This window comes from Rossellomorea vietnamensis (assembly GCF_008180615.1).
Classification (GTDB): Bacteria; Bacillota; Bacilli; order Bacillales; family Bacillaceae_B; genus Rossellomorea; species Rossellomorea vietnamensis_D.
The window spans coordinates 1-56,805 of sequence record NZ_VTEH01000022.1; the positions used below are offsets into that span (position 1 = coordinate 1).

Annotated in this window: 69 protein-coding genes, 1 rRNA gene and 2 other annotated features; all 70 genes read left to right on the forward strand. The window is 43.5% G+C overall.

The window, feature by feature from the left end; all coding sequences use genetic code 11:
* Positions 1–162: 162 nt before the first annotated feature.
* The 70 genes from rrf to rpsI all read left to right on the forward strand — a co-directional run bounded on the left by rrf (position 163) and on the right by rpsI (position 56,727).
* Positions 163–279, forward strand: a 5S ribosomal RNA gene (gene rrf, locus FZC79_RS20210).
* Positions 280–1,500: 1,221 nt separating this feature from the next.
* Positions 1,501–1,599: a CPBP family glutamic-type intramembrane protease gene (locus FZC79_RS24050; protein ID WP_148948515.1), complete on the forward strand. Its 99-nt coding sequence runs from the start codon at positions 1,501–1,503 to the stop codon at positions 1,597–1,599.
* A 381-nt stretch (positions 1,600–1,980) separates the two neighbouring features.
* A complete protein-coding gene (locus FZC79_RS20220) occupies positions 1,981–2,442 on the forward strand; it encodes a CtsR family transcriptional regulator (protein WP_148941907.1) in 462 nt (153 codons plus the stop codon).
* 15 nt (positions 2,443–2,457) lie between these two features.
* Positions 2,458–3,000: a UvrB/UvrC motif-containing protein gene (locus FZC79_RS20225; protein WP_148948516.1), complete on the forward strand. Its 543-nt coding sequence runs from the start codon at positions 2,458–2,460 to the stop codon at positions 2,998–3,000.
* Positions 3,000–4,070 carry a protein arginine kinase gene (locus FZC79_RS20230; RefSeq protein WP_148948517.1) on the forward strand — a complete coding sequence of 357 codons (1,071 nt, stop codon included), beginning with the start codon at positions 3,000–3,002 and terminating at the stop codon, positions 4,068–4,070. Before FZC79_RS20225 ends, FZC79_RS20230 begins: the two co-directional genes overlap by 1 nt.
* A 12-nt stretch (positions 4,071–4,082) precedes the next feature.
* Complete coding sequence (clpC, locus tag FZC79_RS20235; RefSeq protein WP_148948518.1) at positions 4,083–6,524, forward strand: ATP-dependent protease ATP-binding subunit ClpC; 2,442 nt, start codon at positions 4,083–4,085, stop codon at positions 6,522–6,524.
* A gap of 385 nt (positions 6,525–6,909) precedes the next feature.
* The gene (radA, locus tag FZC79_RS20240; RefSeq protein ID WP_148948519.1) at positions 6,910–8,286 is read left to right on the forward strand and encodes a DNA repair protein RadA; all 1,377 of its coding nucleotides are present in this window, start codon (positions 6,910–6,912) and stop codon (positions 8,284–8,286) included.
* Positions 8,287–8,290: 4 nt separating this feature from the next.
* Positions 8,291–9,364 (forward strand): DNA integrity scanning diadenylate cyclase DisA, encoded by a 1,074-nt coding sequence (gene disA / locus FZC79_RS20245; protein WP_148948520.1) that lies wholly within the window; start codon positions 8,291–8,293, stop codon positions 9,362–9,364.
* Positions 9,365–9,581: 217 nt separating this feature from the next.
* Entirely contained in the window at positions 9,582–10,670 is a 1,089-nt protein-coding gene (locus tag FZC79_RS20250) for a PIN/TRAM domain-containing protein (RefSeq protein WP_148948521.1), read from the forward strand.
* 106 nt (positions 10,671–10,776) lie between these two features.
* The gene (gene ispD / locus FZC79_RS20255; RefSeq protein WP_148948522.1) at positions 10,777–11,463 is read left to right on the forward strand and encodes a 2-C-methyl-D-erythritol 4-phosphate cytidylyltransferase; all 687 of its coding nucleotides are present in this window, start codon (positions 10,777–10,779) and stop codon (positions 11,461–11,463) included.
* 19 nt (positions 11,464–11,482) lie between these two features.
* Positions 11,483–11,965 carry a 2-C-methyl-D-erythritol 2,4-cyclodiphosphate synthase gene (ispF, locus tag FZC79_RS20260; RefSeq protein ID WP_148948523.1) on the forward strand — a complete coding sequence of 161 codons (483 nt, stop codon included), beginning with the start codon at positions 11,483–11,485 and terminating at the stop codon, positions 11,963–11,965.
* Between the two features lie 220 nt (positions 11,966–12,185).
* Positions 12,186–13,643, forward strand: coding sequence for a glutamate--tRNA ligase (gene gltX, locus FZC79_RS20265; protein WP_148948524.1), 1,458 nt, complete (start codon positions 12,186–12,188; stop codon positions 13,641–13,643).
* Positions 13,644–13,690: 47 nt separating this feature from the next.
* Positions 13,691–13,912: a binding site (T-box leader), on the forward strand.
* Positions 13,913–14,241: 329 nt separating this feature from the next.
* A complete protein-coding gene (gene cysE / locus FZC79_RS20270) occupies positions 14,242–14,901 on the forward strand; it encodes a serine O-acetyltransferase (protein WP_252183416.1) in 660 nt (219 codons plus the stop codon).
* Positions 14,891–16,288, forward strand: a complete 1,398-nt coding sequence (gene cysS, locus FZC79_RS20275) for a cysteine--tRNA ligase (protein ID WP_148948526.1) — start codon at positions 14,891–14,893, stop codon at positions 16,286–16,288. Before cysE ends, cysS begins: the two co-directional genes overlap by 11 nt.
* 2 nt (positions 16,289–16,290) lie before the next feature.
* The gene (locus FZC79_RS20280; protein ID WP_148948527.1) at positions 16,291–16,722 is read left to right on the forward strand and encodes a Mini-ribonuclease 3; all 432 of its coding nucleotides are present in this window, start codon (positions 16,291–16,293) and stop codon (positions 16,720–16,722) included.
* Complete coding sequence (rlmB, locus tag FZC79_RS20285) at positions 16,719–17,462, forward strand: 23S rRNA (guanosine(2251)-2'-O)-methyltransferase RlmB (protein WP_148948528.1); 744 nt, start codon at positions 16,719–16,721, stop codon at positions 17,460–17,462. Before FZC79_RS20280 ends, rlmB begins: the two co-directional genes overlap by 4 nt.
* A 6-nt stretch (positions 17,463–17,468) precedes the next feature.
* Positions 17,469–17,978: an NYN domain-containing protein gene (locus FZC79_RS20290; protein WP_148948529.1), complete on the forward strand. Its 510-nt coding sequence runs from the start codon at positions 17,469–17,471 to the stop codon at positions 17,976–17,978.
* A gap of 74 nt (positions 17,979–18,052) precedes the next feature.
* A complete protein-coding gene (gene sigH, locus FZC79_RS20295) occupies positions 18,053–18,700 on the forward strand; it encodes an RNA polymerase sporulation sigma factor SigH (RefSeq protein ID WP_262372294.1) in 648 nt (215 codons plus the stop codon).
* An 85-nt stretch (positions 18,701–18,785) separates the two neighbouring features.
* Positions 18,786–18,935 carry a 50S ribosomal protein L33 gene (rpmG, locus tag FZC79_RS20300; RefSeq protein WP_148941922.1) on the forward strand — a complete coding sequence of 50 codons (150 nt, stop codon included), beginning with the start codon at positions 18,786–18,788 and terminating at the stop codon, positions 18,933–18,935.
* A gap of 50 nt (positions 18,936–18,985) precedes the next feature.
* Entirely contained in the window at positions 18,986–19,162 is a 177-nt protein-coding gene (gene secE, locus FZC79_RS20305) for a preprotein translocase subunit SecE (protein ID WP_113929740.1), read from the forward strand.
* A gap of 195 nt (positions 19,163–19,357) precedes the next feature.
* Entirely contained in the window at positions 19,358–19,891 is a 534-nt protein-coding gene (nusG, locus tag FZC79_RS20310; protein WP_148941923.1) for a transcription termination/antitermination protein NusG, read from the forward strand.
* Positions 19,892–20,070: 179 nt separating this feature from the next.
* Complete coding sequence (gene rplK / locus FZC79_RS20315) at positions 20,071–20,496, forward strand: 50S ribosomal protein L11 (RefSeq protein WP_148941924.1); 426 nt, start codon at positions 20,071–20,073, stop codon at positions 20,494–20,496.
* A 121-nt stretch (positions 20,497–20,617) separates the two neighbouring features.
* Positions 20,618–21,316 carry a 50S ribosomal protein L1 gene (rplA, locus tag FZC79_RS20320; protein WP_148948530.1) on the forward strand — a complete coding sequence of 233 codons (699 nt, stop codon included), beginning with the start codon at positions 20,618–20,620 and terminating at the stop codon, positions 21,314–21,316.
* A gap of 58 nt (positions 21,317–21,374) precedes the next feature.
* Positions 21,375–21,515, forward strand: a sequence feature (ribosomal protein L10 leader region).
* 43 nt (positions 21,516–21,558) lie between these two features.
* Positions 21,559–22,059: a 50S ribosomal protein L10 gene (gene rplJ / locus FZC79_RS20325; protein ID WP_148941964.1), complete on the forward strand. Its 501-nt coding sequence runs from the start codon at positions 21,559–21,561 to the stop codon at positions 22,057–22,059.
* A gap of 63 nt (positions 22,060–22,122) precedes the next feature.
* The gene (gene rplL, locus FZC79_RS20330) at positions 22,123–22,485 is read left to right on the forward strand and encodes a 50S ribosomal protein L7/L12 (RefSeq protein WP_148941926.1); all 363 of its coding nucleotides are present in this window, start codon (positions 22,123–22,125) and stop codon (positions 22,483–22,485) included.
* 122 nt (positions 22,486–22,607) lie between these two features.
* On the forward strand, positions 22,608–23,213 hold the full coding sequence (locus FZC79_RS20335) for a class I SAM-dependent methyltransferase (RefSeq protein WP_148948531.1): 606 nt from the start codon (positions 22,608–22,610) through the stop codon (positions 23,211–23,213).
* 239 nt (positions 23,214–23,452) lie between these two features.
* Positions 23,453–27,010 carry a DNA-directed RNA polymerase subunit beta gene (gene rpoB, locus FZC79_RS20340; RefSeq protein WP_148948532.1) on the forward strand — a complete coding sequence of 1,186 codons (3,558 nt, stop codon included), beginning with the start codon at positions 23,453–23,455 and terminating at the stop codon, positions 27,008–27,010.
* 55 nt (positions 27,011–27,065) lie between these two features.
* Entirely contained in the window at positions 27,066–30,659 is a 3,594-nt protein-coding gene (gene rpoC, locus FZC79_RS20345; RefSeq protein ID WP_148948533.1) for a DNA-directed RNA polymerase subunit beta', read from the forward strand.
* A 333-nt stretch (positions 30,660–30,992) separates the two neighbouring features.
* Positions 30,993–31,241 (forward strand): 50S ribosomal protein L7ae-like protein, encoded by a 249-nt coding sequence (locus FZC79_RS20350; protein WP_148948534.1) that lies wholly within the window; start codon positions 30,993–30,995, stop codon positions 31,239–31,241.
* 102 nt (positions 31,242–31,343) lie between these two features.
* Positions 31,344–31,766, forward strand: coding sequence for a 30S ribosomal protein S12 (gene rpsL, locus FZC79_RS20355; protein WP_113929750.1), 423 nt, complete (start codon positions 31,344–31,346; stop codon positions 31,764–31,766).
* A 51-nt stretch (positions 31,767–31,817) separates the two neighbouring features.
* Positions 31,818–32,288 (forward strand): 30S ribosomal protein S7, encoded by a 471-nt coding sequence (rpsG, locus tag FZC79_RS20360; RefSeq protein ID WP_113929751.1) that lies wholly within the window; start codon positions 31,818–31,820, stop codon positions 32,286–32,288.
* A gap of 48 nt (positions 32,289–32,336) precedes the next feature.
* The gene (gene fusA / locus FZC79_RS20365; RefSeq protein ID WP_148941931.1) at positions 32,337–34,415 is read left to right on the forward strand and encodes an elongation factor G; all 2,079 of its coding nucleotides are present in this window, start codon (positions 32,337–32,339) and stop codon (positions 34,413–34,415) included.
* Between the two features lie 129 nt (positions 34,416–34,544).
* On the forward strand, positions 34,545–35,735 hold the full coding sequence (gene tuf, locus FZC79_RS20370) for an elongation factor Tu (protein WP_113929753.1): 1,191 nt from the start codon (positions 34,545–34,547) through the stop codon (positions 35,733–35,735).
* Between the two features lie 1,345 nt (positions 35,736–37,080).
* Complete coding sequence (gene rpsJ, locus FZC79_RS20380) at positions 37,081–37,389, forward strand: 30S ribosomal protein S10 (RefSeq protein WP_034676072.1); 309 nt, start codon at positions 37,081–37,083, stop codon at positions 37,387–37,389.
* Positions 37,390–37,423: 34 nt separating this feature from the next.
* Positions 37,424–38,053: a 50S ribosomal protein L3 gene (gene rplC / locus FZC79_RS20385; protein ID WP_148948536.1), complete on the forward strand. Its 630-nt coding sequence runs from the start codon at positions 37,424–37,426 to the stop codon at positions 38,051–38,053.
* Positions 38,054–38,083: 30 nt separating this feature from the next.
* Positions 38,084–38,707, forward strand: a complete 624-nt coding sequence (gene rplD / locus FZC79_RS20390; RefSeq protein ID WP_148948537.1) for a 50S ribosomal protein L4 — start codon at positions 38,084–38,086, stop codon at positions 38,705–38,707.
* Positions 38,707–38,991 (forward strand): 50S ribosomal protein L23, encoded by a 285-nt coding sequence (gene rplW, locus FZC79_RS20395; protein ID WP_148948538.1) that lies wholly within the window; start codon positions 38,707–38,709, stop codon positions 38,989–38,991. Before rplD ends, rplW begins: the two co-directional genes overlap by 1 nt.
* A 29-nt stretch (positions 38,992–39,020) precedes the next feature.
* Complete coding sequence (rplB, locus tag FZC79_RS20400) at positions 39,021–39,851, forward strand: 50S ribosomal protein L2 (protein WP_148941937.1); 831 nt, start codon at positions 39,021–39,023, stop codon at positions 39,849–39,851.
* A 60-nt stretch (positions 39,852–39,911) separates the two neighbouring features.
* A complete protein-coding gene (gene rpsS, locus FZC79_RS20405) occupies positions 39,912–40,190 on the forward strand; it encodes a 30S ribosomal protein S19 (protein WP_113929759.1) in 279 nt (92 codons plus the stop codon).
* A 19-nt stretch (positions 40,191–40,209) separates the two neighbouring features.
* On the forward strand, positions 40,210–40,551 hold the full coding sequence (gene rplV, locus FZC79_RS20410; protein ID WP_006838981.1) for a 50S ribosomal protein L22: 342 nt from the start codon (positions 40,210–40,212) through the stop codon (positions 40,549–40,551).
* Between the two features lie 3 nt (positions 40,552–40,554).
* On the forward strand, positions 40,555–41,211 hold the full coding sequence (rpsC, locus tag FZC79_RS20415; RefSeq protein WP_119548617.1) for a 30S ribosomal protein S3: 657 nt from the start codon (positions 40,555–40,557) through the stop codon (positions 41,209–41,211).
* A 2-nt stretch (positions 41,212–41,213) separates the two neighbouring features.
* Positions 41,214–41,648, forward strand: coding sequence for a 50S ribosomal protein L16 (rplP, locus tag FZC79_RS20420; protein ID WP_148941938.1), 435 nt, complete (start codon positions 41,214–41,216; stop codon positions 41,646–41,648).
* Positions 41,638–41,841 carry a 50S ribosomal protein L29 gene (rpmC, locus tag FZC79_RS20425; protein ID WP_148941939.1) on the forward strand — a complete coding sequence of 68 codons (204 nt, stop codon included), beginning with the start codon at positions 41,638–41,640 and terminating at the stop codon, positions 41,839–41,841. Before rplP ends, rpmC begins: the two co-directional genes overlap by 11 nt.
* Positions 41,842–41,861: 20 nt before the next feature.
* Positions 41,862–42,125 (forward strand): 30S ribosomal protein S17, encoded by a 264-nt coding sequence (gene rpsQ, locus FZC79_RS20430; RefSeq protein ID WP_148941940.1) that lies wholly within the window; start codon positions 41,862–41,864, stop codon positions 42,123–42,125.
* Between the two features lie 41 nt (positions 42,126–42,166).
* Complete coding sequence (gene rplN, locus FZC79_RS20435; RefSeq protein ID WP_148948539.1) at positions 42,167–42,535, forward strand: 50S ribosomal protein L14; 369 nt, start codon at positions 42,167–42,169, stop codon at positions 42,533–42,535.
* A 35-nt stretch (positions 42,536–42,570) separates the two neighbouring features.
* Entirely contained in the window at positions 42,571–42,882 is a 312-nt protein-coding gene (gene rplX / locus FZC79_RS20440) for a 50S ribosomal protein L24 (protein ID WP_148948540.1), read from the forward strand.
* Positions 42,883–42,907: 25 nt separating this feature from the next.
* Positions 42,908–43,447: a 50S ribosomal protein L5 gene (gene rplE / locus FZC79_RS20445; RefSeq protein WP_148948541.1), complete on the forward strand. Its 540-nt coding sequence runs from the start codon at positions 42,908–42,910 to the stop codon at positions 43,445–43,447.
* 24 nt (positions 43,448–43,471) lie between these two features.
* Positions 43,472–43,657: a type Z 30S ribosomal protein S14 gene (locus FZC79_RS20450; RefSeq protein WP_113929767.1), complete on the forward strand. Its 186-nt coding sequence runs from the start codon at positions 43,472–43,474 to the stop codon at positions 43,655–43,657.
* Positions 43,658–43,687: 30 nt separating this feature from the next.
* Complete coding sequence (rpsH, locus tag FZC79_RS20455) at positions 43,688–44,086, forward strand: 30S ribosomal protein S8 (protein WP_148948542.1); 399 nt, start codon at positions 43,688–43,690, stop codon at positions 44,084–44,086.
* A gap of 30 nt (positions 44,087–44,116) precedes the next feature.
* Positions 44,117–44,653, forward strand: coding sequence for a 50S ribosomal protein L6 (gene rplF, locus FZC79_RS20460; protein WP_148941943.1), 537 nt, complete (start codon positions 44,117–44,119; stop codon positions 44,651–44,653).
* A 32-nt stretch (positions 44,654–44,685) separates the two neighbouring features.
* The gene (gene rplR, locus FZC79_RS20465) at positions 44,686–45,048 is read left to right on the forward strand and encodes a 50S ribosomal protein L18 (protein ID WP_006838996.1); all 363 of its coding nucleotides are present in this window, start codon (positions 44,686–44,688) and stop codon (positions 45,046–45,048) included.
* Positions 45,049–45,069: 21 nt separating this feature from the next.
* Positions 45,070–45,570, forward strand: a complete 501-nt coding sequence (gene rpsE, locus FZC79_RS20470) for a 30S ribosomal protein S5 (RefSeq protein WP_148941945.1) — start codon at positions 45,070–45,072, stop codon at positions 45,568–45,570.
* A 12-nt stretch (positions 45,571–45,582) separates the two neighbouring features.
* Positions 45,583–45,765, forward strand: coding sequence for a 50S ribosomal protein L30 (rpmD, locus tag FZC79_RS20475; protein ID WP_113929772.1), 183 nt, complete (start codon positions 45,583–45,585; stop codon positions 45,763–45,765).
* 31 nt (positions 45,766–45,796) lie between these two features.
* Positions 45,797–46,237 (forward strand): 50S ribosomal protein L15, encoded by a 441-nt coding sequence (gene rplO, locus FZC79_RS20480; RefSeq protein WP_113929773.1) that lies wholly within the window; start codon positions 45,797–45,799, stop codon positions 46,235–46,237.
* Positions 46,237–47,529: a preprotein translocase subunit SecY gene (secY, locus tag FZC79_RS20485; RefSeq protein WP_148948543.1), complete on the forward strand. Its 1,293-nt coding sequence runs from the start codon at positions 46,237–46,239 to the stop codon at positions 47,527–47,529. Before rplO ends, secY begins: the two co-directional genes overlap by 1 nt.
* Positions 47,530–47,589: 60 nt before the next feature.
* Positions 47,590–48,240, forward strand: coding sequence for an adenylate kinase (locus FZC79_RS20490; RefSeq protein WP_148948544.1), 651 nt, complete (start codon positions 47,590–47,592; stop codon positions 48,238–48,240).
* Entirely contained in the window at positions 48,240–48,986 is a 747-nt protein-coding gene (map, locus tag FZC79_RS20495) for a type I methionyl aminopeptidase (RefSeq protein ID WP_148948545.1), read from the forward strand. The genes FZC79_RS20490 and map overlap by 1 nt, the downstream gene beginning before the upstream one ends.
* Positions 48,987–49,001: 15 nt before the next feature.
* Positions 49,002–49,328, forward strand: a complete 327-nt coding sequence (locus FZC79_RS20500) for a KOW domain-containing RNA-binding protein (protein ID WP_148948546.1) — start codon at positions 49,002–49,004, stop codon at positions 49,326–49,328.
* The gene (infA, locus tag FZC79_RS20505; protein ID WP_113929778.1) at positions 49,315–49,533 is read left to right on the forward strand and encodes a translation initiation factor IF-1; all 219 of its coding nucleotides are present in this window, start codon (positions 49,315–49,317) and stop codon (positions 49,531–49,533) included. The genes FZC79_RS20500 and infA overlap by 14 nt, the downstream gene beginning before the upstream one ends.
* A 38-nt stretch (positions 49,534–49,571) precedes the next feature.
* Positions 49,572–49,685 (forward strand): 50S ribosomal protein L36, encoded by a 114-nt coding sequence (gene rpmJ / locus FZC79_RS20510; protein WP_000868344.1) that lies wholly within the window; start codon positions 49,572–49,574, stop codon positions 49,683–49,685.
* A 24-nt stretch (positions 49,686–49,709) separates the two neighbouring features.
* Positions 49,710–50,075 carry a 30S ribosomal protein S13 gene (rpsM, locus tag FZC79_RS20515; protein ID WP_148948547.1) on the forward strand — a complete coding sequence of 122 codons (366 nt, stop codon included), beginning with the start codon at positions 49,710–49,712 and terminating at the stop codon, positions 50,073–50,075.
* A gap of 24 nt (positions 50,076–50,099) precedes the next feature.
* Positions 50,100–50,489: a 30S ribosomal protein S11 gene (rpsK, locus tag FZC79_RS20520; protein ID WP_113929780.1), complete on the forward strand. Its 390-nt coding sequence runs from the start codon at positions 50,100–50,102 to the stop codon at positions 50,487–50,489.
* Positions 50,490–50,660: 171 nt separating this feature from the next.
* Positions 50,661–51,605 (forward strand): DNA-directed RNA polymerase subunit alpha, encoded by a 945-nt coding sequence (locus FZC79_RS20525; protein ID WP_113929781.1) that lies wholly within the window; start codon positions 50,661–50,663, stop codon positions 51,603–51,605.
* 47 nt (positions 51,606–51,652) lie between these two features.
* A complete protein-coding gene (rplQ, locus tag FZC79_RS20530; RefSeq protein ID WP_148941952.1) occupies positions 51,653–52,015 on the forward strand; it encodes a 50S ribosomal protein L17 in 363 nt (120 codons plus the stop codon).
* Between the two features lie 345 nt (positions 52,016–52,360).
* Positions 52,361–53,197 carry an energy-coupling factor ABC transporter ATP-binding protein gene (locus FZC79_RS20535; RefSeq protein ID WP_148948548.1) on the forward strand — a complete coding sequence of 279 codons (837 nt, stop codon included), beginning with the start codon at positions 52,361–52,363 and terminating at the stop codon, positions 53,195–53,197.
* Positions 53,173–54,042 (forward strand): energy-coupling factor ABC transporter ATP-binding protein, encoded by an 870-nt coding sequence (locus FZC79_RS20540; protein ID WP_148948549.1) that lies wholly within the window; start codon positions 53,173–53,175, stop codon positions 54,040–54,042. Before FZC79_RS20535 ends, FZC79_RS20540 begins: the two co-directional genes overlap by 25 nt.
* Positions 54,039–54,836: an energy-coupling factor transporter transmembrane component T family protein gene (locus tag FZC79_RS20545; RefSeq protein ID WP_148948550.1), complete on the forward strand. Its 798-nt coding sequence runs from the start codon at positions 54,039–54,041 to the stop codon at positions 54,834–54,836. The genes FZC79_RS20540 and FZC79_RS20545 overlap by 4 nt, the downstream gene beginning before the upstream one ends.
* Positions 54,837–54,849: 13 nt before the next feature.
* Positions 54,850–55,587, forward strand: a complete 738-nt coding sequence (gene truA, locus FZC79_RS20550) for a tRNA pseudouridine(38-40) synthase TruA (RefSeq protein WP_148948551.1) — start codon at positions 54,850–54,852, stop codon at positions 55,585–55,587.
* 287 nt (positions 55,588–55,874) lie between these two features.
* Positions 55,875–56,312: a 50S ribosomal protein L13 gene (gene rplM / locus FZC79_RS20555; protein WP_113929787.1), complete on the forward strand. Its 438-nt coding sequence runs from the start codon at positions 55,875–55,877 to the stop codon at positions 56,310–56,312.
* A gap of 22 nt (positions 56,313–56,334) precedes the next feature.
* Positions 56,335–56,727 carry a 30S ribosomal protein S9 gene (rpsI, locus tag FZC79_RS20560; RefSeq protein ID WP_006838393.1) on the forward strand — a complete coding sequence of 131 codons (393 nt, stop codon included), beginning with the start codon at positions 56,335–56,337 and terminating at the stop codon, positions 56,725–56,727.
* Positions 56,728–56,805: the final 78 nt, after the last annotated feature.

Consider the following 56,805-nt stretch of genomic DNA (forward strand, 5'->3'; position numbering starts at 1 on the left):
AGGTAGATAGGTCTGAGGTGGAAGCGTGGCGACACGTGCAGCTGACAGATACTAATCGATCGAGGACTTAACCACGAATAACAGCGAAACTCGGAATGCTTTCTTCTTTCTTCTAATACTTTATCTAGTTTTGAGAGAACGATGTTCTTTCAATTGAATATGTCTGGTGACTAAGGCGAAGAGGTCACACCCGTTCCCATGCCGAACACGGAAGTTAAGCTCTTCAGCGCCGATGGTAGTTGGGGGATCTCCCCCTGTGAGAGTAGGACGTCGCCAGGCAACCTAAAAGAGTACCCAAGGGGTGCTCTTTTTTTGTATTCCAAAAAAAAAGGGGAGATCCCCTTTTCTCCGCAAATCCATAAGACGCAGGAGCAAGGATGGGGAGGAGCAAGAAGGTCGAGGACGAGAGGGAGAGAGCACCGCAGTGGGCAACCGCCCATGAGGATGCGAACGAGCGAAGCGGACGAAGAGATTCGCCGCTCATCGCCGTCCGAGCCTTCAGCGCCGATGGTAGTTGGGGCTCCCCCTGTGAGAGTAGGACGTCGCCAGGCATGACAAAGAGTACCCGAAGTGGTGCTCTTTTTTTGTGTTCAAATAATAGGGGGAGATCCCCAAAAATAGACTCTCTTATAACGCAGGAGCGAGGATGGGGAGGAGCAAGAAGGTCGAGGACGCGAGGGAGTGAACATCGCAGTGGGCAACCGCCCATGAGGATGTGAACGAGCGAAACGGACAAAGAGATTCGCCGCTCATCGCCGTCCGAGCCTTCAGCGCCGATGGCAGTTGGGGCTTCCCCTGTGAGAGTAGGGCGTCGCCAGGCGACCAAAAGAGTACCCGAAGAGGTGCTCTTTTTTGTGTTTAAAAAGGGGGAGATCCCCAAATAGATTCTCTCTGGGTACATGAGTGACTTGCTTTCGGAGTAGATATGTCCTCATGTCGAGGCTCTGGGTACATGAGTGACTCGTTTTTTGAGTAGATATGTCTTCGCATCGCCGTTCTGGATACATGAGTGACTTGTTATCGGCATAGATATGTCCTCACGTAGCGTCTCTGGGTACATGAGTGGCTTGCTTTAGGAGAGGATATGTCCTCACGCTGCGCCTCTGGGTACATGAGTGATCCCTTTTCTGCTTAGATGTGTCTTCACATTGTGGAATCTAATGCAGGAGCGAGGATGGGGAGGAGCAAGAAGGTCAAGGAGGTGAGAGAAAAAGAACCTGAGTGGACTCTGCCTAGTAATATTCTTAATTGAAAACAGGATTATGACTATGTAACCCTAATAGCCTCCAGTATATTATGCTGTTCGGTTATATTTTTGTATCTAGTAACCGGTGTGCTGCCTGCAGAGAGCTTCTTTAATTTTCAAGATTCGTCAGAGATGTTAATCTTTACAGGCGTATCTTCCATGGCACTTATATTGTACGGACTGCTCATGGCTTATTTACTGCCTGCACATTAATGGATGAAAGGAATCTATCCTTTGCTGATCATTGAAATGGATTGATTTTTTTCTTTATGTTGACGGTTGGCATATTCGAAGAACTACTTTTTAGAGGAATCATTCAGAATGCATTTTTTCTGATATTCAAGAACGAATAGGCTGCCGTTATCCTTGCGACTGGGGTATTTGTTATCATGCATACCCGTTATTTTAAATAACCGATGATGTTCCTTACTATCCTGCTGCCAGTTATTTTGCTTGGGTAGGTGTATTTTTCTGCCGATAACATATTGGTCCCAATCGCTGTTCCCGTTATTTTGAATGTGTCAATGACCCTGCTTTTTAAATATAATTTAATACGGCTCCTGATATGATGGTCTTCTTATAGAGTCCATTTTTGCATATTCGTCAATTCACAGGTTTAAGAAACCCCTAGACCTGGGAAAACTTTTAAGGCAGATTAATCGATTGCAATCATAAGTTGTTCTGTTGTATAATCTTAGTCAAATATAGTCAAAGTCAAAAGAGGAGGAGGCCTGATGAGGAATATTTCCGATATCATCGAAAACTACCTTAAGAAGGTTTTTGAATCAAGCGGCAATGAGATTGTCGAGATAAAGCGCAGCGAAATTGCTGACAAGTTTCAGTGTGTCCCCTCCCAAATCAATTATGTTATCAATACCAGGTTCACGATTGAACGAGGATACATGGTAGAGAGCAAGAGGGGCGGCGGGGGATATATCCGCATAATGAAGGTTCATTCCCATGATCATGCCCATCTGGTCGACCAGTTGATTTCCCTGGTTGACTCCAGGGTCGCCCAAAGTTCAGCGGAAGATCTGGTGTATCGTTTAGTGGAAGAAGAGGTTATTACATTAAGAGAAGCGAAAATAATGTTAAGTGTGATGGATCGCTCGGTAATTTATATAGAGTTGCCTGAGAGAGATGAGTTAAGGGCAAGAATGCTGAAGGCGATGCTGATTACATTGAAATATAAATAGGAGAGGTGAGTTGAATTGATTTGCCAGGAGTGTAATGAAAGACCTGCCACTCTCCATTTTACAAAGATAGTGAACGGGGAAAAGACAGAAGTCCATTTATGTGAGAGATGTGCCCAGGAAAAAGGGGAAATGTTCATGTTCGACGGCTCTCCTTCTTTTTCCGTAAACAGCCTTCTTTCCGGACTTTTAAACTTAAGTCCCGCTATGAAACAGCAGGAGAAGCAGATTTCTTCCGAGGAAGTGCTTCAATGTGAGAAGTGTAAACTGACTTTTCAACAGTTCATCCAGGTAGGGCGGTTTGGCTGTGCAAGCTGCTTTGAAACATTTAAAGATGAATTGACGCCGATTTTGAAGAGGGTACACAGCGGAAATGTGGAGCATCATGGCAAGGTGCCTTCACGAATGGGCGGTACGATTCATCTAAAGAAAAAGATTACTGGTTTAAAAGCCGAGCTTCAGCAGCTCATTCACGATGAAGAGTTTGAACAGGCAGCTGGAGTGAGGGATGAAATTCGTTCCCTTGAGAAGGAAATTCGCCAAGAGGGAGGCGGGAAGTAATGTCGTTAGAGAAGTTTTTGAGCCAAGCTTCAAGTTCATGGATGAGTGAAGAGGGGCCGAACTCGGATGTCGTATTGAGCACCCGAATCCGCCTTGCCCGTAATTTAAGCGATTACCTTTTTCCGACTCTTTTTTCTTCAGAGGAAGCAAACAGGATTCTTGGGAAAGTTCAGGAGAGTATCAGCGGTGAGTCAGGTGAACATGGAAACCTTGAATTATTGAAGATGTCTGAGATGCAGCCGCTCCAAAAGCGTGTATTGATGGAGAAGCATCTCGTCAGTCCTAATCTGGCCGATGATTCCAGCTATGGCGGGGTTGTTCTCTCTGAAAAGGAAGATATCAGCATCATGGTCAACGAAGAAGACCATATCCGTATACAGTGTTTGTATCCCGGCCTTCAATTGAAGGAAGCCCTGAAGAAGGCAGATGAGATAGATGACTGGCTGGAGAGCAAGCTGGACTTCGCTTTTCATGAAAAAAGCGGTTATCTGACTTCCTGTCCAACCAATGTGGGAACAGGTTTGAGAGCATCGGTGATGATGCATCTTCCGGCTTTGATCATCACTCAGCAAATGAACCGTATCATTCCAGCTATCAACCAGCTTGGATTAGTTGTTAGAGGAATTTACGGTGAAGGCAGCGAAGCTTTAGGTAATATATTTCAAATCTCCAATCAAATCACACTCGGAAAATCCGAGGAGGACATCGTGGATGATTTAACGGGTGTCGTCAAGCAGATTATCGCGCAAGAACAATCAGCGCGGGAAGCATTAGTGAAAACTTCAAACATACAATTAGAAGACAGAGTGTACCGCTCTCTGGGTGTATTGGAGAATTGCAGGATCATCGAATCAAAAGAAGCTGCTAAATGTTTGTCTGATGTGAGATTGGGGATTGATTTAGGGTATATACAAAATATATCCCGCAATATATTAAATGAATTAATGATACTGACCCAGCCAGGGTTTTTACAGCAATATTCAGGCGGACCGCTCCGCCCTGACGAGAGGGACATAAGAAGAGCGGCCTTTATTCGGGAACGAATTAAACTTGAGAATAGAAGCAGTTAGGAGGAGACGATTATGATGTTTGGCAGATTTACTGAAAGAGCCCAAAAGGTTTTGGCTTTAGCACAGGAAGAGGCTATCCGTTTGTCTCATAGCAACATCGGAACAGAACATATTCTTTTAGGATTAGTACGCGAGGGTGAAGGAATCGCAGCGAAAGGATTGACTGCCCTTGGGTTGAGCCCTGAAAAAATTCAGAAAGAAGTCGAGGGGCTGATCGGGAAAGGCAAGGAGAATTCCCAGACCATCCATTACACTCCGAGAGCGAAAAAAGTCATCGAACTGTCAATGGATGAAGCAAGAAAGCTTGGCCATTCTTATGTAGGTACTGAGCATATCCTCCTGGGATTGATCAGGGAAGGAGAAGGAGTGGCGGCACGTGTGCTGAACAATCTTGGTGTCAGCCTTAATAAAGCAAGGCAGCAGGTACTGCAGCTGCTTGGCAGCAACGAATCCAACGGCCATCAAAGCGGTACCAGCACTAATGCAAATACGCCTACTCTGGACAGTCTGGCAAGGGATCTTACCGTTATCGCAAGGGAAGACAGCCTTGATCCGGTCATCGGTAGGAGCAAAGAAATCCAGCGTGTAATTGAGGTGCTCAGCCGCAGAACGAAGAATAACCCGGTCTTGATCGGTGAACCCGGCGTTGGTAAAACAGCAATCGCTGAAGGACTTGCGCAGCAGATCGTCAATAACGAAGTACCAGAAATCCTTCGTGACAAACGGGTCATGACACTGGATATGGGTACAGTGGTTGCCGGGACTAAATACCGCGGTGAATTTGAAGACCGTCTTAAAAAGGTTATGGATGAAATCCGCCAGGCGGGGAACATCATCCTCTTTATTGATGAACTTCATACATTAATCGGAGCAGGCGGTGCGGAAGGTGCAATCGACGCTTCCAATATCCTTAAGCCGTCACTCGCCCGCGGTGAGCTGCAGTGTATTGGTGCGACGACGCTTGATGAGTACCGAAAGTACATTGAGAAGGATGCAGCGTTGGAAAGAAGATTCCAGCCGATCCAGGTTGATGAGCCGACACCGGATGAGTCCATTCAAATTTTAAAAGGCCTTCGTGACCGTTATGAGGCCCATCACCGTGTATCCATCACGGATGAAGCGATCGAAGCGGCTGTTAAACTCTCAGACCGTTACATTTCAGACCGATTCCTTCCGGATAAGGCAATCGACTTGATTGATGAATCCGGTTCTAAGGTAAGATTGCGCTCTTATACTACCCCTCCTAATCTTAAAGAACTTGAAGTGAAGCTTGAAGAGATTAGAAAGGAGAAAGATGCGGCAGTCCAAAGCCAGGAATTCGAAAAAGCTGCTTCCCTTAGAGACACAGAGCAGCGTTTAAGGGAAGAGCTTGAAGAAACGAAAAAAACCTGGAAAGAAAAGCAGGGGCAGGAGAATACCGAAGTCACAGTCGAAGATATCGCTAAAGTGGTATCAAGCTGGACCGGGATTCCAGTTTCAAAACTGGCTCAGACTGAAACGGATAAGCTCCTGAAACTTGAAGAAATTCTTCATTCTCGGGTAATCGGACAAGATGAAGCAGTTAAAGCCGTTTCCAAAGCTGTAAGAAGAGCAAGAGCCGGCTTGAAGGACCCTAAGAGACCAATTGGTTCATTTGTATTCCTTGGGCCGACGGGTGTCGGAAAGACAGAATTGGCCAGGGCGCTGGCAGAATCTATGTTCGGTGATGAGGAATCCATGATCCGGATCGATATGTCCGAGTATATGGAAAAACACTCGACATCCCGACTTGTGGGGTCCCCTCCAGGTTATGTTGGATATGAGGAAGGCGGGCAGCTGACTGAAAAGGTGCGCCGTAAACCATATTCTGTTGTCCTGCTGGATGAAATCGAGAAGGCACATCCGGATGTGTTCAATATCCTGCTTCAAGTGCTGGAAGATGGGCGTCTGACTGATAGTAAAGGCCGCACCGTCGATTTCAGGAACACGGTTCTGATTATGACTTCTAATGTTGGGGCAGAATCCCTGAAAAAGAATAAATACGTTGGTTTCAACATCCAGGATGGTGAGCAGGATTACAAAGATATGAAAGGAAAAGTGATGGAAGAGCTGAAAAGAGCCTTCCGCCCAGAATTCCTGAATCGTATCGATGAAATCATCGTCTTCCATTCGCTGGAAAAAGAACATTTAAAAGAAATTGTGACATTGATGTCCGATCAATTGACGAATCGATTGAAAGAGCAGGATATCAGCCTCGAGCTAACGGATGCTGCTAAAGAGAAAATCGCAGACGAAGGTTTCGATCCTGAATACGGAGCACGTCCATTGCGCCGTGCCATCCAGAAGCATATTGAGGACCGCCTTTCTGAAGAGCTTCTGAAAGGAACTGTGCTGACAGGGCAAAGTGTACTCATTGATGTGGAAGATAAAGAATTCACAGTCAAAATGAGGGAAACGACCAAGACGTCTTCATAAGAGATAGAGTAAGGCAAAGCAAAGCAAGAGCAGTCGAATGGTCTTCCAGGTGAGAGGGTCACTGTACAAGTGAATTCTCCCCGGGAAGAAGGCTGCTCTTGGCTTGCCTTTTCTTGTTTTTAGACAAGTAGAGATTGATTTCTGGATTATAGCCGATCCATCTACTGGCCCGTCTGCAAAGCTTACTGATAAAAAACGTAAAAAAGCGGCAGCGGCAGTTTGCCACATTCCCCAGTGAAAACAGAAAAAATACGGATGCTCTGAACTTTATCTTTTTGAGAGACCCCTCATATTTGTAACCTTCCCGTAAAAAAGCTACAATCATTCCCAATAGAAGTATTTCAATAAAATAATTCACATAGATATGAAGAGAGAGGTTATAGAGTTGGCTAAGAAAAAAACCAAATTCATGTGTCAGTCTTGCGGATACGAATCAGCGAAATGGATGGGACGATGTCCAGGATGTTCAGAATGGAATAAGATGGTCGAAGAAGTGGAGATCACCGGAAAACAGCCTCGAGGTGCTTTTAAGCATTCTGTTGACCAAGGCCCGTCAAAGGCTGAAAAACTGGTATCCATCCAATCAAAGCAGGAACCCAGGGTGGAAACGGACTCCAAGGAGTTAAACAGAGTGCTTGGAGGGGGCGTTGTTCCAGGCTCGCTGATCCTGATTGGCGGTGATCCTGGAATTGGGAAATCCACTTTGCTTTTACAGGTTTCATCTCAGCTGGCTGAGGGTAAACACAAAGTTCTATATATATCCGGCGAGGAATCAATCAAACAGACTAAGCTTAGAGCAGACCGCCTTGAAATAAAAGCGGATGACTTATATATTTATGCTGAAACAAATTTGGAAGCCATCCATGGCACCATCGAAGAGCTTTCTCCTGAGTTTGTGATTGTCGACTCTATTCAAACGATTTTCCATCCCGAGGTCACTTCGGCTCCCGGCAGTGTTTCGCAGGTCAGGGAGTGTACTGCAGAATTAATGAGAATTGCGAAAACAAAAGGAATCGCAATATTTATTGTCGGGCATGTTACAAAAGAGGGCTCTATAGCAGGTCCGAGACTGTTGGAACATATGGTGGATACTGTACTCTATTTTGAAGGCGAAAGGCATCATGCTTACCGGATTTTAAGAGCGGTCAAAAACCGGTTTGGTTCCACTAATGAAATGGGCATATTTGAAATGAAAGAACTCGGGCTGGAAGAAGTGGATAATCCGTCTGAAATCTTCCTTGAGGAGAGGTCGCAGGGCGCTGCCGGGTCGACAGTGGTTGCCTCCATGGAAGGAACCAGACCTGTCCTGGTTGAAATCCAGGCGCTTGTCACTCCAACAAGCTTTAACAATCCAAGAAGGATGGCGACAGGGATTGACCACAGCAGGGTTTCTTTGATTATGGCTGTCCTTGAGAAAAGAGCGGGTTTCTTGCTGCAGCATCAGGATGCTTACTTGAAGGTAGCTGGCGGAGTGAAGCTGGATGAGCCTGCAATTGACCTGGCTGTGGCTGCCTCCATCGCCTCAAGCTTCAGGGACCAGTCCTCGGATGCTTTTGACTGCATTATAGGCGAGGTGGGGCTGACAGGAGAGATCAGAAGGGTGTCCAGAATCGAACAGCGTGTTCAGGAAGCGGCAAAACTCGGTTTTAAGAGAGTGATCATCCCTGCTAATAATATCGGAGGATGGAAGGTTCCTTCAGGAATCGAAATCGTCGGTGTGAAAAATATCAATGAAGCATTGAAGCAAATTTTAGGAGGATAAATACATGAATGATAAGAAGGTACAGGATAAGTCCATGTCCGATATCCTGCAGTTTGTCGCTCCTGGGTCTCCCCTCCGTGAAGGAATCGACAACGTCCTTAGGGCGAATACCGGAGGACTTATCGTGATTGGTTTCAATGACAAAGTGAAATCATTGGTGGATGGGGGCTTCCATATAAACAGTGTGTTTTCGCCAAGCTATCTTTATGAACTGGCGAAGATGGATGGAGCCATCATCTTAAATGATTCAGGCACCAAAATCATCCTGGCCAATGCACAGCTCGCTCCGGATGCGACTGTACCTTCTTCCGAAACGGGTATGAGGCACAGGACTGCTGAACGTGTAGCCAAGCAGACCAAGTCCCTGGTGGTCGCTATTTCCCAAAGAAGAAATGTCATTACCCTGTATCAGGGAAATTTCAGATATGCGCTGAAAGATATTTCAAATATCCTGACGAAAGCAAACCAGGCCATTCAGACACTTGAGAAGTATAAGGTTGTGCTGGACCAGAGCATTTCAAACCTATCTGTCCTAGAATTTGAAGAGCTTGTCACATACAGCGATCTTCTGCAGGTCCTCCACCGCTTTGAAATGGTGCTTCGCATCAAGAATGAGCTTTTGACCTATTTGAGTGAGCTTGGAACGGAAGGCAGATTGATAAGGCTGCAGATGAATGAACTTCTTTCAGATATCGAAGAGGAAGCGATGCTGATCATAAGGGATTATTCCCACGTGCGTGATATCAAACCGTTTGATCTCCTTCATAAGTTTCAAGAACTGGTCCATTCCGAAGTGCTGGATGATACAGTACTCCTTAAACTGCTGGGCTATAACGGATATATTCACCTGGATGACGGTGTCTGCCCGAGAGGCTACAGAGTCTTGAACAAAATCCCGAGACTGCCGATTGTTATTATAGAGAATCTGGTGACGAGTTTTGAGATTCTGCCGAATATCCTGAAAGCGGATGTAGACGCACTGGATGAAGTGGAAGGCATTGGTGAGGTGAGGGCCCGGAAGATCAAGCAGGGATTAAAATTGATCAGGGAACAGACTTTCGCAGACAGGCAGCTGTAGGCTGTTGGTCCCGCTCGTTCTATTTGTGTTAAAATATTCCTTTTTTAAAATTGACACCCATCAGATTAAGTGTTAGCCTTTTTTCAAAGGAAGAGCGATAGGGGAATTATACTATAATAACAAACGTGTTTCATTTTAATGACATTCAAAAAATATTCCGTTTTTATACGTTTCAAAAAAAGGAAATTGTTTATAATGAGTAGGAGGAGGTGAGGGGATGTTAAAGAGAATCGTTCAAGCATGTTTCCTTATACTAGGAGGGACATTGGGGATTTTTCTTCTTCCCGATTTACTTAAATTAGTTAATTTGTCAGATGAACCTTTATTAAACAACCCTTATATAACTGCCATCTTAGGAGCTATTATTTTTTATATATTAACTTTCTGGGCAGTTAAGTACGTGGAGAATCTAGTGAAGTGGTTTGAAGATACACTCGTGAAAGCACCGGTTACGGATATCCTCTTTGGAAGCCTGGGATTAATTCTCGGATTGTTCGTTGCTTATCTCTTCGGTATTCCTTTTAACTCAATGGAGATCCCGATCGTCAACACCGTAGTGCCGATCCTGTTGACCCTTTTGCTTGGATATATCGGTTTCCAGGTAGGCTTTAAGAAAAGGGATGAATTGATCAATCTTTTTTCTATGGGCAACAAAACGAAGAAGAAAGGATCTGATGACGACATCGAGGTCCCTGAGAAGACACTGAAAATCCTTGATACTAGTGTGATCATTGATGGGCGTATCGCGGATATATGCCAAACCGGCTTCTTGGAAGGAATCGTTGTGATCCCTCAGTTCGTCCTGGAGGAGCTGCAGCATATTGCGGACTCTTCGGATGCCTTGAAGAGAAACCGCGGAAGGCGCGGCCTTGATATTTTGAACCGCATTCAAAAAGAACTGCCGATTGAAGTCCAGATCTATGAAGGTGACTTTGAAGAAATTCAGGAAGTGGACAGCAAGCTGGTGAAGCTTGCCAAAATCACGAACGGTATTGTTGTGACGAATGACTTCAACTTAAACAAGGTATGTGATCTGCAAAGCGTTCAGGTCTTGAATATCAACGATTTAGCCAATGCTGTAAAACCTGTCGTCCTGCCTGGGGAAGAACTGCGCGTCCAGGTCATCAAGGATGGAAAAGAACAGAAGCAGGGTATTGCCTACCTCGATGATGGAACCATGATAGTGGTTGAAGAAGGCCGGAATTATATCGGCAAGAGCATTGAAGTCCTGGTGACAAGTGTGCTCCAGACTTCTGCAGGAAGAATGATATTTGCCAAGCCGAAACAATTGGAAAAAGCATTATAAAGTAAAAAGATAATAACAGCATGATAAAAACCGGCGGTGGCAAATGTTCTCTGAAAAGAGTTCTGTCACCGCCTTTTTATCGGTTGATAGAGATAGGAGTTTACATATGAATTACCAAGTGATTATGCCGGCAGCAGGCCAGGGGAAGCGGATGAAAGCGGGCAGGAATAAATTGCTGCTGGAGCTGGAGGGGCGCCCCATCCTAATCCATACCTTGGAAGTGTTTGAAAGGCATGCAGATTGTGAAGAAATCATTTTGGCTGTCCATCCTGATGATAAGATCATCTTTGAAGAATTGACTGTGAATTATGGCATTACCAAGGCCCGAAAGATGGTTCTGGGCGGAAAGGAACGTCAGCATAGTGTCTACAATGCAATAAAGTCCGCAGAGAACAGTCATATGGTTCTCGTCCATGATGGAGCCCGACCATTCGTGACAGGTGAAGTCATAGAGGAGCTGGTGAAGAAGGCCGATAAAATGGGCGCTGCCATAGCGGCTGCACCTGTAAAAGATACAATCAAGAAGGCAGCGGATGGCATCGTCCAGGAAACCATTGAACGTTCGAGTTTGTGGCAAGTCCAGACACCCCAGGCTTTTAGCCATACTCTCTTAATGGAGGCCCATCAACGAGCTGAGGAAGAGGCGTTTACAGGAACAGATGATGCTTCGCTTGTAGAGAGGCTGGGCAGAAAAGTCGGAATTGTGGAAAGTGACTATGATAATATAAAGATAACAACGCCGGAAGATTTATATTTTGCAGAGGCGATCCTCGCAAAGAGAAGGCAAATATAGAACCGAAAGGAAGTTTCGTATGTTCAGAATCGGACAAGGATTCGATGTTCACCAACTGACAGAAGGGAGGCCGCTGATCATCGGAGGAATAACCATTCCCTATGAGAAAGGGCTCCTGGGCCACTCAGACGCGGACGTTCTCCTGCATACTGTAGCGGATGCATGCCTTGGAACCATAGCTGCGGGAGACATCGGGAAGCATTTCCCGGATACAGACCCAGATTTCAAAGATGCTGACTCAGGAAAATTGTTAAGCCATGTTTGGAACCTGGTAAAAGAGGAAGGCTATGAATTAGCGAATATCGATTGTACGATCATTGCCCAAATGCCAAAAATGGCTCCTTACATTGCCCAAATGCGAGAAAGAATTGCTGAGCTCCTGGAAGCAGATATTTCACAGGTGAATGTGAAAGCAACCACTTCTGAAAAGCTTGGGTTTACCGGCCGGGGAGAAGGAATTGCCTCGCAGGCAACAGTATTGGTTGTTAAATCAGCTGAATAATACCGCGAATGCGGTCCTGATTTGTAAGAATTAATAGCCTGCCCCGCGAAGTCGGGCACCTGCAGCAGAAATCACCGGAATCTAATAAGTTTAAAAACGATGCCTTTGGAAAAAAAGTTCATGGTCACTATTTTTATCAGCAATCACAATAAAGCTTTATTCATCTACCCAACGGTGATAAAATATTGCAGAGATACTGAGAATCGAGGAGGAAATACTCATGACAAACGAAATCAGAGTGCGTTATGCTCCGAGTCCAACCGGACATTTACATATCGGTAATGCCAGAACAGCTCTTTTTAACTATCTTTTTGCCCGCAATACTGGTGGAAAGTTCATTATCAGGGTTGAAGACACAGATGAAAAACGTAACATAGAAGGCGGCGAAGAAAGCCAGCTTAAATATTTAGAATGGCTTGGGATTGACTGGGATGAGAGTGTGGATAAAGGCGGAGAGTATGGTCCATACCGCCAGTCTGAAAGAAATCACATCTACAGCAAGTATTATCAAGAGCTTTTAGATAAAGGCCTTGCTTATAAATGTTATTGTACGGAAGAGGAATTGGAAGCAGAACGTGAAGCACAGCAGGCTAAAGGCGAAATGCCGAGATATTCAGGCAAGTGTGCCAACCTGTCTAAAGAGGAACAGGATAAGCTTGCTGCTGAAGGCCGCAAGCCGAGCATCCGCTTTAAAGTTCCAGCAGGAAAAGTATATAAATTTGATGATATCGTCAAAGATGATGTGTCGTTTGAATCAGATGGCATCGGCGATTTTGTCATTGTGAAAAAGAATGGCATTCCAACATACAACTTTGCGGTTGCCGTAGATGACTATCTAATGAAGATCAGTCATGTTCTTCGCGGTGATGACCATATCTCCAACACACCAAAGCAGCTGATGATTTTTGAAGCGTTAGGCTGGGAAGCGCCTGTATACGGCCATATGACTTTAATTGTGAATGAAAGCCGTAAAAAGCTGAGCAAGCGTGACGAAACCATCATCCAGTTTATCGAGCAGTACGAAGAACTAGGATATCTTCCGGAAGCGTTGTTCAACTTCATCGCCTTATTGGGATGGTCTCCAAAAGGAGAAGAAGAGCTGTTTAGCAAAGAGCAGTTCATCGAGATCTTTGACCCAGAGCGTTTATCAAAATCACCGGCTGTATTTGATAAACAGAAACTTCTCTGGGTGAATAACCAGTATATGAAGAATCTTAACCTTGATCAGGTATCTGCATTAGCAATGCCTCATTTAGTTAAGGCGGGAAGAGTAGGCGAAAATCCTGCTGAAGAAGAACGGGATTGGGCGCGCAAAGTAATTGCATTGTACCAGGAACAAATGAGTTATGGTGCTGAAATTGTCGAGCTCTCAGGCATGTTCTTCAAGAAGGATATCGATTATGATCAAGAGGCAAAAGCCGTCCTGGAAGAAGAGCAGGTGCCGGAAGTGCTAAAAGCGTTTGTTGAAGAAATTGATCAGCTGGAGAATTATGAAGCGGCTGAAATCAAGAAATCCATCAAAGCAGTCCAGAAGTCAACGGGACATAAAGGAAAAAAATTGTTCATGCCGATCCGTGTAGCAGTAACCGGCCAAACACACGGCCCTGAGCTTCCGAATGCAATTGAACTTTTAGGAAAAGATAAAGTAAAGCACCGAATTCAAAGTCTTTTGGGTTAACATTTCCGATCGTTTGTAATATATTAAGAGTATCACTAAGCGAATAAACCAAAGTGTTGATGAGGAGAAGTAAAAAAACGAAGCTTTTCAGAGAGAACCACCACCGGCTGAAAGTGGTTTAAGCCTCTCGTTTTTTGAAATGCACCTCTGAGTCCTTTATTGAAAATAGTATGTAAAGGCGGTTTCCTTCCGTTACAAGGGACTAAAGTTGGGGAGAAACAATTCGTTTTACCCAAACAGAGTGGAACCGCGCCGAAAGCGTCTCTGTCTATGGACAGAGGCGCTTTTTTTGTTTTTCTAAGGCTCTTTTCGTAAACTTTGCTGTTATTTGATACTGATTCCGATAAAGATCAATCTCAAGAAGGAAAAAATACGGTAATCTCGAAAAGAAAAGAGCTGCTTTTTCCCCATAAAAGATAAAACTCGTAGTACCCGGGGTTATCAGAAAATAACAATATATGCGAAAACAGCCTTTTTAAAAAACTAATTATGCCATTAATGCAGGTGTTCAGGTAAACAGCCGCAAGCAGCATTAAAGAAACTGCTTGAGTATATAAAGTCATTTCTGCAGAAAGGTTCACGAAAGGAGGGAGTTCAGTTGTTCAAACATCTTAGAGAAGATATTCAGACCGTCTTTGACCAGGACCCGGCAGCAAGAAATTCACTTGAGGTCATCTTAACGTATTCGGGACTGCACGCGATTTGGGCACACAGGCTTGCTCACGCTTTTTATAAACGCAAATTTTACTTCCTGGCAAGGGTGATATCTCAATTGAGCCGCTTTTTTACAGGGGTCGAAATCCATCCGGGAGCGGTGATCGGCAGACGTTTTTTCATTGACCATGGCATGGGGGTCGTCATAGGGGAAACGTGTGAAATCGGTGACAATGTGACGATCTTTCAGGGAGTGACCTTGGGTGGAACGGGAAAAGAGAAAGGGAAGCGACACCCGACAATCAGGGACAATGCATTAGTCGCAACAGGCGCAAAAGTATTAGGTTCCATCATTGTTGGGGAGAATTCTAAAATAGGAGCAGGCTCGGTTGTCCTGAAAGATGTGCCGGCTAATTCGACTGTGGTGGGCATCCCCGGCAAGGTCGTCATTAAAGATGGTGTGAAGGTGAAAGATTTTAACCATACTGATCTGCCGGACCCGGTGGCAGATCGATGTACCGATTTGGAAAATCAGATACTGGCACTGAAACAAAAGCTTGAAGAAGCAGAAAAGAAAGGGGAAATCCGGCAAGATGACCATTAAACTATTCAATACCCTCACAAGGCAGAAAGAAGAATTTAAACCGCTCGAAGAAGGCAAAGTAAAGATGTATGTCTGCGGACCGACTGTTTACAATTATATCCATATCGGGAATGCGCGCCCTGCTATAGTATTTGATACCGTACGCCGTTACTTTGAATATAGAGGGTACGATGTTAATTTCGTTTCAAATTTCACGGATGTCGATGATAAATTAATCAAGGCAGCGAATGAACTGGGAGAAGATGTCCCGGCCGTCGCAGAGCGCTTTATCGCAGCTTATCATGAAGACACGGAAGCCCTTGGCTGCAAAAGAGCGGATGTCCATCCGCGTGTGACAGAAAGTATGGATATCATCATTGAATTTATCCAGGCTTTGATTGAGAAAGGGTATGCCTATGAATCACAAGGAGATGTCTATTATCGAACAAGGAAGTTTGATGGCTATGGAAAGCTTTCTCATCAATCGATTGATGACTTGAAAGTGGGAGCCCGCATTGAAGCGGGAGACAAGAAGGAAGATCCCCTCGACTTTGTTCTATGGAAAGCTGCCAAAGAAGGGGAAATCTTCTGGGAAAGCCCTTGGGGACAAGGAAGGCCGGGCTGGCATATTGAATGCTCTGCAATGGCAAAGAAGTACTTGGGTGAAACCATCGATATCCATGCCGGCGGGCAGGATTTGGCATTCCCTCATCATGAAAATGAAATTGCCCAATCCGAGGCATTGAATAACCAGACTTTTGCACGTTATTGGATGCACAACGGATATATCAACATCGATAATGAAAAAATGTCCAAATCTCTTGGGAACTTTGTCCTTGTTCACGATATTATTAAAGAACAGGATCCTCAGGTGTTACGATTTTTCATGTTGTCTGTTCACTACCGCCACCCTATCAATTACAACTTGGAACTTTTGGAAAATGCAAAATCAGGTTTGGACCGTTTGAAGACATCCTATGAGAACCTGAAGCACCGGAAAGAGGTTTCTGCAGAGCTGACAGACAATAATGAAGAATGGCTGGAAAAACTCGTTTCACTCAAAAACCAGTTCATAGAAGAGATGGATGATGATTTTAATACAGCAAACGGCATTTCTGTCTTGTTCGAGCTTTCAAGGCAGGCAAATTATTACTTGATGGAAAAGAACACATCGACTACTGTCATTGATGCTTTCTCAAAGCACTTCCAGGAATTTTTCGAGGTTCTGGGACTGAAGCTTGAAGAAGCGGAACTGCTGGATGAAGAAATCGAAGAAATGATCAACCAGCGGATCCAGGCGCGTAAAGACCGTGACTTCCAGCTTGCCGACCAGCTGCGCGACAAGCTGAAAGCAATGAATATCATTCTGGAAGATACTGCCCAGGGCACACGCTGGAAAAGAGGGTAAACATGTTATATCAGCAAAATGAAAACATAGATGCCAAACAAATGAATGCCTTGGCACTGGCATATATGGGGGATGCCGTATATGAAACATATGTACGGCAGCACCTTCTTCAGTCGGGAAGGCTGAAGCCGAACCATCTACATCGTGCAGCGACAGGCTATGTATCAGCCAAAGCGCAGGCGGCAGCCCTTAAGAGGCTGTCTGATGAAGAGGTGCTTTCCGAAGAAGAGATGGCAATTGTCCGCAGGGGCCGAAATGCAAAGTCCGGGACGATACCCAAGAATACAGACGTGCAGACGTACCGTTACAGCACCGCTTTTGAAGCCTTGATCGGCTATTTATTTCTTCAAAACCGTAAAGACAGGCTGGAAGAACTAATTCGCACTGTTTTAATAGAAAATTCGACCGAAATTAAGAAAGGAGGATCAGCATGAGCAGTGAATTTATTGGAGGGAGAAATCCCGTTTTAGAAGCACTAAAGTCAGGCAGGGATATCAATAAGATCTGGGTTGCAGAAGGCTCTCAAAAAGGATCGATGGGACAGATTACTTCGCTTGCTAAGGAAAAGAAGGTTCTAGTCCAATTTGTACCAAAGCAAAAGATCGAGGGAATGGTCCGGGATAACCATCAGGGTGTGGTGGCACAGGTGGCAGCTTACCAGTACGCCGAAATGGACGAGCTGTATGCCAGGGCAGAACAAAAGGGGGAAATTCCTTTCTTCCTGATGCTGGATGAACTGGAGGATCCGCACAATCTGGGATCCATCATGAGAACGGCCGATGCTTCAGGTGTGCATGGAATCATCATTCCGAAGAGAAGGGCCGTTGGGCTTACAGCTACAGTGGCGAAGGCGTCGACAGGGGCGATTGAACATATTCCGGTAGCGCGGGTTACCAATCTTGCGCAGACCATTGACGAATTGAAGGAAAGAGGAGTCTGGGTAGCGGGAACGGATGCCAAGGGTGCGGACGATTACCGCAGGCTAGATGGAACTTTGCCGATATGCTTAGTCATCGGCAGTGAAGGGAAAGGAATCGGCCGTTTAATAAGAGAGAAATGCGATTTTCTTATTAAGATGCCTATGGTTGGACATGTGACATCGTTGAACGCTTCTGTCGCAGCCAGCATTTTGATGTATGAGGTCTACCGTAAACGCCATCCTTTAGGAGAGTAGGGGATCATGAACATCCTCCTTGTTGATGGCTACAACATTATCGGGGCCTGGCCGGAGCTCAGGGAACTTAAGAATAAGGACCTTGCTGCGGCCAGAGACCGCTTGGTGGAAAGCATGGCGGAATATCAAGGGTATACAGGTTACAGAGTAATCGTTGTATTTGATGCCCACTACGTTACTGGGATTGAAAGAAAATACAAGAATTATAAAGTTGATGTATTTTTTACCAGGGAAAATGAGACGGCTGATGAAAGAATTGAGAAGCTGGCGATCGAACTCAATAATATTAAAACACAGATCTACGTTGCTACCTCTGATTTCACTGAACAATGGGCCATATTCGGGCAGGGGGCATTGAGGAAATCCGCCCGTGAACTTTTTAATGAGATGCAGACCATCCAGAAAAAGATTGAAAGAAATGTAAGGAAATCCTCGGAGAAAAGGCCTTCCTCCAAGATCGCATTAACAGAAGAAGTGGCAGAAATTTTTGAAAAATGGCGCAGAGGGCAGCAATGACCTGTTGACGCTTTCAAAAAAAGTACTGTATAATATTTCTATCTATTGTTTCCGCGAGGGGGATATGTGTGGACATTCACAGCAGCACAGGAGAACTGAAAGCTCTACTAGAGACGATGGACGACGAAGCCGTGATTGAGATGGTTCACCAAGGGGAAAGTGAAGCGCTGGATTTTCTTATTAAAAAATATCGGAATTTTGTGAGAGCGAAAGCAAGGTCTTACTTTTTGATAGGCGCCGATAAAGAGGATATCATCCAGGAAGGCATGATAGGGTTATATAAAGCGATCCGCGATTACAAAGAGGACAAGCTGACTTCCTTTAAAGCATTTGCCGAGCTTTGCATTACACGGCAGATTATCACTGCCATCAAAACAGCGACACGCCAAAAGCATATTCCGTTAAATTCCTATGTGTCATTGGACAAGCCTATTTATGATGAAGAATCAGACAGGACCCTTCTGGATGTCATAACAGGCGCCAAAATTACTAATCCGGAAGAGTTGATTATCAACCGGGAAGAGTTTGACAGTATGGAAGACAAGATGGCTGAACTTTTAAGTGATCTGGAAAGAAAAGTACTGTCACTTTACCTTGACGGCCAATCCTATCAGGAAATCTCTGAGGAATTAAACCGTCATGTTAAATCGATAGATAATGCTTTGCAGAGGGTTAAACGGAAGCTTGAAAGATATTTGGAAGTAAGGGAAATCACACTGTAGTGTACGGAGGCCTTGTTGACACATTGTCACCTCCGTGTTATTTTTGATAAGATTAAATCAGTATAAAGCACAGCAGGTGAGATATATGAGCAACAAGCTTATTTTAGCTTGCAATGAATGTGGTTCCCGGAACTATACCGCTCCGAATAATAGAAGCGGCAAGCAGGATAGACTGGAATTAAAGAAGTTTTGCAGCACATGCAATGCACACACTGTCCATAGAGAAACAAAGTAAGATTTTACTATAAATGCCCGGTGATATATACAAGTTGGAGGTAACAACAGATGTTTAAATTCTTTAGCAATGTTTCATCAGAGATGAAAAAGGTAAGCTGGCCTAAACGCAAAGAACTTACCCGCTACACAATCACAGTCATTTCCACTGTTATTTTTGTTGCACTATTCTTCACAGTGATAGATTTAGGGATTTCTGAACTCATCCGTCTTATTCCCGGCAGATAAATCTTTAAGGCTTCAGACTGCCTGGAGCCGATGATGGAGAAATACAGAATGCATTGTATATAGATGCAGTATTCATGGTATAATGACATTTAATAGCGCAAAACTTCTAGGAACCCGTTAAAACCGGGTTTTTTCATTTGGGCGAAAATAATGATTATGTAATTTAGAGGAGGGACGGACTTTAAGTCCTAACAAATGGAGAAAAACTGGTATGTGGTCCATACTTACTCAGGATATGAAAACAAAGTAAAAGCTAATCTGGAAAAACGTGTTGAATCGATGGGGATGCAAGATAAAATCTTCCGCGTGGTTGTTCCGGAAGAAGAAGAAACAGAAATTAAGAACGGCAAGAAAAAAGTAGTTAAGAAGAAAGTGTTCCCGGGTTACGTCATCGTGGAAATCGTCATGACAGACGATTCTTGGTATGTAGTGCGGAATACGCCTGGTGTGACAGGATTCGTCGGATCGACCGGTTCAGGGTCAAAACCAACACCGCTTCTTCCTGAAGAAGTAAATTCACTCCTGAAACAGATGGGTATGGTAGAGAAAAGGATGGAAGTGAACTTCGAATTAGGAGAAACAGTAACTGTGACAGAGGGTCCTTTTGCCAACTTCACAGGTTCAATCGAAGAGATCGATGCTGCAAAAGGAAAAGTGAAAGTGCTCGTGAATATGTTCGGCCGTGAAACTCCGGTGGAGCTCGAATTTACACAAATTGATAAATTATAATTTAAAAGAACTTGAAATTAATTTGGATAAGTGATAATATTTCATAAGTCAGTCTGTCTCTGCGAGAGACTGCTGTACTACAAATCAAGTTCTTTATGTTGATAAAGACATTTATTAAATGAGTGGGAGGGCAATACTGGCCCTATTACCACATCACGGACTTTAAGGAGGTGTGTCTCGTGGCTAAAAAAGTAGTTAAAGTTGTAAAGTTGCAAATCCCTGCTGGTAAAGCAAATCCAGCGCCGCCGGTTGGTCCAGCACTTGGTCAAGCTGGTGTTAATATCATGGGATTCTGTAAGGAATTTAATGCTCGCACAGCTGATCAAGCTGGCTTGATTATCCCTGTTGAAATTTCGGTATTTGAAGACCGTTCATTTACATTCATCACTAAAACTCCGCCTGCTGCAGTTTTACTTAAGAAAGCAGCTGGCATCGAGTCTGGTTCTGGTGAACCAAACCGTAACAAAGTTGCAACGGTTAAGCGTGACAAAGTACGTGAAATCGCTGAAACAAAAATGCCTGACTTAAACGCAGCTAGTGTTGAAGCGGCTATGTTAATGGTTGAAGGTACTGCGCGCAGCATGGGTATTGTCATCGAAGACTAATACTCAAATTAGTTGAATGTGCATGTTGGACGAGGTTGCGATGATGAAATGGTTGTTTCACTCGCAACCTTTATTCGTGGGAGGTTATTCCGCTAAAACCACAATCTAGGAGGAAATTATAATGGCTAAAAAAGGTAAAAAATATCTTGAAGCTCAAAAGCTGGTTGACCGTTCTGTGAACTACGCTGCATCAGAAGCGGTTGAATTAGTGAAAAAGACAAACTTTGCTAAGTTTGACGCATCAGTAGAAGTGGCTTTCCGTCTTGGAGTAGACACTCGTAAAAACGACCAGCAAATCCGTGGAGCGGTTGTTCTTCCGCACGGAACTGGTAAAACTCAAAAAGTTCTTGTATTCGCTAAAGGCGAAAAAGCGAAAGAAGCAGAAGCTGCTGGCGCTGACTTCGTAGGCGATGCAGACCTTATCGCGAAAATCAACCAAGGCTGGTTCGATTTCGATGTAATCGTTGCGACACCTGACATGATGGGTGAAGTTGGTAAACTTGGCCGTGTGCTTGGACCAAAAGGTTTAATGCCAAACCCTAAAACAGGAACAGTAACTTTCGATGTTGAGAAAGCAGTTAACGAAATCAAAGCAGGTAAAGTAGAATACCGTGCTGATAAAGCTGGAAATGTACATGTGCCAATCGGCAAAGTATCATTTGACACTGACAAGCTTGTTGAAAACTTAACTACGATGTACGATACAATGCTTAAAGCTAAACCAGCTGCTGCTAAAGGAACTTACATGAAAAATGTAGCTGTCACTTCAACAATGGGTCCTGGAGTGAAAGTAGATCCTTCAACATTCGCAGTAAAATAATTTTAATTTGATATTGACTTAACGGATTGAGTGATATATAATTCATTCTGTTGTTAAAAAATAAATAACATTTGTACCGTAGACAGCAGGTGCTGCAAAGCTTAAATTCCTGCCGAGGTAATTGCGATATAACGATTCGGAAGATTCGTCTGCAATGCCTTCATGTCTATCTTGATATGAAGGCATTTTTATTGTGATAGGCCGGTATAAATGTTCATCAGAAATCTACAGGAGGTGTAATGATGAGCAGCATTCTTGATCAAAAGAAACAAATCGTTGATGAGATCTCGGATAAGATGAAAAACAGTGTATCTACTATCATTGTAGATTACCGTGGACTGAATGTATCTGAGGTTACTGAACTTCGTAAACAACTTCGTGAAGCTGGCATCGACTTCAAAGTATACAAAAATACAATGACGCGTCGTGCCGCTGAAGCAGCTGGTTTCGAAGGTTTGAATGAAGTATTGACTGGACCGAGCGCGATTGCGTTCAGTACAGAAGAGGTTGTGGCTCCAGCTAAGATAATCAACAACTTTGCTAAAGACCACGAAGCTCTTGAAATCAAAGCGGGTATTATCGAAGGCACGGTCACTTCTGTAGAAGAAGTTAAAGCGATCGCTGAACTTCCATCTCGCGAAGGTCTTCTTTCTATGCTTCTCAGCGTGCTTCAAGCTCCAATGCGCAACTTCGCGTTGGCTGCAAAAGCAGTTGCGGATCAAAAAGAAGAGCAAGGCGCTTAATCCTGCAAGTTAGCTTGCAAACCAAATTAAAAACAATCCATACAATATAGGAGGAAATATAAAATGAGTAAAGAGCAAATTATCGATGCGATTAAAGAAATGTCTGTTCTTGATTTAAACGATCTTGTAAAAGCTATTGAAGAAGAATTTGGTGTAACTGCTGCTGCTCCTGTAGCTGCTGCTGGTGGAGCTGGCGGAGACGCTGCTGCAGAGCAAACTGAATTCGACGTTGTTCTTGAGAGCGCTGGTTCTCAAAAAATTAAAGTTATCAAAGTTGTTCGCGAAATCACAGGCCTTGGTCTTAAAGAAGCGAAAGAACTTGTTGACAACACACCAAAAGCTCTTAAAGAAGGCATTTCTAAAGAGGAAGCTGAAGAACTTAAAGCTAAACTTGAAGAAGTTGGAGCTGGCGTAGAAGTTAAGTAATTCACGACAGATTTAAAAGCTCGCTTATATAGCGGGCTTTTTTGTTCTGTTAGTTGATAGAACCAGGCGGGTACATCCTTTGTGCAGATAATCGGGTGATCACCCCGGATGGGAGGCTTGTAATGACGAATCATTATTATTCCCGCACACCTGAGGTGAAAAGCGATCCTCAAATGATAGAGATAGTGTTGAGAGATTTTAAATTCCGCTTGAAAACGGATCAAGGTGTTTTTTCAAAGAAAGAAATCGATTTTGGTTCCCGTCTTCTAATTGACTCATTTGCCGAAAATGGACAGGACGGCCCCCTGCTGGATGTAGGGTGCGGATACGGACCAATCGGTCTTTCGATGGCGAAAAGTTTTCCCGGCCGCACGGTGCATATGGTTGATGTCAATGAACGCGCACTGGGACTTGCAAAAGAAAATGCTGAAAAAAACGGGATACACAATGTGTCTATTTATGAGAGCAGCTGCTTCGAGAAGGTTAACGAGAAGGAATTCTCAGCGATTCTTACCAATCCGCCAATCCGCGCGGGCAAATCAGTTGTTCACGAAATACTTGAAGACAGTTATAACCATTTGATTGAAGGCGGAGAGTTGTGGGTTGTTATACAAAAGAAACAAGGTGCAGCCTCAGCCGAAAAAAAGATGGAAGATATCTATGGAAATGTTGAAATAGCAGCCAAGAAAAAAGGCTATCAGATTTTAAAATCCGTAAAAGAAAATTAATTGACGTAACATAGGGGCTATGTTAGTATTATAAAATGCAAAAATATTATTTTCCGGTATTATGTCCATATGTATAAAGTTTGGATTATATGGAAAAGATTATAAAATAATAGCTCGTTATGTGGAAAATGAGGTTTTATGGAGTAAAACCCTTTTTCTTTTTGTCTTATAGTAGAGTGGTTGTACTACTTTAAGACATATAGAGGCAACCAAAACGTTTGATTTGAGGGGTGAATCAGTTGACAGGTCAACTAGTTCAGTATGGACGACACCGCCAACGCAGAAGTTTTGCGCGTATCAGTGAAGTATTAGATTTACCAAATTTAATCGAAATTCAAACATCCTCCTATCAATGGTTTCTTGATGAGGGATTAAGAGAGATGTTTCGCGACATTTCTCCGATTGAGGACTTCACTGGTAATCTTTCCTTGGAATTTATTGATTATAGCCTTGGGGAGCCAAAGTACTCGGTGGAAGAATCAAAAGAGCGAGATGTAACATATTCAGCGCCGTTAAGAGTCAAAGTCCGTTTGTTGAACAAGGAAACCGGCGAAGTTAAAGACCAGGATGTATTTATGGGCGATTTCCCGCTGATGACAGAAACGGGAACGTTCGTGATCAATGGTGCTGAACGCGTTATTGTATCACAGCTTGTTCGATCGCCTAGTGTTTACTTCAGCGGCAAAATGGACAAAAACGGCAAGAAAGGCTTCACTGCTACCGTTATTCCAAACCGCGGTGCGTGGCTGGAATATGAAACAGATGCGAAAGATGTAGTGCATGTGCGTATTGACCGCACACGTAAATTACCGGTAACGGTTCTAATGCGTGCACTTGGGTTTGGTTCTGATCAAGAAATCATCGATCTTATTGGTGATAATGAGTATATCCGCAATACTCTCGAAAAGGATAACACCGAGGGTATCGAGAAAGCGCTTTTGGAAATCTATGAGCGCCTTCGTCCGGGTGAGCCGCCTACAGTAGAAAATGCAAAGAGTCTCTTGGTTTCACGTTTCTTTGATCCTAAAAGATATGATCTTGCAAATGTAGGGCGCTACAAAATGAATAAAAAGCTGCATATCAAAAACCGTTTGTTCGGACAGACACTGGCTGAAACGCTTGCTGATCCGGAAACAGGGGAGATTGTGGCAGAGAAGGGCACAGTGCTTGACCGACGTGCTCTGGACAAAGTCATTCCGTACTTAGAAAACGGCATCGGCTTCAAAACCTATCAGCAGGCTGGCGGCGTTTTGGAAGATGATGTAGTTCTTCAGTCTATTAAAATCTATTCTCCTAATGAAGAGGGAGAAAAAGAGATCAATGTTATCAGTAACGCATTTGTAGAAGAAGAAATTAAGAATATCACACCTGCTGATATCATTTCTTCTATCAGTTACTTCTTTAACTTGCTGCACGGAGTCGGTGACACCGATGATATCGACCACCTGGGCAACAGACGCCTTCGTTCTGTTGGTGAATTGCTTCAAAACCAATTTAGGATCGGTCTTTCCCGTATGGAACGTGTTGTTCGCGAGAGAATGTCCATTCAGGATGCGAACACGATCACTCCTCAGCAATTGATCAATATTCGTCCTGTTATTGCATCTATTAAAGAGTTCTTTGGAAGTTCTCAGCTTTCTCAGTTCATGGATCAAACGAACCCGCTGGCTGAACTGACTCACAAGAGACGTCTTTCAGCATTAGGGCCAGGCGGTCTTACACGAGAACGCGCAGGCTTTGAAGTCCGTGACGTTCACTACTCCCACTACGGGCGTATGTGTCCGATCGAAACACCAGAGGGTCCGAACATTGGACTGATCAACTCTTTATCTTCATTTGCAAAAGTGAATCGTTTCGGTTTCATTGAAACTCCTTACCGCCGTGTCGATCCTGACACAGGGAAGGTAACGAACCGTATGGATTACTTGACTGCAGACGAAGAGGATAACTATGTTGTAGCACAGGCGAATGCACGCCTGAGTGACGACGGTTCTTTCCTTGACGATGAAGTCATCGCCCGTTTCCGCGGGGAGAATACAGTTGTTAAACGTGAGCGCATCGATTATATGGATGTATCACCTAAGCAGGTTGTATCTGCTGCAACAGCTTGTATTCCTTTCCTTGAGAACGATGACTCTAACCGTGCCCTTATGGGAGCGAACATGCAGCGACAAGCTGTGCCTCTGATGAATCCTGAATCCCCGATTGTCGGGACAGGGATGGAGCACGTTTCCGCTAAGGATTCCGGTGCTGCTGTCATCTGTAAGCATGAAGGCATCGTAGAGCGTGTAGAAGCGAAACAAGTTTGGGTGCGCCAGATTAAAGAAATTGATGGCCAGGAAGTTAAAGGCGATCTAGATAAATACAGAATGCAGAAATTCATCCGTTCCAACCAGGGAACATGTTACAACCAGCGCCCGATCGTAAGTGAAGGTGACAGGGTGACAAAAGGTGAAATTCTTGCAGACGGCCCTTCAATGGAAAAAGGTGAACTTGCTCTTGGGCGTAATGTAATGGTTGGTTTCATGACATGGGACGGTTACAACTATGAAGATGCCATCATCATGAGTGAACGCCTTGTGAAGGATGATGTTTATACATCCATCCACATTGAGGAATATGAATCAGAATCCAGGGATACAAAGCTTGGACCTGAAGAAATCACCCGTGATATCCCGAATGTCGGTGAAGATGCGCTTCGCAATCTTGATGAACGCGGAATTATCCGTGTCGGTGCAGAAGTGAAAGACGGAGACCTGCTTGTCGGTAAAGTGACGCCTAAAGGTGTAACTGAACTTACAGCTGAAGAAAGACTGCTTCATGCAATCTTCGGTGAAAAAGCACGTGAAGTCCGTGACACATCTCTTCGTGTACCTCACGGAGGCGGCGGTATCGTACTGGATGTTAAAGTCTTCAACCGTGAAGACGGAGACGAACTTCCTCCAGGTGTAAACCAGCTTGTCCGTGCTTATATCGTTCAGAAACGTAAGATCTCTGAGGGAGATAAAATGGCAGGGCGACATGGTAACAAAGGTGTTATCTCGCGTATCCTTCCTGAAGAAGATATGCCGTTCCTTCCAGATGGAACACCGATCGATATCATGTTGAATCCGCTTGGCGTTCCATCCCGTATGAATATCGGACAGGTGCTTGAGCTTCATCTTGGTATGGCAGCGAGATACCTGGGAATTCATGTAGCATCACCAGTATTTGATGGTGCGCGTGAGGAGGATGTCTGGTCCACTATCGAAGAGGCAGGCATGGCGAGAGATGCCAAGACTGTCCTTTACGACGGACGTACCGGAGAACCATTCGATAATCGTGTGTCGGTCGGTATCATGTATATGATCAAACTTGCTCACATGGTTGACGATAAGCTTCATGCCCGTTCAACTGGGCCGTACTCACTTGTTACACAGCAGCCGCTGGGCGGTAAAGCCCAATTCGGCGGACAGCGTTTCGGTGAGATGGAAGTATGGGCTCTTGAAGCATACGGAGCCGCTTATACACTGCAGGAAATTCTTACAGTCAAATCGGATGATGTTGTCGGTCGTGTGAAGACTTATGAAGCTATTGTCAAAGGTGAAAATGTACCTGAACCAGGTGTTCCGGAATCATTCAAAGTATTGATCAAAGAACTTCAAAGTTTAGGTATGGACGTTAAAATCCTTTCAAGCAATGACGAAGAAATCGAAATGCGTGACATGGAAGATGAAGATGAATCACAGCAGGCAGATACTTTAAATATCGCAGACAAGGATCAACAAGAATCCGAAACAGTTGGGTCGAAAGAATAGCCGGATTCGGAGCAATTAGGGTTAGAACCTGTAGATTAAAAGGGAGGTAGGCCCCTTGCTAGATGTTAATAACTTTGAATATATGAAAATCGGCCTTGCATCACCTGACAAGATTCGTTCTTGGTCATTTGGTGAAGTCAAGAAGCCGGAAACAATCAACTATCGTACGTTAAAACCTGAAAAGGACGGTTTGTTCTGCGAGCGTATTTTCGGACCAACGAAGGACTGGGAATGCCACTGCGGAAAATACAAGCGTGTCCGTTATAAAGGTGTAGTCTGTGACCGATGCGGAGTAGAGGTTACAAAAGCAAAAGTGCGCCGTGAAAGAATGGGGCACATCGAGCTTGCTGCACCTGTATCGCATATCTGGTACTTTAAAGGAATTCCAAGCCGTATGGGACTTGTCTTAGACATGTCCCCCCGTGCTTTGGAAGAAGTCATCTACTTCGCTTCCTATGTAGTAACAGAGCCGGGAGATACTGCTCTTGAGAAAAAGCAGCTTCTTTCTGAAAAAGAATATCGTGCATACCGTGAAAAATACGGTGTGAAGTTCCAGGCAGCTATGGGTGCCGAGGCAATCAAAAAAATCTTACAGGACATCGACCTCGATAAAGAAGCCGATTTTCTGAAAGAGGAATTGAAAACTGCTCAAGGCCAGCGCCGTACTCGTGCAATCAAAAGACTGGAAGTAGTCGAATCATTCAGGAACTCAGGAAATGATCCTGACTGGATGATCCTTGATGTTCTGCCAGTAATCCCTCCAGAGCTGCGCCCGATGGTACAGCTTGACGGTGGACGCTTTGCGACATCAGATCTTAATGATCTGTATCGCCGTGTAATCAACCGTAATAACCGCTTGAAGCGTTTATTGGATCTTGGCGCACCGAGCATCATTGTTCAAAATGAAAAGCGTATGCTTCAAGAAGCAGTAGATGCACTGATCGATAATGGACGTAGAGGCCGTCCTGTAACGGGTCCTGGTAACAGACCGTTAAAATCCCTTTCTCATATGCTTAAAGGGAAACAGGGACGTTTCCGTCAAAACCTTCTTGGAAAGCGTGTTGACTACTCAGGCCGTTCCGTAATAGTTGTTGGTCCTAACCTGAAGATGTATCAGTGCGGACTTCCTAAAGAAATGGCCCTTGAATTGTTCAAACCTTTCGTTATGAAGGAACTTGTCGAAAAAGGCATTGCGCACAACATTAAAAGTGCGAAACGCAAAATCGAAAGAATTCAGCCTGAAGTATGGGATGTCCTTGAAGAGGTAATCAAAGAGCACCCTGTTCTGCTTAACCGCGCCCCGACTCTTCACAGACTGGGAATCCAGGCGTTTGAACCGACATTGGTAGAAGGAAGGGCAATCCGCCTTCACCCGCTTGTGTGTACTGCTTATAACGCAGACTTTGACGGTGACCAAATGGCGGTCCATGTACCTTTATCAGCTGAAGCGCAGGCTGAAGCAAGAATGCTGATGCTCGCAGCTCAAAATATCCTTAACCCGAAAGACGGTAAACCGGTTGTAACTCCATCACAGGATATGGTTCTAGGTAACTACTACCTGACAATGGAACGCGAAGGTGCCAAAGGGGAAGGAACCACTTACAGCAATGCTAACGAAGCTCTGATTGCCTACCAGAACGGTTATGTGCACTTGCACTCCCGTATCGCAGTAGCAGCATCATCGCTTAACAATAAAACGTTCACTGAAGAACAAAATAAACAGCTTCTTTTGACTACTGTCGGAAAAATTGTCTTCAATGAAATTCTTCCTGACAGCTTCCCGTTTATCAATGAACCTACTCAGAGCAACCTGGAAACAGTAACTCCTGAGCAGTACTTCGTTGATCCAAATACGGACATCAAAGAAGAGTTTAAAAATAGAGAACTGATTAATCCATTCAAAAAAGGATTCCTTGGGAATGTTATCGCTGAAGTCTTCAAACGCTTTGCGATCACAGAAACATCCCGTATGCTTGACCGCATGAAGGACCTTGGATTCAGATACTCTACTAAAGCAGGTATCACTGTTGGTATCGCTGATATCGTCGTACTGGCCGAGAAAGAAGAGATTCTGACAGAAGCTCAATCCAAAGTGGACAACGTTCTGAAGCAGTTCAAGCGTGGTCTGATTACAGAAGATGAGCGCTATGACAGAGTAATCTCTATCTGGAGTGCTGCCAAGGATACAATCCAAGGCAAACTAATGGCTACACTAGACCGAAGCAACCCGATCTTCATGATGAGTGACTCAGGTGCCCGTGGTAATGCATCCAACTTCACTCAGCTTGCAGGTATGCGCGGACTCATGGCCAACCCGGCTGGACGTATTATCGAACTTCCAATCAAGTCAAGTTTCCGTGAAGGTCTGACAGTACTAGAGTACTTCATCTCCACTCACGGTGCCCGTAAAGGTCTTGCCGATACGGCGCTTAAAACAGCTGACTCTGGTTACCTTACACGCCGTCTTGTTGATGTTGCACAGGATGTCATCGTCCGTGAAGAAGATTGCGGAACGGACCGCGGCCTTCATGTTGCATCCATCAAAGATGGCACCGAAATCATCGAACCGCTTGAAGAGCGCCTGATCGGAAGATATTCCCGCAGAGCGATCAAGCATCCATCCTCGGATGAAGTGATGGTTGAGGAGAATCAACTTATTACTCAGGATCTTGCCAAGGCTATCATTGATGCCGGCATTGAAACCGTATATATCCGCTCCGCATTCACTTGTAATACGCGCCATGGCGTGTGTGAGAAGTGTTACGGCACCAACCTTGCTACCGGCCAAAAAGTCGAAGTCGGGGAAGCTGTCGGTATCATTGCAGCACAATCCATCGGTGAGCCGGGTACACAGCTTACGATGCGTACCTTCCATACAGGAGGGGTTGCAGGAGACGATATCACTCAGGGTCTTCCGCGTATCCAGGAGATCTTTGAGGCCCGCCATCCAAAAGGGCAGGCTGTCATCTCAGAAATTGAAGGTGTCATTACTTCCATTTCCGAAGGCAAGGACCGTCAATATGAAATCACAGTACAAGGCGAAGTGGAAACAAGGACTTATACTGCTCCGTATACGGCCCGCTTGAAATATGGTGTCAATGATCGAGTAATCAGAGGTGAGGGAATCACTGAAGGTTCCATTGATCCTAAAGAACTATTGAAAGTCAAGGACGTAAACGCAGTGCAGGAGTACCTGCTTCGTGAAGTACAAAAGGTTTACCGTATGCAGGGTGTTGAAATCGGCGATAAGCACGTAGAAGTTATGGTACGTCAAATGCTGAGAAAAGTCAGAGTAATCGATGCAGGTGAAACCGAAGTTCTGCCTGGTACATTGCTCGACATCCACCAGTTTACGGATGCCAACGAAAAAGCCATTCTTGATGGGGATATACCTGCAACCGGCCGTCCGGTACTGCTCGGTATTACAAAAGCCTCTCTTGAAACAGATTCATTCTTGTCTGCAGCATCCTTCCAGGAGACAACACGTGTCCTTACTGATGCGGCGATCAAAGGCAAGCGCGATGAATTGCTCGGCTTGAAAGAAAATGTCATCATTGGTAAACTTGTTCCGGCTGGAACAGGTATGCAGCGTTACCGCAGAGCAGAACCATTGATGGAACAAAAAGAAGAAACAGTAACAGTAGAATAATTTATAATGCGCAGCGTTAAAAAATATCTGCAGGAATTTTAATATGATTTGACCGCTTTTCTGCTTCACTCTTTGATTGGAGCGTAAGGTGTACGATCTCCTGCGGGAAAAGCTCGACAGGTGAGACCCCGGAGGCAAAGCTGAGGAGGCTCACCGCGAGCCCCGCGGAGTCGTACACCTGGAGCGGAAATCATGAAAATTAGTTTCTAGATGAACTATAACCGCCCGCACTTATAAAAATATTCATTTCTGTTGTTGACAATAGTTTTTTAAGATGATAATATATTCAAGGTTGCTCCTATACTGTAACCTGTTACTTTGGAGGATGAAATAATGTCTTATGAAAAAGTATCACAGGCTAGTGAAATCATTGTAGGAACAAAGCAGACAGTCAAAGCTCTTAAAAATGGACTTGTAACACAATTGGTCGTAGCTGATGATGCTGATCACAAAGTAACTTCCAAGGTAATACAAGCAGCCAATGAGATGGATGTTCCAGTGGCACGAGTTGATTCCATGCGAAAGCTGGGGAAGTCATGCGGAATTGAAGTTGGAGCGGCAGCTGTTGCTATTATTAAGTAAAATAGTTTTTGCAGTTAGAGATCTGCAAAGACTTTGTTTTTACACAAAAATGAACCACCTGGATGTGTGGGCTTATAAAATATAAGAAGGGAGGATATTTACATGCCTACTATTAATCAATTAGTGCGTAAACCACGCCAGTCTAAATCAACAAAGTCAACTTCACCAGCGTTGAATAAAGGTTACAACAGCTTCAAAAAAGTAAACACTAACCTTTCTTCTCCACAAAAGCGCGGTGTTTGTACTCGTGTTGGTACAATGACTCCAAAGAAACCAAACTCAGCGTTGCGTAAATACGCTCGTGTACGTTTAACTAACGGAATCGAGGTAACTGCATACATTCCTGGGATTGGCCATAATCTTCAAGAGCACAGTGTCGTGTTAATCCGCGGCGGACGTGTAAAGGATTTACCAGGGGTACGCTATCACATCGTTCGCGGTGCGTTGGATACAGCTGGTGTTGAAGGCCGTATGCAAGGCCGTTCTAAATACGGTACTAAGCGTCCTAAAGCAGCTAAAAAATAATAAAGAACTAATTTAACGAATAGATTATTTTCGTTGAAAGGAGGAAAACACATGCCACGTAAAGGTCCTGTAGCAAAAAGAGATGTACTTCCAGATCCAATGTACAATTCCAAATTAGTTTCTCGTCTAATCAACAAAATTATGATTGACGGTAAGAGAGGTAAAGCTCAAAAGAAACTATACGCTGCGTTTGATCTAATCAGCGAGCGTTCTGGCAAAGATGCTATGGAAGTATTCGACCAAGCTCTTAAAAATATCATGCCGGTATTGGAAGTAAGAGCACGTCGTGTTGGTGGTGCAAACTACCAAGTACCTGTAGAAGTTCGTCCAGAGCGTCGTACTACTTTAGGTCTTCGTTGGTTAGTAAACTACTCTCGTCTTCGCGGTGAAAAGACGATGGAAGAGCGTTTAGCTAATGAAATCCTTGATGCAGCAAACAACACAGGTGCTTCTGTTAAGAAGCGTGAAGATATGCACAAAATGGCGGAAGCAAACAAAGCGTTTGCTCACTACCGTTGGTAATCTTCTACTATATAAAATAATTTTCATTAATGGAAGGAGAAAGACGACATGCCTAGAGAGTTCTCCTTAGAAAAGACTCGTAATATCGGTATCATGGCTCACATCGATGCTGGTAAAACAACTGCAACAGAGCGTATCCTTTTCTATACTGGACGTATTCACAAAATCGGTGAAACTCACGAAGGTGCTTCTCAGATGGACTGGATGGAGCAGGAGCAGGAACGTGGAATCACGATCACATCTGCTGCGACAACAGCATCTTGGAAAGACCATCGTATCAACATCATTGATACACCAGGACACGTAGACTTCACTGTTGAGGTTGAGCGTTCCCTTCGTGTACTTGATGGTGCAGTAGCAGTTCTAGACGCTCAGTCTGGAGTTGAGCCTCAAACTGAAACAGTTTGGCGCCAGGCAACGACTTACGGCGTACCTCGTGTAGTATTCGTAAACAAGATGGATAAAATCGGTGCTGACTTCCTATACTCTGTAGGAACTATGCATGACCGTCTTCAAGCGAACGCACATCCTATTCAGCTTCCAATCGGTGCTGAAGACGATTTCGAAGGAATCATCGACCTTGTAGAAATGAAAGCTTACTTCTATGAAGATGATCTTGGTACACGTGCTGACGCTCGTGAAATTCCTGATGAGTATAAAGATCAAGCAGAAGAATACCGTGGTAAACTAATTGAAGCGGTTTCTGAACTTGACGAAGAATTAATGATGAAATATCTTGAAGGAGAAGAACTTACGAACGATGAATTGAAATCTGCTATCCGTAAAGCAACTAACACAGTAGAATTCTATCCAGTACTTTGTGGTTCTGCCTTCAAAAACAAGGGAGTTCAGCTGCTAATCGATGCTGTCATCGATTATCTTCCGGCTCCAACTGATGTTGCTGACATCAAGGGTATGCTTCCTGATACAGAAGAAGAGGTTACTCGTCCATCAACTGACGATGCTCCATTCTCTGCATTGGCATTTAAAGTAATGACAGACCCTTATGTTGGTAAGCTGACGTTCTTCCGCGTATATTCCGGAACACTTGATTCTGGTTCTTACGTACAAAACTCTACGAAAGGCAAGCGTGAGCGTGTAGGACGTATCCTGCAAATGCATGCTAACTCTCGTGAGGAAATCTCAACAGTATATGCTGGAGATATCGCAGCTGCTGTTGGATTGAAAGATACATCAACTGGTGATACTCTATGTGATGAAAAGAGCCTTGTAATCTTGGAATCCATGGAATTCCCAGAGCCTGTTATCTCTCTATCTGTTGAGCCTAAATCTAAAGCTGACCAAGATAAGATGACGACGGCACTTCAAAAACTTCAAGAAGAAGATCCTACATTCCGCGCGCATACTGACCAGGAAACTGGACAGGTTATCATTGCGGGTATGGGAGAACTTCACTTGGATATCATCGTGGATCGTATGAGACGCGAATTCAAAGTTGAAGCTAACGTAGGTGCTCCTCAAGTATCTTATCGTGAAACATTCCGCGGATCTGCTAAAGTTGAGGGTAAATTTGCCCGTCAATCAGGTGGTCGTGGACAATTCGGTCACGTTTGGATTGAATTCTCTCCAAATGAAGAAGGAAAAGGCTTCGAATTCGAAAATGGTATTGTTGGTGGGGTTGTTCCTCGTGAATACATCCCAGCAGTACAAGCTGGTCTAGCAGACTCTATGGAGAATGGCGTTATTGCCGGTTATCCATTGATCGATGTAAAAGCAAGACTAGTCGATGGTTCTTACCATGACGTCGATTCTTCTGAAATGGCTTTTAAAGTAGCTGCATCACTTGCACTTAAAAACGCAGTTTCTAAGTGTGATCCAGCAATCCTTGAGCCAATGATGAAAGTTGAAGTTGTTATCCCAGAAGAATACATGGGTGACATCATGGGTGATATCACATCCCGTCGCGGACGTGTAGAAGGTATGGAAGCTCGCGGTAACGCACAAGTAGTTAAATCCTTCGTCCCACTTTCTGAAATGTTTGGTTATGCAACTTCATTGCGTTCTAACACGCAAGGTCGCGGAACATACTCTATGCACTTCGACCATTATGAAGAAGTTCCAAAATCAATCGCTGAAGAAATCATCAAAAAAAATAAAGGTGAATAATTGATTTATTCGCTGTAATCAAGTATAAATACTAGTGTAAGCTATGGTGTCTAAGAAGGTGGTACCCCCGCCTTCTGGCAGCCATATAAAATATACTTAATTTTTTATAATTTAAAGGAGGATTTCCAAATGGGTAAGGAAAAATTCGATCGTTCCAAGGAACATGCTAATATCGGTACAATTGGTCACGTTGACCATGGTAAAACTACATTAACAGCTGCTATCACGACTACTTTGCATAAAAAGTACGGCCGTGGAACAGCTATGGCTTATGACCAAATTGATGGTGCTCCAGAAGAAAGAGAGCGTGGTATCACAATCTCTACTGCACACGTTGAGTACGAAACAGATACTCGCCACTATGCACACGTTGACTGCCCAGGACATGCTGACTACGTTAAAAACATGATCACTGGTGCTGCTCAAATGGACGGCGGAATCCTAGTTGTTTCTGCTGCTGATGGCCCAATGCCACAGACTCGTGAGCACATCCTTCTTTCTCGCCAAGTTGGTGTACCATACCTAGTAGTATTCATGAACAAATGTGATATGGTAGACGACGAAGAGTTGCTTGAACTTGTAGAAATGGAAGTTCGTGACCTTCTATCTGAATACGATTTCCCTGGTGATGATGTACCAGTAATCAAAGGTTCTGCTCTTAAAGCTCTTGAAGGAGAAGCTGAGTGGGAAGAGAAAATCTACGAACTAATGGAAGCTGTTGACAGCTACATCCCAACTCCGGAGCGTGACACTGAAAAGCCATTCATGATGCCTGTTGAGGATGTATTCTCAATCACTGGCCGTGGTACAGTTGCAACTGGACGTGTAGAGCGTGGACAAGTTAAAGTTGGAGACACTATCGATATCATCGGTCTTTCTGAGGAGCCAAAATCTACTACTGTAACTGGTGTAGAAATGTTCCGTAAGCTTCTTGACTATGCAGAAGCTGGAGACAACATCGGAGCTCTTCTTCGTGGTGTAGCTCGTGAAGACATCCAACGTGGTCAAGTACTTGCTAAGCCAGGTACAATCACTCCACACACAAAGTTCAAAGCTGAAGTTTATGTTCTTTCTAAAGAAGAGGGTGGACGTCACACTCCATTCTTCACTAACTACCGTCCTCAGTTCTACTTCCGTACAACTGATGTAACTGGTATCTGTAATCTTCCTGAAGGCGTAGAAATGGTTATGCCTGGAGATAACATTGAAATGACTGTTGAACTAATCTCTCCAATCGCTATCGAAGAAGGTACTAAATTCTCTATCCGTGAGGGTGGACGTACTGTAGGCGCTGGAGTAGTTGCTACTATCCAAGAGTAGTCTTTACTCTTAGATTAATACTAAAGCAGATGGGATCCGGAGCCCATCTGCTTTTTTATATGGTTTGATTATATATTTGTAGAAATCATTCAGGAGCTCAAATGAAAATCCACATTATTTTAGAGTTATTAAAACATAAACACCATGCTAAAAACTAAAATCCTCATTATAATAGGGTGTTTAGTCAGTAAACACCATACTAAAAAGGAAAATCCTCATTATAATAGGGTGATTAGCCAGAAAACACCATGCTAAAAACAAAAATCCTCATTATAATAGGGTGTTTAGTCAGTAAACACCATACTAAAAAGGAAAATCCTCATTATAATAGGGTGTTTAGCCAGTAAACACTATACTAAAAAGGAAAATCCTCATCATAATAGGGTGATTAGCCAGTAAACACTATGCTAAAAAGGAAAATCCTCATTATAATAGGGTGTTTAGCCAGAAAACACTATGCTAAAAAGGAAAATCTTCATTATAATAGGGTGATTAGCCAGTAAACACCATGCTAAAAGGGAAAATCCTCATTATAATAGGGTGATTAGCTTGTAAACACTATACTAAAAACGTAAAAGCAGCTTATAATAGGGTGAATAGCTTGCATCCTTTGTGACAGTAAAAATAGCCTTTCACCATTGAAAAGAAACCCCAGAACAAGAAAGCTACACAAAAAAGCCTATTCTTCCAATGAAACAAACTATACAAACCATTGGGTAACTGAAATAGTTTAGAATACTGGACAATGAACTTTGACACGTTAAGAGTCAGAAGAATAAAGATAAATAACTAATAAGACTAAGGTAAGATACTGCGATCCTTTCTTAAACAATGAAAATCCCATATGAGTAACCTATCTTAAAACCTTTCCCCCACCTAAACCCAAACTAAAAGACAAACTCCTTCTATTATAAGTAACAGGCATTGAACAGGTATCTCTCTAATTTACTCACTACACAAATGTTCTATAAAAGTCGCAGTTTTTATCCTTCTATAGATAAACAACTAAAAAACAAAGTACTATTATGGAAACTCGCCAACTGATGTCTGTCTATGTTAAGAAGATTGACTCGAAAACCTATTTCTATAGAAATATTTTGTAATCTCGTCTCCCCCTTGCAATCACCCATATAAATTTGTATAATTGTAAAAGTGCTCTAATCACAAAGATATTCAAGAAAATGTTGCATATCTCCCGTGAATTAGTTATAATAGACAATGTTGGTCTTTGACTGCGATGAAATGGAAGGTTGCTGACACACCCGGCCGCTTTGCCATGGCGAGTGTGTGGGAAATTTCCATGGAGAATGTCTATCTTAAAGTAGGCGATAAAGGAGGGAAAATAATGGCAAAACAAAAAATTCGTATCCGTTTAAAAGCGTATGATCACAGAATTCTGGATCAATCTGCAGAGAAAATTGTTGAAACAGCTAAGCGTTCTGGTGCGGCAGTGTCCGGCCCGATTCCGCTTCCGACTGAGAAGTCAATCTACACAATTCTTCGTGCGGTCCATAAGTACAAAGATTCTCGTGAGCAGTTCGAAATGCGTACGCATAAACGCTTAATCGATATTGTTAACCCAACACCACAAACGGTTGATGCGCTAATGCGTTTAGATCTGCCATCTGGTGTCGATATTGAAATCAAATTATAATTACTATACAAAAACAATTCAGGAGGTGTGACTTATGACCAAAGGAATCTTAGGCAGAAAGATCGGTATGACTCAAGTTTTTGCTGAAAACGGTGATCTTATCCCGGTAACAGTTATCGAAGCAGTTGGAAACGTTGTTCTTCAAAAGAAGACTTCAGAAGTTGATGGGTACGAAGCTATCCAAATCGGTTTTGAAGACAAACGCGAAAAGCTTTCTAACAAACCGGAAAAAGGACACGTTGCTAAAGCAGAAACTGCTCCTAAGCGCTTCATCCGTGAATTCCGCGGAGTAAACTCTTCAGATTATGAAGTAGGTCAAGAAGTCAAAGTAGAAATTTTCGCAGAAGGCGATATCGTGGATGTAACAGGAATTTCAAAGGGTAAAGGTTTCCAAGGTGCTATCAAGCGTCATAACCAATCCCGCGGACCTATGTCCCATGGTTCCCGCTACCATCGTCGTCCTGGTTCAATGGGACCTGTTGATCCAAACCGTGTATTCAAAGGTAAATTACTTCCTGGACGCATGGGTGGAGAGCAAATCACAATCCAAAACCTTGAAATCGTCAAAGTTGATGCTGAGCGCAACTTGCTTCTAGTTAAAGGGAATGTTCCTGGACCTAAAAAAGCAATGCTTAAAGTTAAAACTGGCGTAAAAACAAAATAATAAAACTTTTTTGGAAAGGAGGAAACACGAATGCCGAAAGTAGCATTATTTAACCAAAGCGGATCACAAGTTGGTGATGTAGAACTTAATGATTCAGTATTTGGTATCGAACCAAACCAAAACGTACTTTATGAAGCTGTTATCATGCAAAGAGCATCTCAGCGTCAAGGTACAAGCAAAGTTAAAGGCCGTTCTGAAGTAAGAGGCGGTGGACGTAAACCATGGCGTCAAAAAGGTACTGGACGTGCACGTCAGGGATCTATCAGATCTCCACAATGGCGCGGCGGTGGTACTGTATTTGGACCGGTTCCACGCAGCTACAGCTACAAGCTTCCTAAGAAGGTTCGTCGCTTAGCTATCAAATCTGCTCTATCTTCTAAGGTAGCAGAAGAAAACATCGTAGTATTAGAATCTCTTGTTTTTGATGCTCCAAAAACAAAAGAATTCGCTGGTGTTTTGAAAAACCTTTCTGTAAACTCTAAAACATTAGTAGTAACAGAAGGAAATGAAGATTATGTAGCACTATCAGCACGTAACATTCCTGGTGTAACAGTTGTTGCAGCTAACGGAATCAGCGTACTGGATGTTGTTGCTCATGATAAACTGATCATCACTAAAGCAGCAGTTGAAAAAGTAGAGGAGGTGCTTGCATAATGGATGCACGCGATATCATTAAGCGCCCCGTAATTACAGAACTTTCAACTGATCTAATGGCTGATAAAAAATACACTTTTGAAGTCGACACTAGAGCGAACAAAACTCAAGTGAAGGATGCAGTTGAAGTTATCTTCGGCGTTAAAGTTGCAAAAGTGAACGTTATGAATTACAAAGGCAAGTTCAAGCGTATGGGACGTCATTCCGGCTATACGAACAAACGTCGTAAAGCAATCGTGACTCTTACAGCTGAAAGCAAAGAAATCGAATTCTTTGAAGTTTAATCCAATAATTTAGAAGAGGAGGGAAAAACATGGCGATTAAAAAGTATAAACCAACCTCTAATGGTCGTCGCGGAATGACTACTTCTGATTTTGCAGAGATTACTACTGACAAACCAGAAAAGTCATTGCTAGCGCCTTTACACAGAAAAGGCGGCCGTAACAACCAAGGTAAGTTAACAGTTCGTCATCAAGGCGGCGGTCATAAGCGTCAATACCGTATCATCGATTTCAAACGTGATAAAGATGGTATACCAGGACGCGTTGCTACAATCGAATATGATCCTAACCGCTCAGCAAACATTGCATTAATCAACTATGTGGACGGAGAAAAGCGTTACATTCTTGCTCCTAAAACACTTCAAGTAGGTATGGAAGTAATGTCTGGCACTGAAGCAGATATTAAAGTAGGTAATGCATTACCACTTATCAACATCCCTGTAGGTACTGTAGTTCATAACATCGAACTTAAGCCAGGTAAAGGCGGACAATTGGTTCGTTCTGCTGGTACATCAGCTCAGGTTCTTGGTAAAGAAGGTAAATACGTACTTGTTCGTTTAAATTCAGGTGAGGTTCGCATGATCCTTTCATCTTGCCGCGCGACTGTAGGTCAAGTAGGTAACGAACAGCACGAACTAATCAACATCGGTAAAGCAGGTCGTTCTCGCTGGTTAGGCAAACGCCCAACTGTACGTGGATCTGTAATGAACCCTAACGACCATCCACACGGTGGTGGTGAAGGACGCGCTCCTATCGGACGTAAATCACCAATGTCTCCATGGGGTAAACCAACTCTTGGATTCAAGACTCGTAAGAAGAAGAGCAAATCTGACAAATTTATTGTGCGCCGTCGCAAAAAATAACGGGATTGAACTACGGTTCACCTATAGAGCCGTAGAGCAATCACGAAGGGAGGTTCAAACATGGGTCGTAGCTTAAAAAAGGGACCTTTTGTTGATGACCATTTGATGGTTAAAATCGAGAAATTGAACGAAGGCGAAAAGAAGCAAGTTGTTAAGACTTGGTCACGCCGTTCAACAATTTTCCCGAATTTCATCGGTCATACAATCGCAGTTTATGATGGTCGTAAACATGTACCGGTATATGTTACAGAAGATATGGTAGGACACAAGCTTGGTGAATTCGCACCATCTCGTTCTTACAAAGGTCATGGAAATGATGACAAGAAAACAAGACGCTAATTGAGAGGAGGGTATCCTAATGCAAGCTAAAGCTGTCGCTAAAACAGTTCGTATTGCTCCTCGTAAGGTACGTTTAGTGGTTGATCTAATCCGAGGTAAGCAAGTAGGCGAAGCTGTAGCGATTTTAAATCTTACTCCTAAAGCTGCTTCTCCAGTAGTTGAGAAAGTATTAAAATCTGCTATCGCTAACGCAGAACATAACTATGACATGGACGTGAACAACTTAGTCATCTCTGATGCCTTTGTTAACGAAGGTCCAACAATGAAACGCTTCCGCCCTCGTGCGATGGGACGTGCAAGCCAAATCAACAAACGCACAAGCCACATCACAATCGTGGTATCAGAAAAGAAGGAGGGATAATTCGTGGGTCAAAAAGTACATCCAGTCGGACTGCGTGTAGGAGTTATTCGTGATTGGGAATCAAAATGGTACGCTGATAAAGATTATGCCAATCTTCTGCACGAAGACCTTAAAGTACGTGAATATATTGCGAAACGTTTAGTTGACGCTTCTGTTTCTAAAGTAGAAATCGAACGTGCGGCAAACCGCATCAATATCACAATTCATACAGCAAAACCTGGTATGGTTATCGGTAAAGGTGGTACAGAGGTTGAAGCTTTACGTAAAGCTTTGAACGAGCTTACTTCTAAGCGTGTACACATCAATATCGTTGAAATCAAGAGAGCTGACCTAGATGCCAAGCTAGTTGCAGAGAATATCGCTCGTCAATTAGAAAACCGTGTATCTTTCCGTCGTGCTCAAAAACAAACTATCCAACGTGCAATGCGCGCAGGAGCTAAGGGTATCAAAACTCAAGTATCTGGTCGTCTTGGCGGTGCAGATATCGCTCGTGCTGAACATTACAGCGAAGGAACAGTTCCACTTCATACACTTCGCGCTGACATTGATTATGCTCATGCTGAAGCTGACACAACTTACGGTAAACTTGGTGTTAAAGTATGGATCTATCGTGGAGAGGTCCTTCCTGCTAAGAAGAAATCTGAGGAAGGAGGAAAATAATTATGTTATTACCTAAACGCGTTAAGTATCGTCGTGAACATCGTGGTAAAATGCGTGGACGCGCAAAAGGCGGCCAAGAGGTTGCATTCGGTGAATACGGTCTTCAAGCTGTAGAAGCTTCTTGGATCACTAACCGACAAATCGAAGCTGCACGTATTGCTATGACTCGTTACATGAAACGTGGCGGTAAAGTGTGGATTAAAATTTTCCCTCATAAGCCTTACACTGCGAAACCTCTAGAAGTCCGAATGGGTTCTGGTAAAGGTGCTCCGGAAGGCTGGGTAGCAGTAGTAAAGCCTGGCAAGATCATGTTTGAAATTGCAGGTGTATCTGAAGAGGTAGCTCGTGAGGCGCTTCGTCTTGCATCACACAAACTTCCTATTAAAACTAAGTTTGTGAAACGTGAAGAAATTGGTGGTGAATCAAATGAAAAGTAATGAAATTCGTGACCTAACCACTGCCGAAATTGACCAAAAAGTAAAATCTTTAAAAGAAGAACTATTCAACCTTCGCTTCCAGCTTGCGACAGGACAGCTTGAAAACACTGCCCGTATTCGTGAAGTACGTAAGGCGATCGCTCGTATGAAAACTGTTATCCATGAAAGAGAGATCGGGGTTAACAATCGATAAATTGAGAGGAGGTTTGCAGAATGAGTGAACGCAATCAGCGTAAGGTTTACACTGGACGTGTTGTTTCCGATAAAATGGATAAAACAGTTACAGTTCTAGTTGAAACTTACAAAAAACATTCATTGTACGGCAAACGCGTAAAGTACTCTAAAAAGTTCAAGGCTCATGATGAGCAGAACGAAGCTAAAACTGGTGATGTAGTTCGTATTATGGAAACTCGCCCGCTTTCAGCTACAAAACGTTTCCGCTTACTAGAAGTAGTAGAAAAAGCAGTAATTATTTAATAAAAGTTCGGATATTTATTTTCCGAAGGGAGGTTACCTAGATGATTCAACAAGAATCTCGTTTGAAAGTTGCCGACAACTCTGGTGCTCGTGAAGTTTTAACTATTAAAGTACTTGGCGGATCTGGCCGTAAAACAGCTAATATCGGTGATGTTATCGTATGTACAGTAAAACAAGCAACACCAGGTGGCGTTGTTAAAAAAGGCGACGTAGTAAGAGCTGTTGTTGTTCGTACGAAGAGCGGTGTCCGCCGTGCAGACGGAACTTACATCAAGTTTGATGAAAACGCATGTGTAATTATCCGTGATGATAAAGGACCGCGTGGTACTCGTATCTTCGGACCAGTAGCACGTGAATTACGCGAAAATAACTTTATGAAAATTGTATCTTTAGCTCCAGAAGTTCTTTAATAGAACCTATTGTGCGTTAAGAGGAGGTGCGACTAATGCATGTAAAAAAAGGCGATAAAGTAATGGTAATCACAGGTAAAGATAAAGGTAAGACTGGTGTTGTACTAACATCACTTCCTAAAAAAGACCGTGTGATCGTAGAAGGAATCAATGTTATCAAAAAACATTCAAAACCTTCTCAAGCGAATCCGCAAGGCGGAATCATCAGCCAAGAGGCACCTGTTCATGTATCGAATGTTATGCTGCTTGATCCTAAGACGAATGAACCAACTCGTATAGGATTCAAGAAGGTTGATGGTAAGAATGTACGTGTAGCAAAAAAATCTGGTGAAGTTCTAGATAAATAGTTTAAAGAAGAAGGGAGGTACTCAAATGAACCGCCTAAAAGCAAAATTTAATGACGAAATTACTCCAGCTCTAATGAGCAAATTTAGCTATAAATCAGTAATGCAGGTGCCTAAGATCGAAAAGATCGTTCTTAACATGGGTGTCGGCGATGCTGTTTCTAATGCAAAGTCAATGGACACTGCAGTTGAAGAATTAACATTAATCACTGGTCAAAAACCAGTCGTAACTAAAGCTAAAAAATCTATCGCAGGTTTCCGTCTTCGTGAAGGTATGCCTATCGGTGCGAAAGTAACCCTTCGCGGCGAACGCATGTATGAGTTCCTAGATAAGCTTATCTCTGTATCTCTACCTCGTGTACGTGACTTCCGCGGTATTTCTAAAAAAGCATTCGATGGTCGCGGTAACTACACTCTTGGTGTTAAAGAGCAGTTGATTTTCCCAGAGATCGATTATGATAAAGTTTCCAAAGTACGCGGAATGGATATCGTTATCGTTACTACAGCAAACTCTGATGAAGAATCACGTGAGTTATTGACACAATTCGGAATGCCATTTCAAAAGTAATCTCTAAATAAGGGAGGCGAAAATGTGGCTAAAAAATCAATGATCGCAAAACAAAAACGTGAACCTAAGCATCCTGTTCAAGGATACACTCGCTGTGAGCGCTGTGGCCGTCCACATTCAGTAATCCGCAAATTCAAACTTTGCCGTATCTGTTTCCGTGAACTTGCTTACAAGGGTCAAATTCCTGGCGTTAAAAAAGCTAGCTGGTAAAACCCTATTTTGGGAAGGAGGTAAATTAATATGACATTGACAGATCCAATTGCAGATATGCTTACTCGCATCCGTAATGCGAATATGGTACGTCACGAGAAGCTAGAAATACCTGCTTCTAACATCAAAAAAGAAATCGCAGAAATCCTTAAACGTGAAGGTTTCGTACGCGATGTGGAATTTGTTGAAGATAACAAGCAAGGTGTTATCCGCATCTTCTTAAAATACGGTTCTAACAACGAACGTGTTATCACTGGATTAAAGCGTATCTCTAAACCAGGTCTACGCGTTTATGCAAAAGCTGATGAAGTTCCTAGAGTACTTAACGGTTTGGGTGTAGCTCTTGTTTCAACTTCTCAAGGAGTTTTAACTGATAAAGAAGCTCGTGCTCAGCAAGTCGGTGGAGAAGTACTAGGATACGTTTGGTAATATTTTTGAAATGAATGGAGGTGCAACAGTATGTCACGTGTAGGTAAAAAACCTATCGAGGTGCCAGCAGGCGTTACAATTACTACTGATGCCAATAACGTAACTGTAAAAGGTCCTAAAGGTGAATTGTCTCGTACATTCAGCCCGGATATTAATATAGAAGTCCAAGAGAACGTAGTGAACATTTCTCGCCCATCTGAATCAAAAGAACATCGTTCATTACATGGAACGACTCGTGCTTTGATCGCTAATATGGTTGAAGGTGTTTCAAAAGGCTTCGAAAGAAACCTTGAACTTATCGGTGTGGGTTACCGTGCTCAAAAACAAGGAACTAAGCTTGTATTGAACGTAGGTTACTCTCATCCAGTTGAATTCGAACCTGAGAATGGTATCGAAATCGAAGTTCCTGCTAACACAAAGATTTCAATCAAAGGTATCGACAAGGAGCGTGTTGGTGCGATTGCTTCCAACATCCGCGCTGTCCGTCCTCCTGAGCCTTATAAAGGCAAAGGTATCCGTTATGAAGGCGAGTTCGTACGCCGTAAAGAAGGTAAAACAGGTAAATAATGCCGCTTAGGCAGTAGAAAGGAGTGACCTTAATGATCACTAAGCCATCTAAAAACAAAACGCGTAAGAAAAGACATGCTCGTGTACGTTCTAAAATCACTGGAACAGAACAACGTCCTCGTTTAAACGTATATCGTTCAAATAAAAACATCTACGCTCAATTGATCGATGATGTTAATGGTGTAACTTTGGCAAGTGCTTCTACTGTAGATAAAGAGATCAACCTTGACTCTACTGCAAACGTAGATGCAGCAGCTCAAGTCGGTGAACTAATTGCTAAACGTGCAACTGAAAAAGGTTTGAAATCAGTAGTATTTGACCGTGGAGGTTACCTATACCACGGCCGCGTAAAAGCATTAGCCGATGCAGCTCGTGAAAACGGCTTAGAATTTTAATAAAAAAGGAGGGACATATAGATGCGTCGAATTGATCCAAACAAACTAGAACTTGAAGAACGCGTAGTAACGATCAACCGTGTTGCGAAAGTAGTTAAAGGTGGACGTCGTTTCCGCTTCGCTGCTCTTGTAGTTGTCGGAGACAAAAACGGTAACGTAGGTTTCGGTACTGGTAAAGCTCAAGAGGTACCTGATGCTATCCGTAAAGCGATTGAAGATGCGAAGAAAAATCTTGTTGAAGTGCCTATGGTAGGTGGAACTACTCCTCACCAAGTAATCGGTCGTTTTGGTGCTGGACAAATCCTTATCAAACCTGCTTCTGCCGGTACAGGAATCATCGCTGGTGGTCCGGTTCGTGCGGTACTTGAACTTGCTGGTGTTCAGGATATCCTTTCTAAATCATTGGGATCCAACACTCCAATCAACATGATCCGTGCTACTATCGAAGGACTAAAACAATTAAAACGTGCTGAGGACGTAGCGAAATTACGTGGTAAATCAGTAGAAGAACTGTTAGGATAAGGAGGGATAACTATGGCAAACAAACTAGAAATTACCCTCACTCGCAGCGTGATTGGTCGTCCGAAAGATCAACGCGAAACAGTAAAGGCTCTGGGCTTACGTAAGCTTCATCAAACAGTTGAACAACAAGATAATGCTGCTATCCGCGGTATGGTCAATAAGGTTGCTCACTTAGTCACGGTTAAAGAAGCTTAATTAGATTCTTTGTAAATAAGGAGGTGCCGACATGAAATTACATGAATTAAAACCTGCTAAAGGTTCTCGCAAAGAACGCAATCGTGTAGGCCGTGGAACTGGTTCTGGAAATGGTAAGACTTCCGGAAAAGGCCACAAAGGTCAAAACGCTCGTTCTGGCGGCGGAACTCGTCCTGGTTTCGAAGGTGGTCAAACACCTTTATTCCAACGTCTTCCTAAGCGCGGTTTCACAAACATTAACCGTAAAGAATTTGCAATCGTTAACCTTGATGCATTAAATCGTTTTGAAGAAGGAACTGAAGTTACACCTGAACTTCTTATTGAAACTGGTGTAGTAAGCAGCGAAAAATCTGGAATCAAGATTCTTGGTAAAGGTAATATTGAGAAAAAGCTTACAGTAAAAGCAAACAAATTCTCATCCACTGCTAAAGAAGCAATTGAAGCTGCTGGTGGTAAAACCGAGGTGATTTAATGTTTCAGACAATCTCCAATTTTATGCGCGTGGGTGATATAAGAAACAAAATTATTTTCACCCTTCTTATGTTAGTTGTCTTTCGCTTAGGAACTTTTATACCAGTGCCAAGTGTTGACGCAGATGTGCTGAAAATGCAAGAACAAGCCGGCTTGATCGGCTTCCTGAATACATTCGGCGGAGGAGCTCTGCAAAACTTCTCGATCTTTGCTATGGGGATCATGCCGTACATCACAGCATCTATCATTGTGCAGCTATTGCAGATGGATGTTGTGCCTAAATTTACGGAATGGTCTAAACAGGGGGATGTTGGCCGCCGTAAGTTAGCTCAGTTTACCCGTTACTTCACTATCGTATTAGGTTTTATCCAGGCTTTGGGTATGTCTTATGGATTTAACCAATTGTACGGTGGATTTTTAATCCCGAACCCAAGTATTGCGACGTATCTGTTAATTGCACTCATTTTGACTGCTGGTACGGCGTTCCTGTTATGGCTCGGCGAACAAATCACTGCTAAAGGTGTTGGAAACGGTATTTCGATTTTGATTTTCGCAGGTATCGTTGCAGCTATCCCTAATGCAGTAAACCAATATTATGCATCTCAGTTAGAAGGCGCTGGTGAACAGCTGTTCCTTCGTATTGTTGTGACAATATTGATCCTATTGGCAATCGTGGCAATTACGGTGGGTGTTATCTTCATCCAGCAGGCTCTGAGAAAGATTCCTATTCAATACGCTAAGCGTTTAGTAGGCCGCAGTCCTGTCGGAGGTCAATCAACTCATTTGCCATTGAAAGTCAATGCAGCAGGTGTAATTCCGGTTATCTTCGCGATTTCCTTCATCATTACACCGCAAACCATCGCATCATTCTTTGGTACGAATGATGTAACAAGTACGATTCAGTATGTGTTTGATTATACGCAGCCGGTCGGAATGATCATCTATGTTGCGTTGATCGTCGCATTCACGTACTTTTATGCTTTCATTCAAGTCAACCCTGAGCAAATGTCAGAGAACTTGAAGAAGCAAGGTGGCTATATCCCTGGTATCCGTCCGGGTAAAACCACTCAAGAATACTTGACTAGGGTATTATATCGACTGACTTTTGTCGGAGCGATATTCTTAGCCGTCATTTCCATTCTTCCTGTTTTCTTCATTAAATTTGCAGGCCTGCCTCAGGCAGCTCAAATTGGAGGAACAAGCTTGCTTATCGTTGTGGGTGTCGCACTCGAAACGATGAAAGGGCTGGAAGCTCAGTTGGTGAAACGCCACTACAAAGGCTTCATTAAATAAAAAAAGGTTTTGGGGACATCGGTTCCCTGAAACCCTAATAGAGACTGAGGTGGAATTCAAGTGAATATAGTTTTAATGGGTCTGCCAGGTGCAGGAAAAGGTACTCAGGCTGAAAAGATCGTCGAGAAATATGGAATACCCCATATCTCAACCGGCGATATGTTCCGTGCCGCAATGAAAGAGGAAACGGAGCTGGGCTTGAAAGCTAAATCTTTTATGGATAAAGGTGAATTGGTTCCTGATGAAGTTACAATCGGAATTGTTCGTGAACGTCTCAGTAGAGAAGACTGCCATAAAGGTTTCCTTTTAGATGGTTTTCCAAGAACAGTTGCTCAGGCAGATGCTCTGGAAACAATCTTAACCGACCTGGACAAGAAAATTGATTATGTGATTAACATACAGGTAGATAAAGAAGTCTTGATGGAACGTCTGACAGGCCGTCGCATCTGCAAAAAGTGCGGCGCGACTTATCACCTAGTATTCAATCCACCAAGTGAAGAGGGCGTTTGTGACCGCTGCGGCGGTGACCTTTATCAGCGTGCAGATGATAATGAAGAAACTGTTCAGAACCGCTTGGATGTCAATATTAAACAAACTCAGCCTCTGCTTGATTTCTATCAAGATAAGGGCTACTTAGTTAACATCGACGGCCAGAGAGATATCAAAGAGGTCTTCTCTGATATTGATGAACTAATCGGGAGCTCTCGCTGATGATCATTTGTAAAACACCTCGTGAGTTAGACATCATGCGAGAAGCTGGCAGGATTGTCGCACTTGCTCACAAGGAATTGCAAAAGCATATTGCCCCGGGAATAACGACCGGTGAATTGGATGCAATCGCTGAAAAATTCATAAGTCAAAATGGTGCAATTCCTTCTTTTAAAGGTTATAATGGGTTTCGTGGCAGCATTTGTGCTTCCGTAAATGATGAATTGGTTCATGGAATACCGGGTGACCGCACGTTGAAAAACGGTGATATTATCAGCATCGACATCGGTGCTAAATATAATGGTTATCATGGAGATTCCGCATGGACTTATCCTGTTGGAACTATAGATGATGAAACTCAAAGACTGCTGGATGTAACTGAGGAATCATTATATCTAGGCTTAAAAGAAGCAAAACCAGGTGAACGCCTATCGAACATCTCTCATTCGATTCAGACCTATGTTGAAGCAGAAAGGTTTTCCATTGTTCGTGAGTATGTCGGGCACGGTGTTGGTCAAGACTTACATGAGGATCCTCAAATTCCTCATTATGGTCCGCCAAACAGAGGTCCGCGTCTAAAGCCTGGTATGGTACTTGCTATTGAACCTATGGTGAATGCAGGCAGTCGTTATGTAAGGACATTAGTTGATAACTGGACTGTTGTTACAGTTGATGGTAAAATGTGTGCGCACTTTGAACACACAATTGCTATTACAGAAGAAGGTTACGAGATTCTAACGAAAGCCTAAGTGAAGGTGATCTGATTGATCGAGTCCGATACGACTCCATGTATAGGGCAGATCGTTTCAACCAGAAAAGGAAGAGATGCCGGTCAGTACTCGGTAATCATTCAAAAATTGGATGAACGGTTTGTGTTAATTGCTGATGGAGATAAGCGAAAGTTTGATCGTCCTAAGAAGAAAAACATTCAACATCTCTATATTCACAATTATATCTCTCCAGAAGTTCAGAACAGTTTAACAGAAACTGGGCGGGTGACGAATGGAAAACTGCGTTACGCTCTAACAAAGTTTTTGAACGAAGTCTTAGAAGATGTTAAGAAGGGAGACGAATTCGATGGCGAAAGATGATGTAATCGAAGTGGAAGGCACAGTAGTAGAAACTTTGCCTAACGCTATGTTTAAGGTAGAATTAGAAAATGGTCATACGGTACTTGCTCACGTATCCGGTAAGATTCGTATGCATTTCATCCGAATCCTGCCAGGAGATAAAGTTACTGTTGAACTATCTCCATATGACCTGACTCGTGGAAGAGTCACTTATCGTTATAAATAATTCATTGCACTCCGTACTCTCAAGGAGGTTAGAATAAGATGAAAGTCAGACCATCCGTAAAGCCGATCTGCGAAAAATGTAAAGTTATTCGCCGTCGCGGTAAAGTCATGGTTATCTGTGAAAACCCTAAACACAAACAAAAACAAGGCTAATAAAGAAGGAGGTGCGCTTTTAATATGGCACGTATTGCTGGTGTTGATATCCCACGTGACAAACGTATTGTCATTTCATTAACATACATTTTCGGTATTGGTAAAAATACTGCGAAGAAAATTCTTGCTGAAGCAGGTGTATCTGAAGATACTCGCGTTCGCGACCTGACTGATGATGAACTAGGTAAAGTCCGTGATATCGTAGACAAATTGAAAGTTGAAGGAGATCTTCGTCGTGAAATCTCTCTTAACATCAAACGTCTAATGGAAATCGGTTCTTACCGTGGTCTTCGCCACCGCAGAGGTTTACCTGTTCGCGGTCAAAACACTAAAAACAACGCTCGTACTCGTAAAGGTCCTCGTAAGACTGTAGCGAACAAGAAAAAATAATAGGTAAAGGAGGTACATCTTAAAATGGCACGTAAAACTAACACTCGTAAGCGTCGTGTGAAAAAGAATATCGAATCTGGTATTGCACACATTCGTTCTACATTCAACAACACTATCGTAATGATCACTGACGTTCATGGTAATGCTGTAGCATGGTCAAGTGCAGGTTCTTTAGGGTTCAAAGGTTCTCGTAAATCTACTCCTTTTGCTGCCCAAATGGCTGCTGAAACTGCTGCAAAAGCATCCCAGGAACACGGATTAAAAACTCTTGAAGTAACAGTAAAAGGACCAGGTGCAGGCCGTGAAGCAGCAATCCGTGCTCTTCAAGCTGCAGGACTTGAAGTTACTGCAATCAGAGACGTTACTCCAGTTCCTCATAATGGATGTCGTCCGCCAAAACGTCGCCGCGTTTAATTTCTCTGTATAAATTTTGTATCCGTGTCAATAATGGATATGATAAAATGATACGTTCATAAAGAGAGGGTTAAACCAGTTGTTGGTACGCAATCGGGAACGTAAGCATGGGAAATTTCGGTGATAAACCTAAAACCGGGATTTTGACGTTTTGAAGGAGGGTAAATATTAATGATCGAAATTGAGAAACCAAAAATTGAAACGGTTGAGATCAGCGATGATGCCGCATTTGGTAAATTCGTCGTAGAACCACTCGAGCGTGGGTATGGTACAACTTTGGGTAACTCCTTACGTCGTATCCTATTGTCCTCACTCCCTGGTGCTGCTGTAACGTCCATCCAGATTGATGGAGTACTGCATGAATTTTCAACAATTGAAGGTGTCGTGGAAGACGTAACGACAATCATCATGAATATCAAAAAGCTTGCTCTGAAGATTTACTCTGATGAAGAGAAAACGCTTGAAATCGATGTACCAGGTGAAGGCGTAGTAACAGCTGCTGATATTACTCATGATAGTGATGTTGAAGTCCTTAATCCGGATCTGCACATTGCTACTTTGTCTACTAACAGCAACTTCCGTATGCGTCTGACTGCTCAACGAGGTCGAGGATATACACCTGCTGATCAAAACAAACGTGAGGACCTGCCAATCGGCGTGATCCCAATCGACTCTATTTACACTCCAGTTTCACGCGTTAACTATCAAGTAGAAAATACTCGTGTTGGTCAGTTGACTAACTTTGATAAACTTTCTCTTGATGTTTGGACTGACGGAAGCATTGGCCCTAAAGAAGCGATTTCTCTTGGCGCCAAGATTCTAAATGAGCATCTTAACATTTTTGTCGGTCTTACTGACGAAGCTCAGAATGCTGAAATTATGGTAGAAAAAGAAGAAGATCAAAAAGAGAAAGTTCTTGAAATGACTATAGAAGAACTAGATCTATCTGTTCGTTCATATAACTGCTTGAAGCGCGCTGGAATCAACACTGTTCAGGAACTTGCCAACAAGACTGAAGAAGATATGATGAAAGTCCGCAACTTAGGCCGTAAATCCTTGGAAGAAGTAAAAGTTAAGCTTGAAGACTTGGGCTTAGGTTTACGCAAGGACGACTGAGCCAGGCAAAACGTTATGTAACGATCTAACAAAGGAGGGAATCTTAAATGGCATACAGAAAGTTAGGACGTACTAGCGCTCAACGTAAAGCAATGCTTCGCGATTTGGCTACTGACCTAATCATCAACGAACGTATCGAAACAACAGAAGCTCGTGCAAAAGAACTTCGCTCAGTTGTTGAGAAAATGATCACATTAGGAAAACGTGGTGACTTGCATGCACGTCGTCAAGCGTCAAGCTTCATCCGTCATGAAGTAGCTAACGCTGAAGAGAACCAAGATGCAGTTCAAAAGTTGTTCGCTGACATCGCTGGCCGCTACACCGAGCGTCAAGGCGGATACACTCGTATCATGAAGCTTGGACCTCGTCGTGGTGACGGTGCTCCAATGGTTATCATTGAGCTAGTATAATTTCATCATACACAAACGAGGGCAGGACAGTTATTTTGTTAACTGCTTCTAGCCCTTTTTGTTTACACCCTGGTCAATACACAAAAAGCAGAGCGTTATGATGGGCATTCTCAGAAATGACCCGTCTAGCTCCATGCACCTCTTCCAGCTTCTACTTGATAGAAGTCCGTTCCTGCAGTGAACAAGACAGCCGAGGCTGTTTTTGGAACGAGGTGCAGGCTTTTTTTTGTATTGGGGACCTTTTTAGCATGGGCATCGCCATTAAAAGCAGTATCCCCATTTACGTTTACACCGAAATTAGAAGAGAATAGAATGAGCTTAGAAGAGATTAGAGGAGGGATCACTATGACAGAACGCATTTCAATAGAGAACGTGAGCTACCGTTATAATGATCAAGAAGGATATGCTTTAAAGGATATATCCTTAAAAGTATATGATTCAGAATGGCTGGCTATTGTCGGACATAATGGTTCCGGCAAATCGACATTGGCCAAGATGCTTAATGGATTGCTGTTTCCTGAAGAAGGGACCGTGATGATTGATGGCATCTCCTTGACTGAAGAAAGTGTCTGGGATATCAGAGCAAAGGTTGGAATGGTTTTTCAAAATCCCGATAACCAATTTGTCGGTACTACCGTTGAAGATGATGTGGCTTTTGGTTTAGAAAATCACGGAATCGCCCAGGATGTCATGGCAGATAGAGTCCTTGGTGCACTTAAGCTGGTCAATATGAGTGATTTTCTTAATCAAGAACCTCACCACCTTTCTGGAGGACAGAAACAGCGTGTGGCAATTGCCGGTGTTGTTGCCTTAAGACCTGACATCATTATACTGGATGAAGCCACCTCTATGCTGGATCCCCAGGGAAGGCAGGAAGTTCTTTCAACGATACGTGAGCTAAAAGAAAACAGCCGCCTTACTGTCATTTCGATTACCCATGACTTGGAGGAGGCAGCAAAGGCCGACAGGATGGTCGTATTGAATAAGGGAGAGGTTTTCAAAGAAGGAACTCCTTTGGAAATCTTCAAACTGGATGAAGAATTAACTGCTTTGGGGCTGGACATCCCCTTTCCCGGCAGGATAGCAAAAGCGTTGAGAAATAAGGGAATCTCCCTTGCAGATACTTATTTGACTCAAGAAGAATTGGTGAGGGATTTATGGACATATCACTCGAAAAAGTAGAATACCGTTATTCCGCAGGCACCCCTTTTGAGAAGCTGGCACTTAAGGACCTCAACCTCCTACTGCCTTCAAAGAAGTATACAGCGGTCATAGGGCATACCGGTTCGGGAAAATCAACTCTCCTACAGCACTTGAATGCTCTACTGAAACCGACAGCAGGAAAAGTAGTCATAGGAGAATATGAAATAACTCCAAAAAAGAAAAATAAACAATTAAAGCCAATCAGGAAACGCGTAGGTATCGTATTCCAATTTCCTGAGCATCAGCTGTTTGAAGAAACCGTATTAAAAGATATATGCTACGGCCCCCTTAACTTTGGTGTCTCACAGGAAGAGGCAGAAAGAAGAGCGAAGGAATTAATCCAGATTGTAGGCATGAATGAGGACGTACTAGAGCGCTCTCCTTTTGATCTTTCAGGAGGACAAAAAAGAAGAGTCGCCATCGCCGGCGTCCTGGCGATGGAGCCGGACGTACTGGTGCTTGATGAGCCGACAGCAGGCCTTGATCCAAGAGGGAGAACAGAGATCATGGATATGTTCCATAGGATCCATGAAGAAAAAGGGCTGACGACCGTACTCGTCACACACAGTATGGAGGACGCTGCTCAGTATGCGGATGAGATCGTCATTATGCAAAAAGGCAGGCTTGTGGGGAAAGGGTCGCCTCAAGATATTTTCTCCAAGCCGGAATGGTTGTTTTCACTTGGGCTGGATGTGCCGGAAGTGGTGAAATTCCAATATAGTATGGAGCAGAAGCTTGGAATGAAATTCAGTAAGACATGTCTGACCATCGAAGAACTGGCTGCCGAAATGGAAGCCATCTCAGAAAGCGGTGAACGGTCGTGATGGATAAAATGATATTTGGCCGTTATATACCGAGTGATTCATTTGTACACCGAATGGATCCCCGTTCTAAATTAATTTTTATTTTTGCATTTATATGTATAGTTTTTCTTGCGAATAATGCTGTCACCTATGCAGTGCTGGGAGCTTTCACGCTGAGTGCCATGCTCTCAGTAAAGGTCCCGCTGAAGTTTCTCCTTGGGGGACTGAAGCCGGTGATGTGGCTCGTGCTGTTTACTTTCCTTCTTCATATCTTTTTTACCCAAGAGGGTGAGGTCCTGGCAGACTTCGGCTTTATCAAAATTTATGAAGAGGGCCTCAGGCAGGCCATATTCATTTCTTTAAGGTTCACCTATTTAATCATTGTGACAACCCTATTAACGCTTACCACCTCGCCCATCTCCATTACGGACGGTCTCGAGACACTGCTAAACCCGTTGAAAAAGATCAGGTTCCCGGTGCATGAGATGGCCCTGATGATGAGTATATCCCTCCGCTTCATTCCTACCCTTATGGAAGAAACGGACAAGATCATCAAGGCTCAGACGGCCAGAGGAGCTGAACTGGCCACAGGACCGGTTAAAGAGAGGATCAAGTCCATAGTACCCCTGTTAATTCCGTTGTTCGTAGGTGCGTTCAAACGGGCAGAGGATCTGGCGACGGCCATGGAAGCCAGAGGATATAAGGGCGGCGAAGGCAGGACGAAATACCGGGTTTTGAAATGGACAGGAACCGACACGGCTGTCCTTGGGTCCCTCGTCGTACTGGCCGCTGTCCTGCTGGTATTACGAGGATAATGGGAGTGTTTCTATGCAGCGAATAAAATGTACAGTGGCCTATGACGGTTCCCCATTTGCAGGCTATCAAGTACAGCCGGGGAAACGTACGGTCCAGCTCGAAATTGAAAAGGCTTTGAGCAGCATCCATAAAGGGGAAGAGTTGAGAATTACGGCCTCTGGAAGAACAGATGCCGGAGTCCATGCTAAGGGGCAGGTTTTTCACTTTGATACAAAGCTCTCTATTCCCGAAGACAAGTGGCCTGCTGTGCTGAACAGCAAGCTGCCACCGGAAATCGTGGTCCGTTCAGCAGAAATGGTTCCGCAAGATTTTCATGCCCGTTTTTCGGCAGTGAAAAAAGAGTACCGGTATTCTGTTTACCGTACTAGAACAGCAGATCCTTTTAAAAGGAACTTCGCCTTGCACTACCCGTTCCACCTGAATTTAGAAGAAATGCAGAAGGCAGCGGAGCATTTAATAGGTGAACATGACTTTACCAGTTTCTGTTCTGCCAAGACGGATGTGGAAGATAAGGTCAGGACACTATACAAAATCGATATAAGCGAAAAGGAAGATGAACTAACTTTTGCGTATACCGGGAATGGCTTCCTCTACAATATGGTCCGGATCCTGTCCGGCACCTTGCTGGATGTGGGAAGGGGCAGGTACAGTGCGGAAGAGGCGGCCGCCATGCTTAAGGCAAGAGACCGCAGTGCAGCAGGGAAAACAGCTGCTCCTCAAGGGCTGTATTTGTGGAAGGTTTTTTACTGAGGGTCTTGTAAAATGGTTAGCTTCTCCTCTTTGCAAAGAAGGAAAACCGTATTCTCTGCACCTGAAAATTCTTGACTGAACAGAGGATTTAGAAAAGCTTTTATACTTTTTTTCTAAAACAACTAATCCAGGTGTAACATTCCCTTGACATCCCGGCGTGAACAAGATATTATAACATATGGTATGTTATTAACCCCACGATAAGCCCCGGAATCTTATTGTGATTAAAGATATATACTATCGGAACTTAAATGATTTATGAATGATAAATATTAGGAGGGTAACTCATGCGTACGACATATATGGCAAAAGCTAATGAAATCGAACGTAAGTGGTTCGTTGTTGACGCTGAAGGCAAGACTCTTGGTCGCCTTTCCAGCGAAGTAGCAGCAATCTTACGTGGTAAACACAAACCAACTTTCACACCACACGTTGACACTGGTGATCACGTGATCATCATTAATGCATCTAAAATCGAATTGACAGGTAAGAAACTTACCGACAAAATTTACTACCGTCACAGCCAGCACCCAGGCGGTTTGAAATCCCGTACAGCTCTTGAAATGCGTACAAACTACTCAGAAAAAATGCTTGAACTTGGAATTAAAGGTATGCTTCCAAAAGGATCTTTAGGCCGTCAAATGTTCAAGAAATTGCATGTTTTCGCAGGCGCTGAGCACACGCACCAAGCACAACAACCAGAAGTTTACGAACTTCGTGGATAATTAATAAGAGGAGGTTATTATCTTGGCACAAGTTCAATATTACGGAACTGGTCGTCGTAAGAGCTCAGTAGCTCGCGTACGTTTAGTACCAGGTAACGGAAAAATCGTTATTAATGATCGTGAAGTAGAAAACTACATCCCATTCGAAGCACTACGTGAGGTTATCAAACAACCTCTAGTTGCAACTGAAACTGTTGGCAACTACGATGTATTGGTAAACGTTAATGGTGGAGGATACACTGGCCAAGCTGGTGCAATCCGTCACGGTATCGCCCGTGCATTGCTTCAAGCTGATCCTGAATACCGCGGAACTCTTAAGCGTGCAGGATTACTGACTCGTGACGCTCGTATGAAAGAACGTAAAAAATACGGTCTTAAAGGCGCTCGTCGTGCACCTCAGTTCTCAAAACGTTAATATTTATTATCGTTCGATCCCAGCTGGTTTATCCAGCTGGGATTTTTTGTGTTCAGTTTGATGCTGCTATGGTTAAAT

Bases quoted from the DNA above. Each gene is read 5' to 3' on its own strand.
- rplF (WP_148941943.1), top strand. From the start codon at position 44,117: ATGTCACGTGTAGGTAAAAAACCTATCGAGGTGCCAGCAGGCGTTACA.
- rplE (WP_148948541.1), top strand. From the start codon at position 42,908: ATGAACCGCCTAAAAGCAAAATTTAATGACGAAATTACTCCAGCTCTA.
- disA (WP_148948520.1), top strand. From the start codon at position 8,291: ATGAATGATAAGAAGGTACAGGATAAGTCCATGTCCGATATCCTGCAG.
- rpsE (WP_148941945.1), top strand. From the start codon at position 45,070: ATGCGTCGAATTGATCCAAACAAACTAGAACTTGAAGAACGCGTAGTA.
- rplX (WP_148948540.1), top strand. From the start codon at position 42,571: ATGCATGTAAAAAAAGGCGATAAAGTAATGGTAATCACAGGTAAAGAT.
- FZC79_RS20290 (WP_148948529.1), top strand. From the start codon at position 17,469: ATGAACATCCTCCTTGTTGATGGCTACAACATTATCGGGGCCTGGCCG.
- rplL (WP_148941926.1), top strand. From the start codon at position 22,123: ATGAGTAAAGAGCAAATTATCGATGCGATTAAAGAAATGTCTGTTCTT.
- rplB (WP_148941937.1), top strand. From the start codon at position 39,021: ATGGCGATTAAAAAGTATAAACCAACCTCTAATGGTCGTCGCGGAATG.
- rplA (WP_148948530.1), top strand. From the start codon at position 20,618: ATGGCTAAAAAAGGTAAAAAATATCTTGAAGCTCAAAAGCTGGTTGAC.
- fusA (WP_148941931.1), top strand. From the start codon at position 32,337: ATGCCTAGAGAGTTCTCCTTAGAAAAGACTCGTAATATCGGTATCATG.
- infA (WP_113929778.1), top strand. From the start codon at position 49,315: ATGGCGAAAGATGATGTAATCGAAGTGGAAGGCACAGTAGTAGAAACT.
- rplO (WP_113929773.1), top strand. From the start codon at position 45,797: ATGAAATTACATGAATTAAAACCTGCTAAAGGTTCTCGCAAAGAACGC.
- gltX (WP_148948524.1), top strand. From the start codon at position 12,186: ATGACAAACGAAATCAGAGTGCGTTATGCTCCGAGTCCAACCGGACAT.
- FZC79_RS20250 (WP_148948521.1), top strand. From the start codon at position 9,582: ATGTTAAAGAGAATCGTTCAAGCATGTTTCCTTATACTAGGAGGGACA.
- rplC (WP_148948536.1), top strand. From the start codon at position 37,424: ATGACCAAAGGAATCTTAGGCAGAAAGATCGGTATGACTCAAGTTTTT.
- truA (WP_148948551.1), top strand. From the start codon at position 54,850: ATGCAGCGAATAAAATGTACAGTGGCCTATGACGGTTCCCCATTTGCA.
- secE (WP_113929740.1), top strand. From the start codon at position 18,986: ATGTTTAAATTCTTTAGCAATGTTTCATCAGAGATGAAAAAGGTAAGC.
- rpsM (WP_148948547.1), top strand. From the start codon at position 49,710: ATGGCACGTATTGCTGGTGTTGATATCCCACGTGACAAACGTATTGTC.
- ispF (WP_148948523.1), top strand. From the start codon at position 11,483: ATGTTCAGAATCGGACAAGGATTCGATGTTCACCAACTGACAGAAGGG.
- rpmJ (WP_000868344.1), top strand. From the start codon at position 49,572: ATGAAAGTCAGACCATCCGTAAAGCCGATCTGCGAAAAATGTAAAGTT.
- secY (WP_148948543.1), top strand. From the start codon at position 46,237: ATGTTTCAGACAATCTCCAATTTTATGCGCGTGGGTGATATAAGAAAC.
- rplR (WP_006838996.1), top strand. From the start codon at position 44,686: ATGATCACTAAGCCATCTAAAAACAAAACGCGTAAGAAAAGACATGCT.
- ispD (WP_148948522.1), top strand. From the start codon at position 10,777: ATGAATTACCAAGTGATTATGCCGGCAGCAGGCCAGGGGAAGCGGATG.
- rpsJ (WP_034676072.1), top strand. From the start codon at position 37,081: ATGGCAAAACAAAAAATTCGTATCCGTTTAAAAGCGTATGATCACAGA.
- FZC79_RS20335 (WP_148948531.1), top strand. From the start codon at position 22,608: ATGACGAATCATTATTATTCCCGCACACCTGAGGTGAAAAGCGATCCT.
- FZC79_RS20230 (WP_148948517.1), top strand. From the start codon at position 3,000: ATGTCGTTAGAGAAGTTTTTGAGCCAAGCTTCAAGTTCATGGATGAGT.
- FZC79_RS20280 (WP_148948527.1), top strand. From the start codon at position 16,291: ATGTTATATCAGCAAAATGAAAACATAGATGCCAAACAAATGAATGCC.
- rplW (WP_148948538.1), top strand. From the start codon at position 38,707: ATGGATGCACGCGATATCATTAAGCGCCCCGTAATTACAGAACTTTCA.
- rpsH (WP_148948542.1), top strand. From the start codon at position 43,688: ATGACATTGACAGATCCAATTGCAGATATGCTTACTCGCATCCGTAAT.
- rpsQ (WP_148941940.1), top strand. From the start codon at position 41,862: ATGAGTGAACGCAATCAGCGTAAGGTTTACACTGGACGTGTTGTTTCC.
- nusG (WP_148941923.1), top strand. From the start codon at position 19,358: ATGGAGAAAAACTGGTATGTGGTCCATACTTACTCAGGATATGAAAAC.
- rpsK (WP_113929780.1), top strand. From the start codon at position 50,100: ATGGCACGTAAAACTAACACTCGTAAGCGTCGTGTGAAAAAGAATATC.
- clpC (WP_148948518.1), top strand. From the start codon at position 4,083: ATGATGTTTGGCAGATTTACTGAAAGAGCCCAAAAGGTTTTGGCTTTA.
- rplJ (WP_148941964.1), top strand. From the start codon at position 21,559: ATGAGCAGCATTCTTGATCAAAAGAAACAAATCGTTGATGAGATCTCG.
- FZC79_RS20540 (WP_148948549.1), top strand. From the start codon at position 53,173: ATGGACATATCACTCGAAAAAGTAGAATACCGTTATTCCGCAGGCACC.
- map (WP_148948545.1), top strand. From the start codon at position 48,240: ATGATCATTTGTAAAACACCTCGTGAGTTAGACATCATGCGAGAAGCT.
- rpsS (WP_113929759.1), top strand. From the start codon at position 39,912: ATGGGTCGTAGCTTAAAAAAGGGACCTTTTGTTGATGACCATTTGATG.
- rpmC (WP_148941939.1), top strand. From the start codon at position 41,638: ATGAAAAGTAATGAAATTCGTGACCTAACCACTGCCGAAATTGACCAA.
- cysS (WP_148948526.1), top strand. From the start codon at position 14,891: ATGACCATTAAACTATTCAATACCCTCACAAGGCAGAAAGAAGAATTT.
- rplQ (WP_148941952.1), top strand. From the start codon at position 51,653: ATGGCATACAGAAAGTTAGGACGTACTAGCGCTCAACGTAAAGCAATG.
- FZC79_RS20525 (WP_113929781.1), top strand. From the start codon at position 50,661: ATGATCGAAATTGAGAAACCAAAAATTGAAACGGTTGAGATCAGCGAT.
- rpsL (WP_113929750.1), top strand. From the start codon at position 31,344: ATGCCTACTATTAATCAATTAGTGCGTAAACCACGCCAGTCTAAATCA.
- rpsG (WP_113929751.1), top strand. From the start codon at position 31,818: ATGCCACGTAAAGGTCCTGTAGCAAAAAGAGATGTACTTCCAGATCCA.
- rplV (WP_006838981.1), top strand. From the start codon at position 40,210: ATGCAAGCTAAAGCTGTCGCTAAAACAGTTCGTATTGCTCCTCGTAAG.
- FZC79_RS20535 (WP_148948548.1), top strand. From the start codon at position 52,361: ATGACAGAACGCATTTCAATAGAGAACGTGAGCTACCGTTATAATGAT.
- rplD (WP_148948537.1), top strand. From the start codon at position 38,084: ATGCCGAAAGTAGCATTATTTAACCAAAGCGGATCACAAGTTGGTGAT.
- FZC79_RS20350 (WP_148948534.1), top strand. From the start codon at position 30,993: ATGTCTTATGAAAAAGTATCACAGGCTAGTGAAATCATTGTAGGAACA.
- rplP (WP_148941938.1), top strand. From the start codon at position 41,214: ATGTTATTACCTAAACGCGTTAAGTATCGTCGTGAACATCGTGGTAAA.
- rpmG (WP_148941922.1), top strand. From the start codon at position 18,786: ATGAGCAACAAGCTTATTTTAGCTTGCAATGAATGTGGTTCCCGGAAC.
- rplM (WP_113929787.1), top strand. From the start codon at position 55,875: ATGCGTACGACATATATGGCAAAAGCTAATGAAATCGAACGTAAGTGG.
- rpmD (WP_113929772.1), top strand. From the start codon at position 45,583: ATGGCAAACAAACTAGAAATTACCCTCACTCGCAGCGTGATTGGTCGT.
- FZC79_RS20220 (WP_148941907.1), top strand. From the start codon at position 1,981: ATGAGGAATATTTCCGATATCATCGAAAACTACCTTAAGAAGGTTTTT.
- rplN (WP_148948539.1), top strand. From the start codon at position 42,167: ATGATTCAACAAGAATCTCGTTTGAAAGTTGCCGACAACTCTGGTGCT.
- rlmB (WP_148948528.1), top strand. From the start codon at position 16,719: ATGAGCAGTGAATTTATTGGAGGGAGAAATCCCGTTTTAGAAGCACTA.
- tuf (WP_113929753.1), top strand. From the start codon at position 34,545: ATGGGTAAGGAAAAATTCGATCGTTCCAAGGAACATGCTAATATCGGT.